Below are 55,146 nucleotides of genomic sequence, written 5' to 3'. Positions count from 1 at the left end.
CCGCTACGAGAAACGCGCCTACATCTACCTCGGCACCGTCACCCTCGCGGCCCTCGCGATCTGGCTCCGAACATGATCCAAGAAACAGACCCTAGGGCCCTGGGGCGTGTGTCACGTCCTGGAACGGGTGCGTCGTCATTTCCTCAATGGTGTCACTTTGCGCACCGGCGTGCGGCGGTTTCGCCGCGATACCCGGCGTCGTTGGCGATCGCCACTAATGGATCTTCTGCTGCTCCAGCCACTTGAAGACCTCGGTCTTCTTGTAGAGGACCTTCGCGTTCCTGCCTCGGCCGAGTTTGTAGCCCTTCAGGCCGAGCTTCGAAGCTTCCTTGTAGACCCAGCTCCGGGACATGTTGAGCATCGTCGCAACCTCGGTCGAGTCCATGAGTGCGGGCTCGACCGGGCGTCTCCCGTGGGGCGCGCTGGTTCCAGAGATCGTCCCTTCGGGGGGCGTTTGCGGGGCTGTGGGCAATGGTGCTCCTTTGGGGCTGGGCCGTGCCGATCCCGAAACGGAGCAGCGCGGTCTGGCAGGAATTGGTGTGCGCCCGCTGAGAGGCATCGCCAGGTGCTGTCGCGCGGACAACACCCATGGTCACGAGAATCCCCGGTTTGGCTAACCGGGCTTTTGCCGCTATGTTGCCGCGCCCGCCTGGATGTTGTCATTGCCCGTGGCGAGCCGCGAGCGGCGCCGCCAAGTGCGTCGGAGTAGGTGCCGCGGCCTGGGCGGATTGATGCGTGTGCAAGCGACGACGCGTGCCGACCATCGGCCCGCCGTCGTGGGTCCGCTCACAGCGAGGGTGGTCCCGGACGGCTGCCGACGGTCGTTGCATAGGCTGGCGTTGTCGTCGCGGCGGGGGAGCGAGTGAGCTAGCTGAGCCCCTCGAAACCTGCCTGACGGTACGTCAGAAAAGTCAGCAATTGGTCAGCATCAGTCCTCAAGAACCTGGTGAAAGCTGACCGAACATGCGACTCGCTGTAAGGTAGGGAAATCGCCCTTGACCTGCAAAAATGCAGGCAGGGAGCCTAGCTCCAGGAGTACCTCGATGATGCGTACAATGTTCAAATCCAAGATCCACCGTGCCACCGTCACCCAGGCCGACCTGCACTACGTCGGTTCTGTGACCGTCGATGCCGAGCTGATGGAGGCCGCGGATCTGCTGCCCGGTGAGCTGGTGCACATCGTCGACATCGACAACGGCGCCCGTCTGGAGACGTACGTCATCGAGGGGGAACGCGGCTCCGGTGTCATCGGTATCAACGGCGCCGCCGCCCACCTCGTCCACCCCGGTGACCTGGTCATCCTGATCAGTTACGCCCAGGTCGAGGATGCCGAGGCCCGTCGGCTGACCCCGCGCGTCGTGCACGTCGACGCCGGCAACCGTCTGGTCGGGGTCGGCGCCGACGCGTCCGAACCCGTGCCCGGCAGCGCCACCGATCGGAGCCCGCGCGCTGTCGTCCCGGCGCGCTGACCCGGCTCGATCGCTGAGGGAGCACCCGCCATGGCAGAACGGACCGGCGGGGTCGAACTCGACATCCGCGACGACCGGGCGAGCGGAAATCTGTTCGCCCACGAGAGCGGCAAGGCCGCCGGAATCATCGCGTACTTCGTGATGGACGGTGAGCCGGCCGCACTGGTCGCCGTGCACACCGTCGTCGAACCAGGCCACGAGGGCAAGGGCATCGCGGGCGCTCTCGTCCAGGAGTTCTACGCCATGGCGGGACGTGAGGGCGTGCCCGTCGTCCCGCTCTGCCCGTATGCCGCGAAGTGGGCGGAGCGGCATCCCGACAAGGCTCCTGCGGCGCCGACGGAACTGGTGGAGCAGGCGAAGAAGCAGCTCACGTCCCGGCCCGAGCTGTACTGATCGGCGGTGGGCGGGGGCTGTACCGTTCGGGCCGTGACACTCGCGCTGCTGCACACCTCCCCTGTCCACGTCCCCGTCTTCGACGCCCTTCGGGACGCGGATCATCCCGGACTCGCCCTGCGCCATCTCGTGGACGAGGATCTGCTGCTCCGGGCCAGGGAGTCGGGTCCCGAAGCGGTGTCGGGCGAGATCCGGGCGCTGCTCGCGGGCGTTGTCGCCGAAGGGGCCTCCGCCGTGCTCTGCACGTGTTCGACGATCGGCGCGGTCGCCGAGTCGGTCTCGTCGGTGATCGGCGTCCCCGTGCTGCGTGTCGACCGTCCGATGGCGGCCGCTGCCGTGCGGCGGGGGCGCGTGGTGGTTCTCGCCGCGATCACCGGCACTCTGGCACCGACGCTCGCACTGCTGGCCGAGGAGGCGGGGGAGCGGCCGGTCGAGGTCCGTACCGTTGTGGTCGACGGGGCCTGGGCGCGCTTCGAGGCCGGTGACCGCGACGGCTATCTGGACCTGGTCGCGGCCGCGGCCGACGCGGTGACGGAGGCCGACGTGATCGTGCTGGCCCAGGCGTCCATGGCTGATGCGGTTTCCCGGACGGTCACCCGGATCCCGGTGCTCTCCAGCCCCCGGCCGGGCCTGACCGCCGCAGTCGCAGCGGCGCGCTGAGGCGCCGAACGGGGCGCGGAGAGACCCGGGCGGAGCATCCCGAACCCGTACGCATGGACTCACCGGGCGCGGCCAGCCGCTCCGGGGGACGGTGGAAGGAGATCCACCCCGAACCGTTCGGAGGCTCCTGATGTCCGATCCGTACCCCGACCCCGTACCCCCGGCTCCCACCCCCGGACCGATGCCCGGGCCGCCGTCACCGCTTCCGGAGCCGCCGCCACCGCCGCCCGGACCCGTTCCGCCCGGCCCCTCGCCGGATCCGATTCCGCAGCCGCCACCGGAGCCGCAGCCCGCCCCCCAGCCGGCCGGATGACCTGCCCGGGTGTGCCCAACGGGTCCGGCGCGCCCCGGCGGCGCGTCTCAGACCCCGGCCAGGGCCGCGTTCGCCCGCGCGGTGACCTCGGTGAGCACGCGGCCGGCCACGGCCAGGTCCTCGGCCGGCAGATCCCCGTACAGCCGGGCCGTGATCTCGGCGATTCCGGCCCGGTTCGCCTCGTGCCGGGCACGACCCGCGGCCGTGAGCACGACGCGCGGAGTGTCACCAGGGACCTCTTCCATCAGCCCTGCGGCGGCCAGTTCGGCCAGCACCGTCTCGGCGACTTCCGCGTCGATCTTCAGTGTGCCGGTCATACGGTCGACGAGCCCGGCCCGCTCCGTCGCCGCGTCGTGGTCCGCGGTGGCGTTCAGCGCCACCGACTGGTGGAACGTGGTTCCGGTGGCGGCCAGCAGTCGTTCGAGTACGGCCCGGGTGGCGTAATGGGCCTGGCCTATGATCTGGCCGTTGACGGTCGGTGCGGCAGACATGACTACTCCTTGGTCTCTTTGGTCTCTTTGGTCGATGGAGTCGGGACTGAGGGAATCGGAACGTCGAGAAGAGCTGTCACGGTGCGGATGAACACCTCGGTGTCCGCACCGTCCAGACCGCCCAGCGGGGCCAGTTGCTGATCGAGGAGATCGCGCACGACATCGACCGCGCGGAGCGTGACCGTGCGCCCCGCATCGGTCAGCGAGAGCTGGACCGCCCTGGTGTCGCCGGGGTCGGTCGTGCGCTCGATGAGGCCGGCGGCCTCCAGGGCGCGGGCGAGCTTCGACACGTAGAGCGGTTCGAGGCCGGCGTGATCCGCCAGCCGGCGCTGACTGGGCCTCAGTCCCGACTGCTGCATGCCGAGCAGGGATCCCAGCAGGGAGTACTGCGCGTGTGTCAGGCCGAGCGGCCCGATCGCCCGGTCCACGGCCACCCGCCACTTCATGGACAGACGCCAGACCAGGAAACCGGGGGTCGGTCCCTCGGATGTGCTGCTCATGAGAATTAATGTACATGGATACTGTGTACATGGCTATTAAATTCGGCTGAAGCCCTCCGGGGCCGTCGGTACTTGCTGCCGTTGCTGTCCCGGGGACCGGACCGGACCGGCCGTCCGGCCGGACATGGCCCCTCGCCTCCGGCGCTACGGGCGCCGCCCGCTCACGCGGGCCGTCGAGGCGTGCCCGGTGCGGGGGTGTGGCGGGCCGACGGTCCGGCCCCGTCCGACGGAACCCGGGCCGCGGGCGGACGTACCGGCGCCGGTCCCAGCGTGGTGCTGCCGGGGGAGGCGCGGTGTCCGAGTCCGGTCCGGTAGGCGTCCATCGCCGCCTCGGTACGGCCGAGGCGGCGCAACAGATCTCCCAGCAGCCGGCAGATGTCCGCGAGATCGCCCGCCGCGCCCGCCCGTTCCAGCAGGGCCAGCGCCGAGACGTAGTGTTCCTCGGCGGCTTCGAGGTCCCCCTCGTCCTCGTGGACGAGGCCGAGCAGCCGGTGCGCGCCTCCGGCGTGGACCGACCCCCGTTCGGGGTGCAGTTCGCCCAGGAGCCGGTGCAGCAGTTCCCGGGCCTCGGTCGTCCTGCCGCTTCGGCGCAGTACGTCCGCCAGTTCCACCTCGACCTGTGCCGTGTACAGCGCGGCCCGCTTCGACGCCAGCATGTCGCGGGCGGCGCGCAGTTCGGCCTCGGCGCCGGACAGGTCGCCGTCCTGTGCGCGCACGTAACCACGCATCCAGTGGCAGTGCGCCATTTCCGTACGGATCTGGAGCTGCTGGTAGATCTCGGCGGCCTTCGCGAGGGAGGCGTCGGCCTCCGTGGTGCGGCCCGCCGCGATCAGTGTGCGGGCGACGCTTCGGTGCAGTCCGGCGACCAGCTCGGGATCGGACACCTGCGGTGCGAGAGCCAGCGCCAGCTCACCCGCCTGTGCGGCGCGGGCGTGGGCGCCCATGTCCATGTACGGGGCGATCGAGGCCGTGTACAGCAGCAGCAGCGCGCCGGGGTCCTGCAGTCCGGAGGAGTTCAGCTCGTCGATGGCGCTTTCCAGCAGGTAGCAGGCGTAGCGGAGTTCGCCCGCCAGGAGATGGGCGACCGCCCGGCCGCGGACGGCCGGGGCGCGGCGGGGGAGCGGTGCGTCCCGGAGGATCTGCTCCGCGCTCTCGAAGTACTCACGGGCCACGGGCAGATCACCCGTCTCCAGCGCGCACTGGCCGAGCCCGAGGAGTGCCGTGGCGCGTTCCTCGCCGAGACCGAGCCCCTCGGCCTCGGCGAGCAGTCGGGAGTAGGTGGCGGCGGCGTCCTCGGCGGCGCCCGTGGCCAGCGTCCGCTGGGCCTCCACGAGCCTCAGCCTCAGATCGGTGGCGAGATGGGCGGGGCGCCCCGTCGCCAGCTCCTCGTACGTCACGCCGAGCCGCTCGGCGAGATGGCGCACGGCCGCTTCCGACGGGCGTACCCGGCCCGCCTCCAGAGTGGAGACGTAGGCCGGGGTGTACGCGGGCTCGGCCAGCTGGCGTTGAGTCAAGCCGCGTTCGGCTCGCAGCCGTTGCACGCGCCGCCCGATGGCTTCGGCATCACTGTCGGATCCGTGCGAGGAGTTCGGGGCGTCGGCGACGTGCGGCTCCTCTCCGGGGAACGTGCCGGCTCCTCGTCCCGCTGTGCGCTTCTCGTTCATCGCACCCCGTCCTTCCGCCTCGCCCGGCCTCGAAATGTGGCCCATGCATCGTAAATGCCCGGTTGGGTGGCTCAACCGACAGGCTCCCCGGTCTTGTTGGGAACGCCGCACGCTTCTATGTTAAGCGTCGGCTTAAATCGATTTAACTTATGGGTTACGTGACGACGGGCAGTCCGAAGTACCCCAGGACCTGGAGGAGTTGTCCATGCGCATACGCCCCCACGCGCGCCGAGCAACAGGAACGGTGGCGGGATTCGTTCTCGTCGGTCTCCTGGCCGTGGCCGCCGCACCCGCCTCGGCGTCGGTCACCGCCGCGGACCGCGACGGCGGACGACGCGTTCAGGCCGAGTACTTCCCCGACCCCGGCGGTCCGGGCAGGACCGTGGAGGTCCCCACGACCACCTCCGCCCAGCGGGGCGGCCGTACCGCAGCCCCGCTGAGCGCTGCCGGAGCCGCCGCCGACGGCACGGTGGGCCGGCAGGCCGTGACCGGCCCCACCGACGACCGGCTGGACGTCGTGATCATCGGGGACGGCTACACGGCGGACCAGCAGGACGACTTCCACGCGGACGCCACCGCCAAATGGGCCGACATCACCGCCCTGGAGCCGTACAGGAGCTACCAGGGTCTGTTCAACGTCTGGACCGTCGACGCCGTCTCGCGTGACTCCGGTATCAGCGGCGATCCCGGAACGGACACCGCCCGGGACACCGCACTCGGCAGCTACTTCTGGTGCGCGGACACCGAGCGGCTGATCTGCACCGACATCGACAAGGTGGCCGCGTACGCCGCGAAGGCCCCGGCGGCCGACCTCGTGGTGGTGATCGCCAACTCCACCAAGTACGGAGGCGCGGGATACTCCGGACTGCAGGCCGAGGGGTACCCCTTCGACGGGGTCTCCACGCTCTCCTCCGACCACGCCTCGTCGAGCCTGATCGCCGCTCATGAGATCGGGCACTCGGTGGGACTGCTCGACGACGAGTACACGTACGACGCGTACGGCACCTGGACCGGAGGCGAGCCGGGCGGCATCAACTCCACCACGTACACGCCGGAGCAGCTCATCGAGAAGCGCGCCAAGTGGTACCGCTGGCTGGGGCGGAGCGACCCGTCCGGCGGCACGGTCGGCACGTACGAGGGAAGCGCCTACTACCCGTTCGGCATCCAGCGGCCGACCGCCTCATCGATCATGCGTGAGCTGAGCAACACCGAGTTCAATCTGCCCGGACGTGAGGCGATGATCGCGGGGTTCTACCGCGCGGGCAACGCGCTGAGCAGCACCGTCGACACGGAGACGGCCGTGGGCCGGGGCCGCGGTATCACGGTGACCCTCGCGGACCTCGGGGCTGTCGGCACCAAGCCCCCCGCACACCGGCCCGGCGCCGCCGCCGGACTCGCCAGGACCGATCTGCGCTGGTACGTCGACGGCGTCGAAAGGGTCGTCGCCCGGGGCCGCACCTTCGTCACCCCGGCCTCGCTCGGTGTCCGCGCGGACGGCCGCGGCCACGAGGTGACCGCCGAGGCGGTCGACCGCACCGACGCCATCCGCGACCCCGCGGTCCGTGCCCTGGCCACCGAGACCCTCACCTGGCGCGTCACGGCGACCGGGCACCGGTAGCAGGTCCTCAGGCGATGATCGGGACGACGGCCTCGGGCGTCAGCATCCGGAACGTGAACGCCTGATGGAAGTAGAGCCGGATGCTGGTCGCGTCGTGGCCCAGGTAGCCGATCGACAGGTCCTGGCCCAGGCGCAGCTCGAAGTCGCCGCCACGGGTGGACAGCAGCACACCGCCCGTGACGGCGGGGGCCCACAGGATCTGGTCGTCGAGCAGCCGGGTCAGATGGGTGGCCACCGGGTACCCGTGGTCGGAGGTCTCGGTCGCCTCGGTGAAGGCGTCCGCACCGAGCAACAACCGGTACGGCCCGTCGACACCGGCCAGCCGCAGCTGGGTCAGCGCCTGGCTGACGGCGGCCGGGTAGTCGCGGGCGTCGGCAGGCAACGGCAGCGGTGCGTGCGAGGAGCCGTCCCGGAGTCCGGTGATGCCCGCCGACGCGTACCCGTCGATGATCGCCATGTCCTCGGCGAACGCGCAGGTACGGGCCGCGTCCTTGACGGGCTGCCAGTCGCTGTCGGCGGAACCGCGTTCGACGTCGTCCACGGCCGACCGGGTCACGGTGAACGGTACCCGCCAGTCGATGACGGGCATCGAGGTACGGGCCCTGGCGAGCACATCCGGCGTGGGTGGATCGATGTCCCGCAGATGACCGTCGCCGACGGCCGCCAGTTCCGGGCCGTCCGGACCGGTGACGTCGACGACACGGCGGCCTGCCAGATGGCGGCTGAAGGTGCGCCGGGCCTCTTCTTCGATCTGGTCCCAGGCGGCTTCCGTGACAGGGGCGAGCTCGCGGTGGAGGTTGTTCATCACTGGGCGCTTCCTTGCAGGCTGCCGATGCGCAGCGAACCGTCGTCCGGACGGGCCGGGACCGGGGGCCGTGCCACCGGGGCGGACGCCGGCTCCGGCAGGGTCTCGGTGGCGGTCACCGCGGGCGACGGCGGCGGGGCGTCGAAGAAGTCGGCGCCGGGGACATAGAAGAGCGTGCCGGTGACCGCTGTCGAGAAGTCGAGGATGCGGTCGTGCGTTCCGGGCGGATCGCCGAGGAACATGTTGCGGAGCATCTGCTCGGTCACGCCCGGGTCGGCGGCGTAGCCGATGAAGTAGGTGCCGAACTCGCCCTGTTCGAAGCTGCCGAACGGCATGTTGGCCCGCAGGATCTCGCGTTCCGTGCCGTCGGGGTCGGTGACGGTGTTGAGGGCGACATGCGAGTCGGCGGGCTTGACGTCGTCGGGTAGTTCGATGTCGGTGAACTTCGTGCGGCCGATGACGCGTTCCTGTGCCTCGGTGCTCAGCGCGTTCCAGGACGCGAGATCGTGCAGATACTTCTGCACGATGACGTAACTGCCGCCCGCGAACTGCGGATCCTCCGGACCGATCAGGGCCGCCGACCGCGCGTCCGCCCCGACGGGGTTCTCGGTGCCGTCCACGAAGCCGAGCAGATCCCGGTGGTCGAAGTAGCGGAACCCCTGCGTCTCGTCGACGACCTTCACCGACCCGCCCAGCCGGTCGAGCAACTGGGACGCCCACTCGTAGCACACGTCCATCCGCTCGGCCCGGATGTGGAACAGCAGGTCCCCCGGGGTCGCCGGAGCACGGTGGCGGGCACCGTGCAGTTCCTGGAACGGGTGGAGCCCCGCGGGCCGGGGGCCCGCGAACAGCCGGTCCCAGGCGTGGGAACCGAAACCGGTCACGGAAACCAACTCGGTGCCCGGGAACCGGAATCCGATGGAGCGGGCGATCGCCGGAAGAGCCGGCAGCACCTCGCGCACGACGGCCTCGCCACCGGGCTCGATCGTGGCAACCAGGATCAGGGCCGCACTGGTCAGCGGCGTGACGACGGGCTGCGCCGTGACCGGCTCCGGCGTGGCGTCGGGCATACGGGGGCTCCATGGGGCGTCAGCGGTACGGAACGACAACGGCGAGCGGTGCGGGGGCGACAACGGGCCCCGTTGCCACTTACGCACACGTACGGCAACGCCGCACCCCGGGAGAGCCGACCGGGCGACCGCCCGGTCGGGTCCGCCCGGGTCCCGAGTCCCGCGCCCGGACACCGGGAAGCCCGACGCCCCGCGATTCCGACGCCTCGCGATTCCGATGACCTGCGATTCCGGCGCCCCTGATTCCGGCGCCCGTGATTCCGGCGCCCGTGATTCCGGCGCCCGTGATTCCGGCGTCCGGGAAGCGCGCGCGGGCGTGACGCCGTGCGCCCTCTTCCGTCGCCGGGACAGCTCATGCCCCGGCCGGTGGGCGGGGGAGGGACCCGGAGGGCCGTCGTGCACCGGGCCGGACCCGGCGACCGCGCGCCGGGCCCCGTGCCTCAGCCCGCCCCGACCTCGGAGCGGTCGCCGCCCCAGAGCGTGTGGAAGGAGCCCTCGCGGTCGGTGCGCCGGTACGTGTGCGCGCCGAAGAAGTCGCGCTGTCCCTGCGTGAGCGCCGCGGGCAGCCGGTCCGCGCGCAGTCCGTCGTAGTACGAGAGCGCGGCCGCGAAACCGGGTGTCGGCACCCCCTGCCGCACGGCCTCGGCGACCACCGCCCGCCAGTCGTCCTGTGCCGCACCGATCTCCGCCGCGAACTGCTTGTCGGAGAGCAGGCTGAGCAGGTCGGGGCGGGCGTCGTAGGCCGCGCGGATCCGGTCCAGGAACGCCGCCCGGATGATGCACCCGGCCCGCCAGATCGCCGCCACCGCGCCGAGATCGATGTTCCAGTCGTACGCTTCGCTGCCCGCTCGGATCTGATGGAACCCCTGCGTGTACGAGACGATCTTGGACGCGTACAGCGCCTGCTCCACCCGGTCGGCGAAGGCGGCGGCCTCGGCCTCCCCGAGCGGCGTGGCCGACGGGCCCGCCAGACCCTTCGCCGCCTCGCGCAGATCCGCGTGGCCGGACAGCGAGCGGGCGAAGACGGCCTCCGCGATACCGGAGACGGGCACTCCCAGATCCAGCGCGATCTGCACCGTCCAGCGGCCCGTGCCCTTCTGCTCCGCCCGGTCCTGCACGATGTCGACGAAGGGCCTGCCGGTGGCCGCGTCGGTATGGGCCAGGACCTCCGCCGTGATCTCGATCAGATACGAGTCGAGGCGGCCGGTGTTCCAGCCGCGGAAGGTCTCGGCGATCTTCGCGGGTGAGTAGCCGGCGACGCTGCGCAGCAGGTCGTACGCCTCCGCGATCAGCTGCATGTCCGCGTACTCGATGCCGTTGTGGACCATCTTCACGAAGTGCCCGGCCCCGTCGGGACCGATGTGGGTGGTGCACGGGGTGCCGTCCTTCGCCTTGGCGGCGATCTTCTCCAGCAGCGGCCCCAGCGATGCGTACGACTCGGCCGAGCCGCCCGGCATGATGCTCGGCCCGTTCAGCGCACCCTCCTCGCCGCCCGAGATGCCGACTCCCACGAAGTGGATGCCGCGCTCGCGCAACTGCTTCTCGCGGCGGCGGGTGTCCTCGAAGTGCGCGTTGCCGCCGTCGATGATGACGTCGCCCTTCTCCAGGAGCGGTGCGAACTCCTGGATCACGGCGTCCGTCGGACCGCCCGCCTTGACCATGATGACGAGCCGACGCGGACGTTCCAGCGCCGCGACGAACTCCTCCGGTGTACGCGCGGCCACGAAGGAGCCCTCATCGCCGAACTCCTCGACCAGTGCGTCCGTCTTCGCGGTCGTCCGGTTGTGCACGGCGACCGTGAAGCCGTTGCGTGCGAAGTTCCGAGCGAGGTTGCGGCCCATGACCGCGAGGCCTGTGACGCCGATCTGTGCAGTGCCGCTCATCTGTCTGCTCTGCAATCTGTGTCGGGAATGGCGGGTTCTCCAGTATGGATACGGGGGGTGGGGACGGCCTGCCGGTGATGGGCCGTATGGACGTGCCGGGACTGCGGGCTCCCGCACGTCCCGGTCTTCGATCGGCGCGGACGCGGGCGGGGGCGCGCCGGAGCGGGCCGGCCGGACCGGATCAGCCCGGAGCCCCGGGTCGGGTTGCGGCCATCGGCGTGGTCCCCGCGATCGCGTCCATCGCCGGCCGGGGCGCGGCCGTGGCCAGTGCGGTCACCTCGGCCCGCGCCGCGGCCAGCGAACTCTCCGCCAGCGGCCGAAAACGGGCCAGGTGCGGGACGAGCCCGGCCATGGTCATCTCGACGCCGACGAAGCTCAGGTTCTCGTCCGACACGCCCTGCCCGCCGAAGTACGTCCGCAGGTAGGGCGTTTGGAAGTCCCATGCCTCGCGTGGCGTGCCCGGACCGTAGGAACCGCCCTGCGTGGTGATCACCACCACCCGCGTAGCCCGCAGCAGGCTCTCCCCGGCGTCAGGGTCGGTGAAAGCCCCGGGAAAGCCCACCCGGTCGATCCACGCCTTCAGCGAGGCGGCCACCGAGTAGTTGTACATCGGGGCACCGACCAGCAGGGTGTCGGCCGCCAGCAGTTCGGAGACGAGCGGTCGGGTCAGTGCCCACTCCCGTTTCTCGGCCGGGCTCTCGACCAGGGCGTCGACTTCGGGCGGCGGGACGAGGCCGTGTCGCTCCACGCGTCGCCCGAGCGAGCAGTAGGCGGTGCCCAGCGGCGGCACCGGGTCGACGGCCAGATCCCGGTACCGGTAGCCGGCCGTGCCGTGCACGGACCGCCAAGTGTCCGCGAACAGCGAGGTCAGCTGTCTGCTGAGGGACTCACCGGAACGATTGGCGCTGGAATCCAGGTGCAGCAAGGACGTCATCACTTCTCCTGTCACTTCGGCTACGTTGCGTTCGTCATGGGAGCTGACGGGGCGGGACGGAGAAAGGTGACCGGTGGACGAGCGCGACGGGCTGGCGGAACGATTCGAGGCGCAGCGCGGCAGGCTGCGCGCAGTCGCCTACCGGATGCTCGGATCGTTGGACGAGGCCGATGACGCCGTGCAGGAGGCATGGCTGCGGCTCGGTCGGATCGACGCCGGCGAAGTGGACAACCTGGGCGGCTGGCTCCGGACCGTGGTGACCCGCATCTGCCTCGACATGCTGCGCTCCCGCAGCTCGCGGCGGGAGGACCTGACCGCGCAGGAGACGCTCGACCACATCGCGAACCCCGCGCGGGCGACTCCCCGGGAAGATCCGGAGGGCGAGGCATTGCTGACCGACTCGGTGAGCCGGGCCCTGCTCGTCGTGCTGGACGCACTGGGCCCCGCCGAACGGGTCGCGTTCGTGCTCCACGACATGTACGCCGTGCCGTTCGACGAGATCGCGCCGATCGTGGAGCGCACACCGGTCGCCACGAAGAAGCTCGCCAGCCGCGCGCGCCAAAAGGTGCGGGGCAGGCCGGTGGTCCCGGCGTCCGAGGTCGCCCGGAACCGGCAGGTCGTCTCGGAGTTCCTCGCCGCCGCGCGCGCCGGTGATCTCGGCGCGATCCTCGCCGTGCTGGACCCCGATGTGGTGCGCCGCGCCGATCCCGCCGCCCTGCCGCCGGGCGGAAGGACCGTGGTCCGCGGCGCACGGGCCGTGGCGGAGGGCACCGCCGCACTGGCGCAACGGTCCCGGCTCGCGGAACTCGCCCTGGTCGACGGTGCGGTGGGTGTCGTCGTGGCCCCGCGAGGACGGCTCTTGTTCGCGCTCACCTTCACCGTCGAGAACGACAGGATCACCGCGTACGAAGTGATCGCCGACCCGGTGCGCCTTCGACAGCTCCGCCTCGCCGTCCTCGACTGAGTTTCTGGAAAACTGAATTGACCTGGCATCAGGCCTGATCGGCCTTCGGCTGCGCGGGCCCGCCCCGGGTTCGTCGCGACTTCGCACCGGCCCGGGAGCCCTCGTGCCACCCGTCGCGCCCCCGGACGAGCCGTCCATGACGGGTGGACTGTCCTCGCTCCCTTGTCACCGGCCTTTGTCTGCCCATAAGTTGGGCGCTTGCGACGTGTCCTACTGCCAGTGGGGGAGCCAAGTCATGGCCGCAAACGGACGGCACCGCAGATACCAGCCCGGCCGGCTCAACCGTGCCTCGCTCACGGTCACCGCCGGAGGTGCGGGCATCGCGCTCCCACTCATCGCGGCCGCCTCGGCAGGCGCCGCCTCGACGGACGTCTGGGAGAAGGTCGCCGCCTGCGAGTCCACCGGCGACTGGCACATCAACAGTGGCAACGGCTACTTCGGCGGCCTGCAGTTCACCCGGTCGACGTGGGCCGCCTACGGAGGCACGGTCTACGCCCCGCGCGCCGATCTGGCCACCAAGGGGCAGCAGATAGCCGTCGCCGAGAAGGTGCTCGAAGGGCAGGGGCCGGGCGCCTGGCCGGGCTGCTCGACCCGGGCGGGGCTGACCAGCGGCGGGGACGCCCCCGACATCAGCCCGCAGTCGGAGCGGACCGGTCAGGCCAAGGTGCCCGGCAAGGCCACCGCCACAAAGCCGGAGACGAAGCGGACCTCCGCGACCGCCACGCCGACCACTGTGCCCGGCAAGCGTGAGATGTACACCGTGGCCCGTGGCGACTCGCTCTCCGCCATTGCGGAGACCGAGCACGTCCGGGGCGGCTGGCAGCATCTGTACGCGAGGAACCGGGAGGTCGTGGGCGACGATCCGGATCTCATCCTCCCAGGACAGCGCCTGAGCCTGGACGCGTCCCGGGCACCGAGGAAGGGTTCCGGGGCGGGTTCGGCCTCGGCGGCGAAGCCGAAGCCGAAAGCGAAGACGCAGACGGCGACCGCACCGCACGAGAAGGCGAAGCCGCAGCACCGGACCGCCTCACCGAAGCAGCAAGCGACCACGCCCCGGCACGAGACCGCGAAGCCGCACCACCGGGCCGTGAAGCCGAAGGCGCAGCCCAAGAAGGCCGAGGCCCATGAACCGGCGCGGGCGGAGAAGCACTCCGGCCTCGTCGCACCGGTCGCGGCAGGCATCGGCACCCCGTACCACCAGTCCGGTTCCTGGGCCAGCGGCTATCACACCGGTGTGGACTTCCCCGTCCCGACCGGTACCTCGGTGAAGGCGGTGGGTTCCGGCACAGTCGTCTCGGCAGGCTGGGCGGGGGCGTACGGGTACCAGATCGTGATCCGGCACAGCGACGGCAAGTACAGCCAGTACGCGCATCTGTCCGCGCTTCACGTCCGTGAGGGCCGGCACGTCTCCGCCGGACAGCGGATCGCGCGCTCGGGCTCCACCGGGAACGTCACCGGTCCGCACCTGCACTTCGAAATCCGTAACGGTCCCGGCTACGGCTCGGACGTCGACCCGCTGGCCTACCTCAGAGCGGGCGGCGTCAGCGTCTGAACGGAGCTCCGGGGCCCGTCCGGATCAACCTGCGCGGCGGACCCCGCCGACGTGCCGCCCCGCCGTGCGGAGCGGGAACGCGAAGAGAGGCCGGTCGTGAACTCCACCTGCCCGAGCCGACGCTTCAGCGGCATCGTCAGCTGCAGGGACGGGGCTGCCGAGGACCTTTCGGCGACGGCTTCGAGGGTCGAGGCGGGCGTCGGCAGTGCGGGCTCATGACGAGCCACGACCGTCCGATCAGGCTGAGACGGACCAACCGTCGGCTCCACGACGCCCTCCGTGCCGGGAGCCGCGCCCGAGTCCTCCGGGCACATCACGTCGCCCGGGACGAGGCCCGCCAGGTCGCGCGGGGCGACCGGGTGCGTACTCCCGGCCCGCTGCTCCGCGCCCAGCCGTTCCGTCGTCAGCAGTATCAGCCCACCCGCGGCGACCACCCCGCAGGCGAGGGCCAGCATCGTGCCCGTCGTACCGTGCCGGAACCGCTCGTCGAACAGAGTGATGCCGACAGCCGCGGCTATCACCGGGTTGACCACGGTCACGGTGGCCAGCGGCGCGGTCAGCCCGGCACCCCGGTACGCGGCCTGGGAGAGCAGTAGCCCGGCGGACGCGAACACGCCGATCGCCAGCAACGCCGGCATCCCGGCTCCCGCGGCACCGGCGGCCCACTGCACCGCCACCGTCTTCGTGAACACGGAGGCGATACCGAAGGCCACACCCGCGCCACCCGCCAGGATCACGCTCCGCACCACCGGCCGGTGCGTCCCCTTGGCTATCAGGCAGAGCGCCGCGACCACGCCGAGTGCGACTCCGGCGAGCATCAGCTGATCCGTGCCGTTCAGGGTGTGCGACTCGGCGTTCCCGGTGAGTGCGAGCAGTCCCGCCAGACCGACGGCCGCCGTGATCGCGCCGCGCCAGGCGGTGGCCCCCGCCCGGCGGCGTACGAAGAGCGCCGCCATCGGCAGGGCGAAGACGATGGTCAGCGCACCGAGCGGCTGGACGAGGCTGAGCGGACCGTAGGCCAGCGCCACGACGTGCAGCACCGCCCCCACGCCGTTCAGTGCCACGGCGGCCCACCAGACGGGGTTGCGCAGGGGTGCGAACGAGCGGCCGTCTCCAGCCGTGGCCACGCGCTCCTGGACGATCGCCCCGGCCGCGTAGGCGACCGCGGAGACCAATGACAGAAGCACGGACAGCGCAAGGGAACTCATGTACACCACGATGTCTCTTCAAAGTGGCTGCGTCGTCGTCCTTGAGGCGGCGATCCGGCGTACTGCCTTGGTAGTACGGGATCACTCCCAGTGTCCTCCTCCCGACGGTAGTCGTCCCTCCGAGGGACCCGGAGCGATCATTCCGACGGGTTACGGTGAGGGCCGGGGCGCGGCGATCCGGGTGCCCGCGATGTCATCGGGGTGGTGGCGGGGAGCCGGGAAGGAGCAGCGTGATGGACGAGCCCGCGGCGGATTCGCCGGCCGGATTCTTCGCACTCCGGACGTCCGCGCCGCCCGACGGGGCGCATCGGCCGCTGGCTCTCCTGTACGCGGGGGAGTCCACGCAGCTGACGGCTCGTATCGACGCCGTCGGCGACCGGCTCGGCACCTCCGAGCGCAGGGTCGCCGCCTCCGTCGCGCACCTGGGGCTGGCCGCCCGCCTCTGGTCCGTCGCGCTCGGCCCGGCGGCCCTGACCGGACGCCTCCCCGCCCTTTCTCCCGATTTCCTGCTCTGGGACCCGCTGCGCACCTTTCCCGACGACCTGTGGCTGAGCTCCGCCGCGACGCTGCCCGCCACGGCCGAGAACATCCGGGAAGCCGTTCAGTACGGCCATCTCGTTCCCCTCGCCGAAGCGATCCACCGGGACGGCCCCCTGTCGGACCGGCTGCTCTGGGGCAACGCGGGGTCGGCGCTGGCAGGGTCCCTGCGGGAACTGGTCGCCTGGGCCCGTGAGCACGGCCGTCCCGATGTGTCGGGCCGGGCCCGCGCGCTGGTCGCCGAACTGTTCGACCACCCGGACCTGCGGAACACCGGCCGCCCGCACGACACGGCGTTCCGCCGTCGCAGTTGCTGCCTGTACTACCGCTGCCCGGCGGGTGGCCTGTGCGGCGACTGCGTCTTCGAAAGCGCCTGACACGCCCCCCGGGCCGCGATGTCACCCGGCCGTGACGGCGCCGCGGCCGCAGGACCGGCGGGGCCGGGTCACCCGCCGGGTACCACCTCGACGGAGCCGATGTACTCCTGGGTCTCCTCGGCCGGGAGACGGACGGCCTGGGCCCAGAAGTAGATCACCAGACTGAAGGCGGCGATGAGGGCGATGTCCCACCACAGGGGAAGCGCGTCGGTCGCACCGCAGGAAGCGGACGATGCCGGGCCCGTGCTGCAGAAACCGCCCTGCCAGGAGATCAGACCCATGCCCACGAGGTAGACCGGCAGCCACTGCGCGGACCGCCAGTTCATGTGCGGAACCCTCGGGTTGAGCTTGAGCAGGGCGGAGCCGCCCAGCAGCAGATAGCCGAGCACGATGGCCACACCGAGCCGCCACAGGGTGTCCCAGCCCGCCCAGTAGATGATCAGATTCGAGACGATGAAGGCCACGGGTGCCCAGAACATGCCCCCGCGCAGCCGGTACGGACGAGGCCGGTCCGGGTCCTGTTTGCGCAGGCACCCGAAGGCCAGCGGCGCCCCCGCGTACATCAGCACACTGGCGGACGTGACGAAGCCGACCAGCTTCTGCCACGTGGGGAACGGCAGGAACACGATGAGCCCGATCACGAAGGCGAAGAGCAGGCTGAACCACGGGACCCCCTGCTTGGTGGTGCGCTCGAAGACCACCGGGACGTAGCCGTTGCGGGACAGCCCGTAGGAGACCCGTGAGGTGGCCGTGGTGTAGATCAGGCCCGTGCCGGACGGTGACACGACCGCGTCGATGTACAGCAGCGTGGCGAGCCAGCCGAGTCCGACGGACGCGGCGAGCCCGGCGAACGGGCCCGCCTTTCCGCTGAAGGTGAGGTCGGCCCAGCCATGGGCGAACGCGCTGTGCGGCAGGGCGGCGATGAAGACGACCTGAAGCGCCACATAGACGAGGACGCCGATGAGAATCGAACCGATGACCGCGCGCGGGATGTCCCTGGCGGGATCGCGGCTCTCGCCCGCCAGCTGATCCGCCTGCTCGAAGCCGAGCAGCGCGAAGATGATGCCGCTGGTGCTGATGGCGGAGAGCACGCCCTTGGCGCCGAAGGGGGCGAAGCCCTGGTAACCGAAGTTGGCGCCGTGGAACGTGGTGGCGGCCAGAACGACGATGGTGAAGACGGGGACAGCCACCTTCCACCACGTCGCCACGCTGTTGGTGTGGGCGAGCCATTTGATGCCGAAGAAGTTGACGACCACGAAGAACGCCATGAACGCGACGGCCAGCCCGTATCCCGCGGGGGTCAGATGATTCTTACCGGTCTGCACCCAGGGGGCGTGGACGCTGAGATAGTTCAGCGACGCCATGACCTCGATCGGCGCCACGGTGACGGCCTGGAGCCATGAGAACCACCCGAAGGACGCGCCGGCGGCGCTGCCGAACGCGTAGTGCGGGAAGCGGGCGGTACCGCCCGCGACCGGGTACATGGCTCCCAGCTCGGCGTGGACGAAGGCCAGCACGATGATGGCGAGCGCCCCGATTCCCCAGGAGACGAGTGCCGCCGTGCCGGCTGCCTGTGCGGCGAACAGTGCGCCGAACAGCCAGCCGGACCCGATGATGGACCCCTCCGAGGCCCAGATGAGACCGATCAGCCCGATGTCCCGCTTGAGGCCCGGGTTCGTGGGCGCCGAGGGCGCGACCGGCCTGGACATCCGCATGGTGCATGCACCCCTTGCTCCGGCGGGGATGAGGCGTGGGGGTGTAGATGTGCCTCTGGGGACCTCAACAAGATGCCCCGATCCCGGTGGATCGCTCCCGGCGCGCGCGGAAGTTGCGCCACTCGGCCCTGTAGTCCTCGTTCGGGCACCAGGGAGCAAGTAACCCGCGGGTAGGGATTCCGGCCGTCGGGCGTGGCGGACGAGGAACGGCTGACGGTGCCGGCCCCTCTACCGGCTCAACCGCGTGAACCTGCTTCGGCAGCCACAGCGGGAGGCCCCTCTGGCGCAGCGCGGGACCACCTCCCCGTCGTCGTGCCACGTCCCCGCCGGGCCGCGGACGGACCTGGCGCGGACCACGCGGCCGGCGCCGTGACTCCGGTGTTCAGGTACCGCTCCGGCGGCAGAACTTCGCCTGAAGGAGATCGGTGAAGATACCGATGGGGTCGTCCCAACCGCCGTCGCTCCAGTCGCCGTTGACGTTGGTGGTGACCAGCTGTTCGCCGTCGCGGGCGCCGTAGGTGTAGGACCACGATCCGAAGAGCGCACCCCCCATGCCCCAGACCGTCTTCCCGCACGGCAGTCCGACCGAGGAGACGCCGAGGCCGTAGGCGGCGTTGGAGATCCAGTCGCGGGTGGGCACGGTGGTGAACATGTCGTGTTGCTGGTCCGGCGGCAGTATCCGGCCCCCCAGCAGGGCGCCGAAGAAGCGGTTGAGGTCCCCGGCCGTGGAAATCATGCCGCCGGCCGCCCAGAACATGGATGAATCGAGCTCGGTCGCGTCGTGGACCGGTGCACCGGGGTCGGTCCGGAACAGTTTCGTGTAGTGCCGGGAGTGCGGCCCGTGGATCGTCGGGTCGCTGCCGTGCGGCAAGTACGTGCCAGTCAGGCCGAGTGGGCGGGAGATCCGTTCTGTGATCTCCTCGGCGAGCCCGCGGCCGGTGGCCCGTTCGGTGATCATGCCTGCGAGGAGGTAGTTGGTGTTGGAGTACGCCCAGCCCGAACCCGGTGTGAAGGCGGGCGGATGGGAAACGGCGATCTGCGCCAGTGACTCGGGGGTGTGTGTCTCGTGTCGGTTCAACGCCTCCTGGTCATCGGTGTAGTTGAAGATCCCGCTGGTGTGGTTGAGCAGCATTCTGATGCTCACCCCGGCACCGTCGTGGACCACGCCGGGCAGCCACTGCTCCACGGTGTCGTCCAGGCTCACTTTGCCTTCGGCCGCCAGTTGCAGCACGACGGTGGCCACGAACGTCTTGCTGATGCTGCCGATGCGGAACCGGTCGTGCTGTGAGCGTTCGCGGCCGGTTCGGGTGTCGGCCACTCCTGCGGTCCCGAACCACTGCCGGTCGCCGTCGCGGACCTCGGCAAGAATGCCGGGCAGGCCGCCTTGAGTCACCGCTTGCTGAAGCAACCGCCGGATCGGCTCGTGGTCGTCGGCACTTGAGGCCGGTGCGGACTCGGACAAGGCGCCCGCAGCCTTGGGTTGCTCGGCGCCCGGTCGGCCGCTGTCCGTATGAGCGGTGTGTGGATGCATGTGGTTCTCCTTGTCATGTGCGACTCGCGGATGGCCGCCAGGCCCCTGTCCACAGCGTGACTCCGTGGCCCACCGGCAGCGCGATTCCGTGGCTCACCGGCTCTCGCCAGGGGCTTGGGCCCCGGCGCAGCAGGCGATCCATCGCGCATGCCTGCAGGGCCTGCTGCACACCCCGGCCAGGGCACCGCCGCGGGGTGAATGGGCTGCGTCAGCCGTTCCCTGCGGTCACTGATCCTGGCTGCTGAGCGTCTGTCGTACGCGGTCCGCCAGTTCGGCCTGATCGATACCGGCCAGGGCGAGAGCACGTGGCACGGTGCCGATTTGAGCCTGCAGGATCCCGAGCAGCAGATGCGCCGACCGCAGGTCCTTCTTGCGGGCGGAGGCGAAGCTCCGCTCCAGTGCGAGTCTGGCGGACGCACCCATCTTGGGCTGCTGGGAAGAGTGGCTCGGCCCGGGAAGGTCATAGGCGGCCGGAGACACTCCGATCACGCTCAGGCTGTGCTCGAACTCTCGGTCCAGTGCCTCGCGGACAGCAGCGCGATCGAGCCCGGCCGAGGCCAGGACCTGCTGTGCGGCAGACCCCTGATCGGCGGCGATCGACAACAGGAGATGGTGCGCGTCGATCGTCGTCGATCCGTCCTCGTGGGCTTCGTGCGTCGCCCGCACGATGACTGCGTGCAGGTACTCGTCAAACGCGCTCATCGCCGCGCCTCCTCAGCTTGACTCCGGCGGCGATGAGCCGCTTGGCGTGCTTCTTGTGGACGGCCTGGCGGGTGACACCGAGTGCCTCGGAGACCTGTGGCCAGCTCCAGCCCGCTCGCATGGCCTGCTCGACAGCGGCGTCCTCCAGCTGATCGGCGAGGCGCCGCAGCGCCACGACAGCCGCCAGGGTGTCAGCGGGCTCTTGAGGAAGGGGGTTCTCGGCGGCGGACATGTAAGCAACTGTAGTTGACTAAAGGAGATAGTCAACCCAAGTTGCTCACGGCTGGGGCGGGACGGGGTGATGTGTCGGGGGCTCACGGTCACGGGCCGGCGCGTCGGCAAGCGGCGGCATCCTCAACTGATCGATGCGTCCCCCGCGGGTGGGTCGACGGTCGGCGTGGCGGGCGGTCGGGTGGGTGTGGTGTCCGTGGTGCGCGCCGGGCGGGTGCGGGCCGTTCCCGACTTGTCATGCACCTGGACAGCGGATCGGGTGTCGTGCTGTCATGCCAACTGCCGTTCCTTCCAACGTTGTACATCCTGCTGCAACGAGCCGCCACCCTTCCTCGACAAGGAGGATCCGTGCGCATCAGAAAGAAACTGGTTCTACTTCTCGCTGCCGTTCTCGGCGCCGCCGGCCTGTCCGCGGTGCCCGCCGCTTCGGCTGCCCCGGACCCCGGGGGCACCGGTGAGGTGCATGGGCTGAAGGGCGAGTACTACACGCATACCGCCCCCGGCGCCTTCGACTTCGGGCAGCTCAAGGCCACCGGATTCGATCCAGACATCGACTTCCCCACACTTGAGCCGCGGTTGGTCGCGGCGACCGGGCAGAGCGACGACGTCAGCATCCGCTGGACCGGAAAGATCGTTCCGGAGAAGACCGGAGCGCATGTCTTCTCGATGATCGGGGACAACGGCTTCCGGCTCTGGATCGACGGGAAGCCGGTCATCGACCACTGGGTCGACGACTGGGAGGTCGAACAGAACTCGCAGCCGGTCGAGTTGACCGCGGGCAAGGCCTACGACCTCAAGGTCGAGTTCTTCGAGCACGTGGGAGGGTCCAACCTTCATCTGAAGTGGACCGAACCCGGTGGCGGCAAGGTGCCCGTGCCGCAGTCCGCCTTCCGGCTGCCGGACGACTTCGCGTACGACGGAGCCATCGCCGCCACGGTGCTCGCCGACGGCCGTCGCCTCAAGCTGGACTTCGCGCAGAAGCTCGCGCCCCTGCCCGCCGGCCTGGCCAACCATCTCGATGCCGTGATCGGCGGTGCCACGTGGCCGCTCGGCGCCGTCGAGGCGGACCCGGCCGACCCGCGCAGCCTCACCGTCGCGCTCAAGGAGCCGGTCGTCGGCAACAAGAACGGTGACGCCAAGGGGCTCGCCGATGTCCGCTACGACGGTGCGGGGGCCCTGGCGGGGGAGGACGGCAAGCCCGTCGGCGCCTTCTGGTCCAGCGGGCCCAATCGTTCGAAGTACGAACTGCGTACCGGGTGGGCCGATGAGGTGGGCCCGCACAACGCGCTGCCCGAGTACCCGCGACCTCAACTCACGCGCGACAACTGGCAGAACCTCAACGGATCCTGGGAGTTCGCCCCGGCGAAGGCGGGGGAGCGGCCCCCGGTCGGCAGAAAGCTCGGTGAGAAGATCCTCGTTCCCTATCCGGTCGAGTCGCAGCTCTCGGGGGTCGAACGGCACGAGGACCGGATGTGGTACCGCCGCACCTTCACCGTTCCCAAGGACTGGAAGATCGGATCCGGCAAGCGTCTTCAGCTGAACTTCGGGGCCGTCGACTGGCAGTCCGAGGTGTACGTGAACGGCAGGAAGGTCACCGAACACAAGGGCGGCTACGACAAGTTCAGTGCGGACATCACCGACGCGCTGAAGCCCGGCCGCAACCAGGAGCTGATCGTCGGTGTCCACGACCCGACCGATTCCGCGAACGACGAGAACCCGCCGATGGGCAAGCAGCGCCTGGATCCGAGCGGCATCTGGTACACGCCGTCGTCCGGGATCTGGCAGACCGTGTGGATGGAGCCCGTCGCCGCCGATCATGTGGACTCGCTGAAGCTCACCCCCGACGTCCGGGGCGAGAAAGTGGCCGTCGAGGTGCGCGGCGTACGGGACGGGGTGCCGGTCACGGCCACCGCCTACGACGGGAACCGCAAGGTCGGGAGTGTCAGCGGACGTACCGGGGCGGCACTCGACCTCGGCGTGCCCGACCCGCATCTGTGGTCCGCGAACGACCCGCACCTGTACCGGTTGAAGGTCACCGTCGGTTCCGACCACGTCGGCAGCTACTTCGGGATGCGGTCCATCGCCGTCGAGAAGGTGAACGGCACCCCGCGCACCGTGCTCAACGGCAAGCCGGTCTTCCTGATGGCCACCCTCGACCAGGGCTTCTGGCCCGACGGTCTGCACACCGCGCCCACCGACGAAGCGCTGGCGTACGACCTGAGGATGCACAAGGCGATGGGGTTCAACTCCGTCCGCAAGCACATCAAGGTCGAGCCCGACCGCTGGTTCTACTGGGCGGACAGGCTGGGCCTGCTGGTCTGGCAGGACATGCCCGCGATGAACACCGTCAACCCGTCCGCCGCCGCGCGAGCCGAGTACGAGCGCGAGATGAAGGAGATGATCGACGAACACTCCAGCCACCCGTCCGTCGTCATGTGGGTCACCTTCAACGAGGGCTGGGGCCAGTACGATCAGGCCCGCGTCGCCGAGCAGGCCAAGTCCTGGGACCCGACCCGGCTCGTCAACAACATGAGCGGCCTCAACTGCTGCGGCGCGGTGGACGGCGGCAACGGCGACATCGCCGACGCGCACGGTTACCCGAGTCCCGCGCTTCCGCGGCCCGACGGGAGGCGCGCCCTGGTCAGCGGGGAGTACGGCGGGCTCGGCCTGGCCGTGCCGGGGCACGCCTGGGCCGTACAGCAGTCGTACATCGCGGTCGACCCGGCCACCTACACCGACGACTATCTGGCCCGGCTCGACGAGGTGCGAAAGCTCGCCTGCAACGGCAGCAACGGCGCGGTCTACACCCAGATCTCGGATGTCGAGGGAGAGTTGAACGGACTCCTCACGTACGACCGCCGGATCGTCAAGCCCGATGTCGAACGCATCAGGGCGGCACAGGAGGCGCTCGTCCGCGATGCGTCGAATCCGGTCGTGGCGGGGTGTCCCACCGGCTGATCCGTGACAGCGTTCCGGCCCGTTCCGGCCCGTCCGGGGCGGGCCGGAACGTATCCGTGCGCATCTCTGGCCCGGATCACCGGGAGACCGGGAACGAGCGCGCCCGGCAACGGCTTCCCGACGAGCTGCGAGTGCCGGTGGGCGGTGAGCCGTCGGCTCGGGACAACAGCGTCCGCGGACACCCGTGGCGCCGGGCCGACCGTGGTCGTGGAGAGGGCGGCGTCCCGCCCGCCCCACGGCTCAGCTGCTCAGCTCGAACTCGGCCCGGATGCGCTTGCCCACCGGTACGCGCTCGGCGGTCAGCCGGTCGCACAGGGCCACGACGATCTCCATGCCGTGGCCGCCGGGGCGTGTGGGATCGGGCGAGTAGAACAGCGGCAGGGCCGTGCTGCTGTCGTACACCGTCACGCTGACGCGCTCCGCGGTGCCCTCCAGCTCCAGCAGATACGGGCCCTGACTGTAGCGGTCGGCATTGGTGACCAGCTCGCTCACGGCCAGCATCAGATCGCTGCGGGTGTGTTCGCCGAACACCGCGAGCCATTCGGCGGCCAGCCGGACCAGAAAGCGATCGGCCAGCTCCCGGGCCTGAGCGATGCAGCCCGGCTCGCCGTCGAACACCTCGGCGCTGTGCAGAACCTCCGTGGGCCGGCCCGGGGAGGGGCGACCGGCCGGCCGGGAGGTGACCTGTTCGTTCATGTGCTCCAGCCAGGGCGACGCAGGGGTGTTCGATGACAGCTTCTCGCCGTTCGCCTACCCGCGACGAACGGTCCCACTCCGGGGAGAACCCGGCAGATCTCAGCCAAGGCCGGGCCCTGCTGCGGAAGGATCCCCGACGGTCGGTCGCGCCGTCGGGTGCGCCGGAGCGGAGGGGGCGACGGGAAGGGTGAAGTGGATGCAGGCGCCTTCGGCGGTCTCCGGGTCCAGCCGGATCCGGCCGCCGTGGAACTCCACGATCTTGCGGCACAGGGCCAGGCCGATGCCCGTCCCCTCGTACTCGTCCCTGCTGTGCAGCCGCTGGAAGACGACGAAGACGTCCTGCGCGGACTCCGGTGGGATCCCGATGCCGTTGTCCGTCACCTGGAAGTGCCAGTCGTCGCCCTCCCGCGCACAGCCGACCGTGATCCTGCACGGCACCTCGGGGCGGCGGAACTTCACCGCGTTGCCGATCAGGTTCTGCCAGACCATGGCGAGCGCCGTCGCGTCCCCGGTCACTTCGGGCAGCGGACCCTCCCGTACGACCGTCGCACCGGACTCCTCGACGACCAGCGCGAGATTCGCCAGCGCGCGGTCGAGGGTCCGGTCGAGGCCGACCGGCTTCCATCTGTCGTGCACCCGGCCGGTACGGGAGAAGGTGAGCAGATCGTCGATCAGCACCTGCATCCGCCCGGCGCCGTCGACCGCGTAGTCGATGTACTGCCGCGCCCGGTCGTCGAGCTCCGGGCCGTACCGTTTCTCCAGAAGCCCGCAGAACGAGGCGACCTTGCGCAGCGGTTCCTGCAGATCGTGCGAGGCCACATAGGCGAACTGCTCCAGCTCTCCATTGGACCGGCGCAGCTCCCGGGCCTGGTCCGCCAGCAGCGTCTCGCGCTCCCGGGACTCGGCCAGCTCCTCGACGATACGACGGCGCATGTCCTCCACGGCCGCCGCCACCGCCCGCACGTCGGACGGGCCGTCCACCTCGATCCGATTGTGGAACGCCCCCGAGCTGACCGTCTCCGAGGCGGCGGTCAGCCGGCTCAGCGGCCGGCCCACCATCCGGTTCAGCAGCAGACTCAGTGACAGGACCGCGAGCAGAAAGCCCAGGACCAACGAGACCAGCACCTGGTCGCGGGTGGTGCGGGCCGTGCTCAGATCCGCGCGGGCCCGGTCGCGCGCCACGTCGAGGTGTGCCTGCTGGGTGGCGTACAGCCGCCGCAGGGTGTCGAATTCGCGGTTGCTCCGCCGGATCGGGGCGGAGGACTCGGATGCGGGGCCGTCCCGCCGTACCGCGGCCACCAGCGGCTCGGCGTGCAGACTGCGCCACTCCCGCGCGGCCGCGGCGATCCGGTCGAGATCGCGGGCGAAGGGCTGCTCGTTCCCGACGAGCGTGCGCACTCTGGCCAGCCGCAGCTTCTCGTCCCGCATCCCCGCCTCGTACGGCCGAAGGAACGTCGAATCACCGGTGAGCGCGTATCCGCGGACCCCGGTCTCCTGGTCCAGCAGGGCGTTCTGCAGTTGGAAGGACGACGAGCGCGCCGGCTGGATCCGGTCCACCAGTTCGGTGGTGCGGTCGGAGATCCGGGCGAGCACCAGGCCACCGACGGTCAGTTCGGCACAGACGACCAGCACGAAGACGGCGAGAATCAGATGGACCCGGTTCTGGACCGACAGGCGGGAGGCCGGGCGGCGGGGGGACCGTGGTGCGCCCCGGCCGCTCACTGCGGCTCCTCCCGCCCCCAGCCCAGGTGGAGCACGGCCACGTCGTCGGCGAGGCCGCCGTACGGGGACGCGGCCACGGCGGCCTCGTCGACCAGGGTGTCCACGAAGGCGCGGGCCGCCAGTGACCCGTGTCGGCGGGCCATGGCGAGGAGCCCGTCCTCGCCGAGCCGGGTTCTCGGCCCCGTACGCCCTTCGAAGAGGCCGTCCGTGAAGAGGACGATCCGGCCGTCCCCCGGCAGCGACAGCTCCGAGACGCTCCAGTGCCCCGTCCCGGGCAGCAGTCCCAGCGCCATGCCCGGCTCGGGCTCGATCCAGCTCACCCCGGCACCGCCGCGCAGCAGCAGCCCGGGATGACCGGCCCGCACCACCCGCACCCGGCGTCGGTCCGGTGTGAAAACCAGTGAGGTGACGGTGGCGAAGACATGCGGGTCGGAGCGTTCGGCGACGAGGATCTCCTCCAGCAGCCGGACCTGTTCGGCCTGACCGGTGGCGCACAGCACCGCCGTGCGCCATGCCACTCGCAGGCAGACGCCGAGCGCCGCCTCGGCCGCCCCGTGCCCCGACACATCGCCGATCACCGCGTGCACCGTGCCGTCGGACGTCTGCACCACGTCGTAGAAGTCACCGCTGAGCAGGGCCTGCGCCCGGCCCGGTGCGTACCGCGCCACCGCTTCGAAGGAGTCGTCGTGCAGCAGGGGCACGGGCAGCAGACCGCGTTCCAGACGGGCGTTCTCCCGCGCCATGAGCCGGTTGGCACGCAACGCGGCGGCGGCCCGCTCGACCTGCTTGCGCTGGAGGGCATAGCGGACCGAGCGCCCCAGCGCCTCCGGATCGAGCCGGCCCTTGACGAGATAGTCCTGGGCACCGGTCGCCACGGCCGACAGGCCCGTATCGGCCTCGGACCTGCCGGTCAGCACGACGATGGCCGCGTCGGGCGCCGACTCCACGATCCGGGTGACGGCGTCCAGGCCGTACACGTCGGACAGGTGGAGATCGAGCAGGACGCAGCACGGGGTCCGGCAGCCGGCCAGGAACCGGCGCGCCTCCGTCAGCGTCCTGCACCAGGTCAACGCCGAGTCGAGCTCACTGTCCGCGAGCATCTCCTCGACGAGGAGCGCGTCACCGGCGTCGTCCTCGACCAGCAGGATCACGGCATCGACGTCCCAGACGGAACCCCTGCCGGCCGCGGGGTGGCCGTTCTGCACGGGGACGGCGGCCGGGCGTACGGGCTGCGCCGGGGATCCGCCCACGGGGAGCTCGGCCACTGTCCACCCCCTGTGTACGGACGGCACGGCCCGGCTCCGGCCGTATCGCAGGGAAGCATATGTGACCGAACCCTGGGGGAACCCCGGGGCGGAGCGGCTCGGCCCGCCCGAAGGCGCACGATGACCTGCCCGGTCGGTCACGCGGCACGTCACGGGGCCGTCACACGAACGGAGCAGCATCCGGTGCATGGCAGACTTGACCGGGACGTTCGGCCCGACAGGACCCGGTACGGCGGTCGGCGCCACGAGGGACGAGTGACAGAGGAACGGCAATGACGGTGACAGAGGACAGCCCGGAGCTCGCTCCCGGTACTGAGGAGTTCGGTCCCGGTATCGACCCGGAGCGGCTGGCCGTCTGCCTGAGCGTGCTCGACGAACTCGACACCATCGAGGTCGACCACCCCGACGCCATCGCCGTGCGCCGTGCCACGGCCGGGATCTACCGGACCGTGAAGCAGCGCCGCCGTCAGGAGCGCCGCGCCGCCAAGACCGCGCACGACAAGGCCGTCACCGAGGCCACCGCGACCGGCTCGGCCGACCGCATCGACGACGAGACACAGGGGATCCTGCCGTCGTCCTCGGCCCGTGCCGAGATCGCGGGCGTCCTGCAGCGCCCCCGGTCCTGCTACATCTGCAAGACCCGGTACGTCGAGGTGGACGCGTTCTACCACCAGCTCTGTCAGCAGTGCGCCAAGGAGAACCGGGCGCGCCGCGACGCGCGGACCGATCTCACCGGCCGCCGCGCGCTCCTCACCGGCGGTCGCGCGAAGATCGGTATGTACATCGCGCTGCGGCTGCTGCGCGACGGTGCGCACACCACCATCACCACGCGTTTCCCCAACGACGCGATCCGCCGCTTCAAGGCGATGCCGGACAGTGACGAGTGGATCCACCGGCTGAAGATCGTCGGCATCGATCTGCGCGACCCGGCCCAGGTCGTCGCGCTCGCGGGCTCGGTCGCCGCCGAGGGCCCGCTGGACATTCTGATCAACAACGCGGCGCAGACGGTGCGCCGTTCCGCCAACGCGTACAGCGAACTGGTCCGCGCGGAGTCCGCTCCCCTTCCGGCGGGAGAACTGCCCGCCGCCGAGGTCATCGGCACCTTCGGCAGTGGCACCGTCGACCGGGTCGCGGCGCTTCCGGCCGCCCGCAAGGAAGGCCTGAGCGCGCAGGACGTGACTGAGCTCGCCCTGGTCACCGGGTCCGCCTCCCTGGAGCGGATCGCCGCCGGAACGGCGATCGACGCGGGCGGTCTCGTGCCCGATCTGCATGACACCAACAGCTGGATCCAGACGGTCGACGAGGTCGAGCCGATCGAGCTGCTGGAAGTCCAGCTCTGCAATTCCACCGCACCGTTCATCCTGATCAGCCGGCTCCGCCCGGCGATGGCGGCGACCGCCGCCAAGCGCGCCTACGTGGTCAACGTCTCGGCGATGGAAGGCGTGTTCGGCCGCGGCTACAAGGGCGCGGGCCATCCGCACACCAACATGGCCAAGGCCGCGCTGAACATGCTCACCCGCACCAGTGCCCAGGAGATGTTCCAGAAGGACGGCATCCTGATGACCGCGGTCGACACCGGCTGGATCACCGACGAGCGCCCGCACCCCGACAAGATCCGCCTCGCCGAGGAGGGCTTCCACGCCCCGCTCGACCTGGTCGACGGCGCCGCGCGGGTCTACGACCCGATCGTGCGCGGCGAGGGGGGCGAGGACCTGTACGGCTGCTTCCTCAAGGACTACGCGCCCGCCAACTGGTAGGGAGCGGGTGGCGCGGCGCGTGCGCGGCGCCTCGGACCCGGTCGGGAACCGCTCCTGGCCGGGTCCTTTCCGTATCCGGTGGCTGAAAGTGACCTAGAGCACACATTCCATCGAGCGGGAACGCGCTCATTTGGTTACTCTGATGTGAACGGACGTCATCGAGGAGTCCACGAACCCTCCCCGACCGTCCTGGGACAGGCTTTCAACCAAGTCGCCGTCCCGCCCCGTACCCGGCGCCACCGCGACCGTACTGTTCCTTCCCCCGCCCCTCGCGGGTGATCGACTCCTGGTATTGAGGCCGGGATGTCGGCGACGCAGGGGGCCACGCGACACAAAGGAGTGCGCGGTGACGACACCAGAACTGACGAAGCACGAGAAGCCTTCGGCCGAACGATACGGAGAACGGGCCCGCAGGCCCGAGAAGCTCCGCAACATCGAGGTCTGGGCCAGGTCCGCACCGATCCGGCTGGCCGGCTACGAGGACGACCTCGCCGAGCCGCACATCCTGCCCGGCATCGACTGACCGCTTCGCGTCCGACCGCTTCACCGCCGAGCTCCGGCCCGCATCCCGCAAGGGGCGGGCCGGAGCTCGGTCGTTCCCGCGCATCCGCCGGTCACAGGAGCGTGTCCGCCACCGCGGCCCCGGCGAACGAGAGCCCGACGCCCGCTCCGACGGTCAGTACCAGATAGCCGGCCGCCATGGCCTGACGGCGAGCCGAGGTGAAGGTCATCAGCTCGTAGGAGAACGTCGACCAGGTCGACAGGGCGCCGCAGAATCCGGTGGCGAGCAGCAGCTGGAGCCGGGGTCCGAGTTCCCCTCGGGTCACCGCCTCGGCAAGGAAGCCGAGGAGCAGGGCCGCACCGGCATTGGCCGCGAACGTACCCCACGGAAAGACGGTGTGGAGGCGGAACCTGGCGTCCACCCCGAGCAGGTAGCGAAAGGGTGCGCCGACCAGCCCGCCGACGAGTACGAGCAGCCAGTCGAGCATCAGGTGCCGCCCTGTGTGCGGTGGTCGCGCCCGAGGGCGAGGTGGGTGGCGAACGCTCCCGCTGTCACGGCGGCCGTCGCGGCCACGACCGTCAGCAGCAGGTAGCCGACCGCGTAGCCGGCCCGGTCGTCCTCGAACAGCTTCCGGACGTCGTCCGTGTAGAGCGAGAAAGAGGTGAACCCGCCGAGCAGGCCGGTGCCCAGGAGCGGGCTGATCAGACGGGGCGCGCCGGGAAAGCGCTGCTTCACGGTGACCATCAGGACTCCCATGAGGAAGCAGCCCACCACATTGACCAGCAGGCTCGTCCAGGGGAACGCCGAGGGGCCGGTCGGCCAGAGGAGCTCGGCGCCGCGGCGGGCCGCCGTTCCTGCGGCGGCGACGACCGCGACGACCGCGACGACGGTGAGCTGCACGCCGGGATGGTGATCGGGGTGGGTGAACCGGTGAAGCGCCATCTTCGATGGCGGTGAGTGGTTCTTCGGCCTCTCCGCGCAGCCGGTGGGAGCGGCCCTCTGTGTCCAACCGTTGGGGTGATCGCGTTCTCCTTCATCCTCACCTGGCTCATCGCCAAGGTGGTCGACCTGACCGTCGGCTTCCGCGCCGCGGACGAGTACGAGCGCGTGCCGGGCTCGGAGGTGGAGCGCGCGTACGACTTCCAGACCGCCGAGCGTCTCGGTGCCCTGGTCTCGGGCAAGGCCGTGACCAGCGACGACGAGCTCGTCAGACAGATCACCAAGCTGCTGCGGGCCCGGGAGGAAGCGAGATAGGGGACCTGGCCGGGGTCGGCGTGGATCATTCGGCCCCGACGGTGAATCCGCTCAGTCATCGGATGGTTGTGGGGTACGGGTTTCGTTCTGTCTGGAAGATTGCATTGACAGGTTCGCTTCGTGCTCCAATCATCGGACGTCATGACCGAACTTCCCAGGCGCCATGTACTCGGAATGACGGCAGGGGCGGCAGTCGGCGCCGCCCTGCTCACCCCCGCCACCGCCGATGCGGCCCCGCGAACCGGAGCCGCCCGTACGTCCGCAGCGGCCGGTGCTTACGACGGCGACTGGGGCGCCGTCCCAGCAGCCGTCCCCGTGCCCCTCGACAGGTGGTTCGACAACGACGGCATCGACACCGCCGATGCCCGCGGCGGCAACTTCGACGGCTCCGGCTACACCTTCCCCGGCGAGGAACTCCCCGCCGGAGAACGGAACATCGACGGCACCGCGTTTGTCTTCCCCGGTTCCGGAGCGGGTGTCAGGAACAACATCGTCGCCCTCGGGCAGCGCATCGACCTCCCGCCGGGCCGCTATCTCTCCGGCCTCTTCCTCACCGCGTGCAGCTACGGCGCCGCATCGGGCAAGGCCACGGTCCACTACGCCGACGGCACCACCTCGGCCCCGGTTCTCGGCGGCCCCGACTGGTACTCGGGGAGCGGCGCCGTCACCGCCGCGTACCGCTACACGGCCGACGGCGCCAAGGACGGGCACCAGGTGTCCATCGCCGTCAGCGAGATCGCGCTCGACCCGGCCAGGGAAGCCGTCGCGCTCACCCTGCCCACCACTCAGCCCGCCGAGGCCGGCAAGCCGTCCCTGCACATCTTCGCGCTCTCCCTCCAACCAGCAGCCCAAGGAAGGGCGTTGACCCTGCGCGACGCCCACTCCACCACTTCGTTGCTGGACTCCGGCGCCCAGAGCGTCGAGGCCACCGTCGTCAACGCGGGCACGGTCGGCATCCTCGCCTCGGACGGCCTCACGCTCGCCGTGGACGTGCCCGGGGCCCGTACCGTCGCACCCGCACACATCACCCGGCTCGCCCCCGGCGACCAGGCACGCGTCCGCATCGGCATCCGCAACAGGCCCGGCACCGCACCCGGCACCGCCCGGGACGGCAACGTTGTCGCCCGCGGCCGTGGACAGCAGGCCGCCACCGTCCGCCGTTCGCTCACCCTCGGCGTCCCCGACTACGCCCCGACGGACGAATCCCTCTCGACCCATCAGGCGCCGTACTGGTTCCAGGCGGCCAAGTTCGGGATCTTCATCCACTGGGGGGTCTACTCGGTACCCGCCTGGGCCCCGGTCGGCACACAGTACGCCGAGTGGTACTGGAACCAGATGCAGGATCCCAACAACCCCACCTACGCCCACCATCGCGACACCTACGGCGAGTCCTTCGCCTACGACGACTTCATCCCGCGGTTCCGCGCCGAGCGCTTCGACCCGCGCTCCTGGGTGGAACTGTTCCGGGACGCGGGTGCGCAGTACCACGTACTCACCTCGAAGCACCACGAGGGCTTCGCGCTCTGGGACACCGAGCTCTCCGACCGCAACGCCGTCAGGATGGGGCCGAAGCGAGACCTTGTGAAGGAACTCTTCGACGCCTCGCGCCGCTACACCCCCGAACTCCACCCTGGGCTGTACTTCTCGATGCCCGAGTGGTTCAACCCCGACCATCCCTGGATGGGCCACGCCCCGCGCAATCCGTACACCCTGGAGCCCGTTCCCTACACCGGGTACACGGCCGGCAAGGATTACGTCACCCAGCTCCAGGGCCCGCAGATGCTGGAGCTGATCCACCGGTACGGCCCCGAGATCCTCTGGTGCGACATCGGCGGCGACAACGACAGCCACCGCGTGCTCGCCGAGTACTTCAACCATGCCAAGAACCGGGCCCGCCCGATCGAGGTCACCGTCAACAACCGCTCAGGGATCGGGCCGCACGACTTCACGACGCCCGAGTACACGACGTACGACCAGATCGTCACCGCGAAGTGGGAATCGAGCCGCGGCCTCGACCCGTACAGCTACGGCTACAACGCCCTGACGCCGGACGAGAAGTACATGACGGCGGAGGAGATCGTGCACTCGCTCGTCGACATCGTCTCCAAGAACGGCAACTTCCTGCTCGACATCGGGCCGAGGGCCGACGGCACGATCCCCGGCATCATGCAGCGCAGACTGCGCGAGACGGGGGAGTGGCTGAGGACCAACGGGGAGGCGATCTACGACACCACGTACTGGGCACGGATGCCGCAGCTCGGTGAGGATTTGCGGTTCACCGTGCGGCCCGACAAGGCCTTCTACATCCATTCCCTGGCCCGGCCCGGCTCCACCCTGACCGTCGAGGCGCCGGTGCCGATCCGCAGCGGCGACCGGGTCACTCTGCTCGGTCACGACCGGCCGCTCGGCTGGCGCACCACGGGCGGCTCGCTGGTGATCGACGTACCGGCCGCGGCCCGCAGGAGCGGAGAGCACGCCTGGGTGTTCAAGATCGCCTGGTCGGGCTGAGCCGCACGGGATCTACGGGACGACCCTCAGTGAGACGGGGGGCATGAAGTCGCGTACGTAGGTGCGGTGCCACCAGCGTCCGGTGGCCCGCAGTTCGCGCCAGGTCGTGTACCGGTACCGGTACACCCTGGCGCGGACATGCGTGGGCGGGGCCTCGGAGAACGGGTTGTGACGCAGCAGCCGCAGCGTGTCCCGGTCGTTCTCCAGCAGCCGTTCCACGAACTGTCCGAACCAGGGGCCCGCGTACGCGGGGGAGAGCGCCGCGAACCACATCAGCCAGTCGAGCCGCAGATGGTAGGGGGCGAACTGGCGGGGCAGCCGGCGTGGATCTCCGGGCTTGCCCCGGAACCCGTACTCCTGCCAGACCGTGCCCTCGTGGAGCACCCGCTCCTTCGTTCCTTCGACCACGACCTCCAGCCTCACCCGGCTGATGCTCCCGAACGCGCCGTAGGTATTGACCAGATGCAGCGGGTCGAACGTGCGGTTCATCACCTGGTGGCGGGAGATGAGATTGCGTGCCGGGCGGTAGCTGAGGAACGCCACCAGCGCCGTGACCGCGAAGACGACGATCTCGTACCAGAGAGGTGGCGCGGACTGTGCGGGCGGCTCGGTGAACAGGGACCAGTCGACGGCGGACAGGGCGAGGGTGATCGTCACCCAGTTCAGCCAGGCGAAGTTCCCCGAGAGGACCAGCCACAACTGGGTGACGATCATCAGCCCCGCGGCCGCGCTCGCCACCGGCTGCGGAGTGAAGAGGAGGACCGGTACCAGGAGTTGGGTGACATGGTTGGCCGCCACCTCGGCCCGGTGGACGGGCTTCGGCAGCCGGTGGAAGAACCAGCTCAACGGTCCCGGCATCGGCTGGGTCTCGTGGTGGAAGTACAGGCACGTCAGCTTGCGCCAGCACTCGTCACCGCGGATCTTGATCAGCCCGGCGCCGAACTCCACCCGGAACAGCACCCAGCGCAGCAGCCACAGCACCAGCACCGGCGGAGCCGTGTCCGCGTTGCCGAGAAAGACCGCGAGGAAGCCGGTTTCCAGCAGCAACGACTCCCAGCCGAAGCCGTACCAGGTCTGGCCGACCTGGACGATCGACAGATACAGCGCCCAGGGCAGTGCCCAGAACAGCATCGCCGCCCAGAGCGGAACATACGAGTCCGCGCCCGCGAGCAGCGCGACGGCGAGTGCGCAGCCGGTCCAGGCGACGACGGCGAAGAAGCGGTCGGAGTAGTGGAGCCGGAAGAGACCGGGAGCGCTGCGCCAGTCCGTGCGCCGCAGGAAGTCGGGCACGGGCAGCATGCCGCGTTCACCGATCAGCGCCCGGAACTGGAGCGCGGCGGTGAGGAAGGCGAACAGATACACACCGGCGAGAGCCCGCTGGAAGACCAGCCGGCTGAGCCAGTACCCGTCTGCGGTGAACCACTCCATCGCTTCCAGTATCCGGCCGACGGCCCGGCTCAGCCCCTCAGACCGGCGCGTTTTGCCCCTCGGCGACGATCCGGCGCAGCGTGGTGCCGAGCCGCCGGGCGTACCACCGCTGCATCACCGGTACGACGGGCCCCGCGAGCCGGCTGTACCAGGCGGCCGGGCGGCTGAACGCCATGACGGTGAACCACACCGTCCCGTCGTCGGCCAGCTCCACCACGAAGGACTCCTCGCCACATTCCGGGTGTCCGCGAAGTGTTCCGTAGCCGAATCCGATGCGATCGCTCTCGTACGCCGCCCAGATGACCAGACAGGGTGCGGTGAAGCGGAACGGGCCGAGGCCGAGCGACACCCGGACCTGGACCCCGGCCCCGGCACGGGCCGCCGACGCGCGGACCCGGGCCCCGCTGCCGCGATGCATGCGCCAGTCGGTGACCGCCGCGCCCGCCGCCGCCAGGTCGGCCCGGCCGCGACCGACCCGGGTCCGGTGGTGGAGGTGGTGGTAGCTGTCGGGGAGCGGGCCCAGACGGGTGGCTCCGACCTCGGAGTAGGTGAGGGCGCTCATACGGTCCTGCCTTCGTGATCGGTGGGGTTGTGGAGCCTCTGCCAGGCGAGCACCGAGCACAGTGCGAAGCCCAGCGCGTTGCCGAGGCCGTGGGTGGCGGCCATCCAGGTCAGTGTGGGGTGCGGGAGCCCGGTGGCCTCGCCGAGTGCCCAGCTCAGTGCGAGCACCATGGTGACCGCGAGCACGGTGGACGAGGTGGCGAGCAGCAGCCGGGTGGTCCGGTCCTGTTGCCGGCCGCGGATCGCTCGCCAGGTCACGAGGGCGACGGCCCACATGCCCGCTGTCAGGACCACCGCCCCGGCCAGCTCGGCCCAGTCGCCGATGAAGTAGCCGGTCAGGACGAGCAGGGTGCCCAGCGGCACGCTCAGCGCGGCGAACCTGCCCGCGGCGCTGTCGGCGACCCGGCAGACGAGGCCCGCGACGAGCGCGGCGGCGAATCCGGCGAAGTGGAAGTGCGGCACGGTGAGCGCGAGGATGCCGAGCCCGAAGCCGAAGAGGGTGTGCCCCGAGCGTTCGGCGACCAGCGCGGTGGCCGCGATCGAGGGGGTGACGAGGGCGGTGAGCAGTGCGATCTCGGCGGGTGCCGCGGCGGACGCATCGGGGGCAGCGCGACTGCGGAGCAGCCGCACGGGGGCGTGCAGGGCCAGAAGTACGGCCCCGAGCGCGTAACAGGCCGCCAGAGCGGTGGCCGGCGTGCCGCGCGGCAGCCAGAGAGCGACGGCGCCGGGCACGGCGAAGAGCGGCCACAGGCGGCGCATCCGGTCCAGCTCGGGCGCTCCGGTCAGCCGCAGCCCCGCGGGCACCACCACGAGCATGCCCAGCATCACGATCAGATCGACCAGTACAGACATCGAGACCCCCCGGACTTGAACGCGTTCAAGTGTGTTCGGCGATGACTCTACGATCTCTCTTGAACACGTTCAAGAGAGGGGTGGGGGAGATGATTCCGGCGTAGCCGGCAGGGTGTCCCGCACGGGGATCACCCCGGACACGGCGTCGGACTCGTCGTGACCGGCGACCACCGCTCCCGGGTCGCGGAGCGTGCCGGGCCGCCGCGCCACCGATCCGGCGGCAGTCGCGCCGTCGTACCAGTGCCCCTCCCGGCAGGTTTTGCCCCGTCGCGCCGCCCAGCACGCACGCTCGCGGCGTTGGCCAGAAGTCCTGGTAGCTCCGCTACAAGGACTCCCGGCCGCCTTGCGATCGCACGCACTGGACGACACTCCTTGCGGGGCAAACACTGCCGGTCACGGCACTCGCTGTGGACGGGCGACCCGGATCCGACGGCCGCACAGGACGGTGAACGGACCGTCCGTGAGGGCGTACCGGCGGCGCCGTACGGCCGTTTCAGCGATGGGTGACGGCCCGGACGGGCCTCACAGGACGCCCCTGCGCCACTCCCGTATCAGCAGACAGCCGAGGTACACGCCTCCGACAGCCATCGTGTAGATGCCGACAGGCAGGCTGTCGAACAAAGGCAGTTGCTGGGCGCAGAGATCCGCCAGGACCAGCAGCAGCGCGCCGGTCAGCGCGGACAGCACCAGGTGCGGGCCGGAGACCCGGGTGATCCGCTTGGCGATCTGCGGGGCCGTCAGAGAGACGAACGCGATGGGCCCGGCCACGCTGACGGCACCCGCCGAGAGCACGATCGCGAGGACGACGGCGATCGTCTTCGTGCCGCGGGGCCCGGAGCCCAGCGCCGCCGCGATGTCGTCACCCATCTCCCCGATGTCCAGCCGCCGTGCGATGAGCGCGGTGAGCGGGGCCACCACCAGCAGCACGAGCCAGATCGTGGTGGCGTCGTCCCAGGACCGGGCCGACAGACTCCCGTTGACATAGGCGGTGAGGACGGTCGCCCGGTCCCGTTCCATGGCGTAGACGACGTACTGCGTGATCGCCGTGCCGATCGCGGACACACCGATCCCCGCGACGACGAGCCGGGCGGGATTGCGGAATCCGGTACCGGTCGACACGTAGACCAGTGCCATGGCGAGGACGGCGCCGAGCAGCGCGCCGAGCGCCACCGGCACGCTGTCCGGGAACATCAGCGCGACGATCGCGGCGCCCGCCCCGGCGCCGGAGGCCAGGCCGATCACATCGGGGCTGCCGAGCGGATTGCGGGTGACGGACTGGAACAGTGCCCCGGAGAGGCCGAGCGCCCCACCGGTGCCCAGGGCGACCACCAGACGCGGGCCGCGCAGACGTTCCAGGACGAACGCGTTCTTGCCCTCGGCCCCGCCGGTCAGCGCCCCGGCGAGATCGGCGAGCGGAACTCCGAGCCTGCCGAGCGAGAGTGTGGCGACGGCGACCGCCGCGAGCAGCACGAACAGCAGGAGGGCCGTCAGCACCGACACCCGGCGGACCGGCAGCGCGACGGCCCGGCCGATTCTCAGGACCCCGCTGGGGGAGGAGGTGCGGATTCCGGCCTGATGCGATGTCATGCGTTGCCCCTCATCCTGCGTACGGCGACCAGTAGCGCGGGCGCGCCGATGAACGCGGTCACGACACCGACCATCAACTCCTGGGGGCGCATGACCACACGGCCCACGACATCCGCGAGAAGCAGCAGCGCGGGGCCGATCAGCGCCGAGAACAGGATCTGCATCCGGAACTCGACACCGACCAGGGCCCGCACCACATGCGGAACGGCGAGGCCGACAAAGGCGATCGGTCCGACCGCCGCCGTCGCCGCGGCGCTCAGCAGTGTGGCCGAGAGCAGCCCGCCCGCCCGAACGAGGGCCGGATGCGCCCCGAGGGACGCCGCGGTCGAGTCGCCGAGTGCGAGCACGTTGAGGCCGGGCCCCAGCAGAGCGGCTATCAGCAGACCGGCCACCGCGAACGGCAGGACCGACCAGAAGACGTCGAAGTCCCGGCCGCCGAGGGCGCCGACGACCCAGTACCGGTAGCTGTCGAAGACCTTGGGCCGGCTCAGCGTCACGGCCTGGATGTACGCCATCAGCACGGCCGAGAGCACCGCACCGGCCAGCACGAGCCGCACCAGCCCCGCACCCGAGCCCGCCGATCCGATCGCGTGGACGAGCAGACCGGCGATCAGCGCGCCGGGCAGCGCCCACCACATGGTGTCCGTACTGCCCGACGCCCCGAGGAAGGCCGTCGCGGTGACGATGCTCGCGGAGGCGCCCGCGTTGATCCCGAGGAGGCCGGGATCGGCCAGCGGATTGCGGGTCACCCCCTGCATGAGCGTGCCCGCGACGGCCAGGCAGAGGCCGGCGAGCACACCGAGCGCGGTCCTCGGACACCGGCTCTCGACGATGGCGGTGACATTCGGGTCGGCGGTGCCGGACAGCACGTTCAGCACATCACTGAACGAGGTGGTACGGCTGCCGAACATGACGCTCGCGAAGACGGCGAGCACGAGCACGACGAGTGCGACGACGACGCAATACACCCGCCGAGCGGTGCCGGCCCGTGAGGTGCCGGCACCGCTCGGCGGCGCGTGTGTGGTGGCGGCCATGTGAGTGGCGGTCAGCCCCGGCTGCCGTCGGCGGCCTTGACCGCCTTGTCGATCAGCGGCAGGTAGCGGTCGATCACCCACGGCACGGTGAGCGGGTTGATGATCGAGGAGGCGGTGACGAAGGAGTTGTCCTTGCTGGAGACCACGGCGCCGCTCTTGACCGCGGGGATCGCCGCGTACAGCGGCTGTGCCTCGATCTCCTTGCGGGTCTTGTCATCGGTGTAGAACGTGAAGACCAGTTGGCTGTCCTTCAGCTTCTCGGCGTTCTCCAGACCGATGAGCGCCGAGTCGGTGCCCTTGGTCTCCTTGAAGGAGTTCACCACCGGGTCGACGGTGAGACCGAGCGAGGAGACCATCTTGACGCGCTGCTCCTCGGGCTTGAACACGCCGAGGGTGCCGGGGCCGGATGTGTAGATGTAGGAGAACTTGTACTTCTTGTAGTTCGGTCGGGTCGCCGCCGCGGCGGACAGCTGCTTCTCGATCTGCGAGATGAGGGTCTTCGCCTTGTCCGGCTGCCCCAGCGCCTTGGCGATGATCTCGATCTGCTGGTCCCAGTCCGTGCTCCACGCCAGATCGGGGTAGGCCACGGTGGGGGCTATGTCCGTGAGGATGTCGTACTGCTTCTGCGTGATCCCGGACCACGGCGCGAGGATGACGTCCGGCGCCAGCTCGGTGATGGCCTCGAAGTCGATGTCCTCGCCGCCCTTGAACTGGGTCGGCAGCTTCTCGCCCTTCTTCTCCACCGCCTCGTGGATCCAGGGCAGATAGCCCGTCTTGTCGCTGCCCCACTCGTAGCTCTCGATGCCCACCGGAGTGTGGCCCAGTGCGATGGCGGTCTCCGCCGAGCCCTGGCCGAGCGTGACGATCCGTTCGGGCTGCTTCTTGATCTCCGCTGTGCCGAGGGCGCTCTTGATGGAGACGGGGAACGCTCCGCTGCTCTTCCCGGATGCGCCGGAGGTCTCCTTGCCGTCGTCGCCCGACGAACAGCCACCGAGGACGAGAACGAAGGCTGCGGCCGTGGCAGTTGCGGCGAGCGTCCGGCGACGCACGCGGGTGAACCGGGACATGGGTGTTCCTCAGGGGTTGATGGACGGAGCGGTCGGATCCCGCGCGGAGTGCGAGGGTTTAGGTAAGCCTAAGCTAAGTCAACTTCCACTCACAACCGGCCTCCGGCTGTCGGTCCCTGGTGGCGGTCCAGACCATTGACGAATGGTCCGGACCAACCTACGTTGGGTGCATCGTGTCGCGCGGAGCCTCGCGGTCGATGAGTGTCAAAGCTTGTCAGGATCATGACAGTCATCGTTCGATTCGCCCGGAAAGGGAACGGAACATGATCGGTCGGACATCGCGCCTGCTGGGGCTGGGCCTCGCGGCGGCATGTGTCGTACAGATGCTGGTCGGCGCGACGCCGAGCGCCGCGCAGGAGGACACGTGCGCGGTCAAGTCGAAGCCCTCGGGCAAGGTGCTCCAGGGGTACTGGGAGAACTGGGACGGCGCGTCCAACGGTGTGCACCCGCCGCTCGGTTGGATCCCGGTCACCGACAGCCGCATCACGGCTCACGGCTACAACGTGATCAACGCGGCCTTCCCCGTCATCCTCTCGGACGGAACCGTCCTGTGGGAGGACGGGATGGACGCGACCGTGAAGGTCCCGACACCCGCCGAGATGTGCCAGGCGAAGGCCTCCGGGCTCACCACGCTGATGTCCATCGGCGGCGCGACCGCCGGCATCGACCTCAGCTCCAGCGCCGTGGCCGACCGGTTCGTCGAGACGGTGGTGCCGATCCTGAAGAAGTACAACTTCGACGGGATCGACATCGACATCGAGACCGGCCTGACCGGCAGCGGCAACATCAACCAGCTGTCCGCCTCGCAGGCCAACCTCATCCGCATCATCGACGGTGTGCTCGCGCGGATGCCCTCGAACTTCGGTCTGACGATGGCCCCGGAGACGGCCTACGTCACCGGCGGCAGCATCACCTACGGCTCGATCTGGGGTGCCTACCTGCCGATCGTGAAGAAGTACGCGGACAACGGCCGTCTGTGGTGGCTGAACATGCAGTACTACAACGGCAGCATGTACGGGTGCGCGGGGGATTCGTACTCCGCCGGCACGGTCGAAGGATTCACGGCGCAGACCGACTGTCTGAACAAGGGCCTCGTCATCCAGGGCACCACCATCAAGGTTCCCTACGACAAGCAGGTTCCCGGGCTGCCCGCCCAGCCCGGCGCCGGAGGCGGCCACATGTCGACCGGTCAGGTGGCGCAGGCGTGGAACCACTACGGCAACAGCCTCAAGGGACTGATGACCTGGTCGCTCAACTGGGACGGGTCGAAGGGATGGACGTTCGGGGACAACGTCAAGGCAGTGCAGGGACGTTGAGCGGTCATGGGCCGGGCGGCTCCGCCTGGTGCTGTGACCGGAAAGGTTTGCCGGGAGGCGGTGAAGCCTTCCGGTCACAGCACCAGGCGGACGGAGCCGCCCTCCCGGGCCGGCCGCGGTGACGGCCGGCCCGGGTCATCGGTCCGTGCGGTCAGTACCGGGGCTCGGAGGCGTCCAGCATGGCCTCGCGCTCCACGACCTTGATCCTCTCGCGTCCCTGCTCCGCTCCCAGGGCCTGCTCGTGTGCGTCCAGGCGGTGCCAGCCCTCGCGAGTGGTGTAGCGGACGCCGCGCTGCTCCAGGAAAGCGGTGACGGCCTCCGGCTCGGGGTGCTCGGGCGCGGGCAGTCGGCCCGAGGCGTGGTCGTCCAGGAGGCAGGCGACCGTCTCGTTCGCGTCACCCTTGGTGTGTCCGATCAGGCCGACCGGGCCGCGCTTGATCCACCCCGTGACGTACACCGACGGCATGGGCCCCTCGCCGTCGACGACCCGGCCCGCGGCGTGCGGGACGGTGCCGGAGGCCACGTCGAACGGGAGCTTCGGGAGCTCCTGCGAGTAGTAGCCGACCGCCCGGTAGACACTCTGGACGTCCCAGTCGGTGAAGCGTCCGGTTCCCTTGACGTTCCCGGTGCCGTCCAGTTCGGTCCGCTCGGTGCGCAGACCGGCGACCCGGCCGTCCTTGCCGAGGATCTCGACCGGGGACTCGAAGAAGTGCAGGAAGAGCTTGTGCGGCCGGTCGCCGACATCGCGGATGGCCCAGTTCTCCAGCGTGGAGGCGACCATGTTGGCCTGCTTGTTGCCGCGCCGGGTCTCGATCGATCCCGCGTCGTACTCGATGTCCTCGGGGTTGACGACGACCTCGATGTTCGGCGAGTGGTCCAGCTCCCGCAGCTCCATCGGGCTGAACTTGGCCTGCGCGGGACCGCGACGCCCGAAGACGTGCACCTCCAGGGCCTTGTTGGCCTTGAGGCCCTCGTAGACGTTGGCGGGTATCTCGGTCGGCAGCAGTTCGTCAGCCGTCTTGGCGAGCATGCGCGCGACGTCCAGGGCCACATTGCCCACACCGAGCACGGCGACCTTCTCCGCCTCCAGGGGCCAGGTGCGCGCCACGTCGGGGTGCCCGTCGTACCAGGAGACGAAGTCGGCCGCGCCATAGGAGCCGTTCAGGGAGCTGCCGGGGATGTCGAGCGCGCGGTCCGCGTCCGCGCCGGTGGAGAAGATCACCGCGTCGTAGAAGGACCGCAGCTCGTCCAGGCCGATGTCGCCGGGGTAGTCGACGTTGCCGAACAGCCGCAGCTGCGGCTTGTCGAGCACCTGGTGGAGCGCCTGGACGATGCCCTTGATCCGGGGGTGGTCGGGGGCCACTCCGTAACGGATCAGGCCGAAGGGGGCGGGCATCCGCTCGAACAGGTCGATCGAAACACCCGGGTCCTGTGCGGCCTCGGATTTCAGCAGCGCGTCCGCTGCGTAGATACCGGCGGGGCCGGCTCCGACTATGGCGACGCGGACGGGGCGGGTCATGGGGTGCAGGTCCTTAGAACGGGCTGACGCGGGCAGTGCGGCGCAGGGTAGAAGCGACGACCTCGTCGTAAGGGTGGGCTTACCTTGCTCCACGGGACACGGTAGCCGCTGCTGACCTGCGGCCTTTCGGCGGGCGCCGGTTCCCGGCGCCCCGGTGGGCTGCCGCACGGTGCCCGGCGGGCGTCCGGCGTCCGACCGGACGAGCGGCACGGGATTCCCTCCGGGGGCCTCGGGTTCGCTCGAAGAATCGGACAAATAATGGCAAAGTTGCCCACATGGATGATCGGGTAGCGGGTGCCCTGTCACTCCCGGACGACTGGCCCGCCCACCCGGATCTCAGTCTCGCCCTGAACCGTATGGGCAGCTTCGACTGGGATCTCGACAGTGGCCTCATGCACATGGACCGGCCCGCACTCGACGTGTTCGATCTGCGGGCCGAGGAGTACGACGGCCGACCGGAGTCGCTCGGCCCGCGGGTGCCGCCGGACGAGGGTGTGCGACTCGACGCCATGGTCGCGCAGGCACTCAAGAGCGGGCAGCGCAACTACGGCGCGTACTTCAGGATCCTGAGGCGCGACGGCACGCTGCGCTGGACGTACACCCAGGCCTTCGTCCGGCGCGACGGTACCGGCCGGCCCGTTCGCATCATCGGCATCGTCCGCGACGCCACCCAGGAGCTCGCCGACTCGACCGCCCGCCGCGAACTGGACGCGGAGCGGCGGCGCCGCACCAGCCTGGTGGAGGGCACCACGGCCGCACTGGCCCACGCCCGGACGGTCCGGGACGTCATCGAGGTGCTGAAGAACTCTCAGGGCCTGGCGCATCTCGGCGCGACCAGCCTGGTCGTGGGGCTGATCGAGTCCGGGCGCATCCATCTCGTGGCGGACGGCCCGGAGGGCTCGTTCGTCCCCGGCACCCGCTACACCCGGACGGACGAGCCGTACCCGATGAGCGAAGTGGTCCGAACGCTCATGCCCCGCTTCATCGAGTCCGCCACGGATTTCGCCACCTCGTACCCCATCCTCTGGCCCCACATCAGCCACCTCGGCATCACGTCCGCCGCCTATCTGCCACTGATCGCCCAGGCCAGGCCCATCGGCGCGATCGGACTGCTCTACAGCGACAAGGGCGGCTTCACCGGTGACGAGCGCAATCTCCTGGTCGCGCTCGGCAGCTCCATCGCCCAGAGCCTGCAGCGGGCCATGCTGTACGAGCAGGAGCACGATCTCGCCGAAGGTCTCCAGCAGGCCATGCTGCCGCGCCGGATTCCCGAGGTGCCCGGCGCGCAGGTCGCCGTGCGGTACCGATCGGCCCGGCTGGGCCGGGACATCGGAGGCGACTGGTACGACGTCATCCCACTGCCCGGCGGCCGGGTCGGGGCCGTCATCGGGGACGTTCAGGGCCATGACACGCACGCCGCGGCCGTCATGGGGCAGCTCCGTATCGTGCTGCGCGCGTACGCCGCCGAGGGGCACAGCCCCGCCACGGTGGTGGCCAGGGCCTCCGTCTTCCTCCATGAGCTGGACACCGACCGCTTCGCGACCTGCACCTACGCCGAGGTCGACCTGACGACCGGAGTGGTGCAGCTGGTCCGGGCCGGCCACGTCGATCCGCTGATGCGCGACACCGACGGCAGCTGCCGCAGACTGCCTGCGGAGGGCGGGCTGCCGCTGGGCCTCTCCGCCGAGTTCGGACGGCTCGAATACCCGGTCAGCACCGTCGAGCTGGACCCCGGTCAGGCGTTGGTGCTGTTCACCGACGGTCTGGTGGAGCTGCCCGGCGCCGACCTCGACGAGGGCATGCAACTGCTCACGTCCATGGTGCGCGACGGCCCGCACGATCTGCAGAAGCTGGCCGACAAGCTCTGCGAAGAGGTCGACGAGCGCGGCGGGGAGGACGATGTGGCGGTCCTGCTGCTGGGCCGCAAGGCCGCTCACGCGCCCCAGCCGGGCGGCCGTCTCCAGCAGCATGTCGCCCAGGGCGACCCGGAGGCGCTGAGCTCCGCACGGCACATGATCAGGGCGGCCGTACGCGCCTGGGGCGCCAAGGCGCGGGCCGACGAGGTCGAGCTGGCCGCCGACGAGCTGATCACCAATGCGCTGATGCACACCGACGGCGGCGCCATCGTCACGATCCGGGTGCTGACCGGGCCCGAGCGCCGCCTGCGGATCGATGTCGAGGACCGCTCCAGCGCGCTGCCCCGGCGCCGGGACGCGGGCGAGGCCGGGGTGTCCGGACGGGGGCTGATGCTGGTGGACCGGCTGGCGGACCTCTGGGGCGTGGAATCGCGCGGCAGCGGCAAGAGCGTCTGGTGTGAATTCGTCATTCCGGAACGTGCATGACGACAGCGCCGAGCATTACCCGACATTAACAGAAAGTAACATGTCTGTGCTTGACCGTAACCGATCGCAAGCGATTGACTGCGACTCCGGCAGTCCCTCTTTCGATGACATGAGGATCCGTTGGGCACTGAGCTACTGGCACCCCTCGATCTGGCCTTCTGGCACCTCGAATCCGATGCCCACCCGATGCATCTCGGCGCGCTCGCCGTGTTCGCCCCGGCTCCCGGCCCGGCGCGCGGCGCGAACGTCTCGGAACTGCTGGGCAGCCGCGCCGCCGCGATTCCCCGGCTGCGGATGCGCGTCAGGGACGTGCTGCTGCCGGTCGGTGGCGCGGCCTGGTTCGTGGACAAGGACTTCGATGTGCGCCGGCACATCGAGCGGGTACGCCTGACCGGCGTGGAGTCGCGGGACGACGACGGATTCATGGCCGGCGCCACCCGGCTCGCCGGCGAGCTGATGGAGCGGCCGCTCGAACGGGGCCTGCCTCCCTGGCAGATGTATCTGGTCGAGGGCGCGGACGACGGGCCCTTCGCCGTACTCGTCAAGCTCCACCACGCGCTCGCCGACGGGATGCGCGCCGTCGCCATCGGCGCCGGGATCTTCGACGAGATCGCCCCGCTGGCCGGCCGAGCCCGCGGTGCCGTCTCCCCCCGTCGGTCGCGCGCGGTCCCGCCCCGCTCCTGGATGCCCGGCCCCCGTCAGGTGGCCGGTCTCGCGCTGGGCCGGATCGAGGATCTCGGGCGGGCGTTCGGGGTCGGCGCCTCCATGGTCAGGGCGAGCCGACTGGATCTGCGCGGAGCGCCCGCACTCACCGCGAGCTCCAGCGGTACCCGGCGGCTGGCCACCGCGGATCTGGATCTCGCCGCCGTACAGCGCATCCGGCGGGCCGCCGGGGGGACGACCAACGACGTCCTGCTCGCGGTCGTGGCCGGGGCGCTGCGCCGCTGGATGCTGGAGCGCGGCGAAGCGCTGCCTCCCGAGGACCCGCGCGCCCTGGTGCCGGTCTCCCGTCGGCGGCCGGGCCAGCCCGCCGCGACCGGGAACAAGCTCTCCGCGTATCTGCTCGGACTCCCCGTCTCCGAGCCCGATCCCTGGAAACGGCTCCGAACCGTCCGCACCGCCATGGACCGGAACAAGGCCGCGGGCCCCTTCCGCGGCGCCGGCGCGGTCGCCGTGCTCGCTGATCAGTTGCCCTCACTGGCCCATCGGTTCGGCGCGCCGATCGCCGGGAACGCGGCCAGGATGCTCTTCGACGTCCTGGTCACCAGCGTGCCCCTGCCGCGCTCGGCCCTCTCGCTCGGCGGCTGTCCGCTGCGCGCCGTCTATCCGATGGCGCCGCTGGCGCGCGGTCAGTCCCTGGCCGTCGCCCTGTCCACGTACGGCGGCCGGGTGCAGGTCGGACTGGTGGCCGACGGCAAGGCGCTGCCCGATCTGGACCGGCTTGCGGGCTGTGCCCACGACGAGGTGGCGCACCTGCTCACGCTGCTGCCGCCCCCCTGACGGGCTGTCCTCGATCGGCCATAGGTCGGACAGATTTCCGAGAAAAAGCCGCAGCTCATGATGTCCGAGGTGTTGACGCGCCCAAGTGATCCGATGAATATTCGCTCTGTGCAGGAAGCGATCATCGGGGAGGGCGGCGGAAGCATGCGGCGCAACAGACTGGGAAGCAGCACGGTCGACGTCACCGAACTGTCCTTCGGGGCGGCCGCCATCGGCAACCTCTTCAGCGCCGTCGACCCCGCGCAGGCCGCGGCCGCCGTCGACGCCGCGTGGGACGAGGGCATCCGCTACTTCGACACCGCGCCGCACTACGGACTCGGACTCTCCGAGCGACGGCTCGGCGAGGCCCTGCGCGGCAGGCCCCGCGACTCCTACGTGCTGTCCACCAAGGTGGGACGGGTGCTCGACCCGCTGCCCGCCGACGGCGCCCCGGAGAACGTGTCCGACGGGCTCTCCGAGGGCTTCGCCGTACGGGCCACCCACCGCCGCCGCTGGGACTTCAGCGCGGACGGCGTGCGCCGCAGCATCGAGGACAGTCTGGAGCGGCTGGGCCTCGACCGGATCGACATCGCGTATCTGCACGACCCGGACGACCACGCGGAGACCGCGTTCAACGAGGCCTATCCGCAACTGGAGGAACTGCGCGCACAAGGTGTCGTCGGCGCCATCGGCGCCGGAATGAACCAGACCGCGATGCTCACCCGCTTCCTGCGCGACACCGACGTCGACGTCGTGCTCTGCGCGGGCCGCTACACGCTCCTCGACCAGTCCGCCCTGACCGAACTGCTGCCCGAGGCGGCCGCCCGCGGTCGCAGCGTCGTCGTCGGCGGCGTCTTCAACTCCGGGCTGCTCGCCGACCCGCGCCCCGGTGCCACGTACGACTACACGGCCGCACCCCTCACCCTGCTGGACCGGGCCCTGCGCATGAAGGCCGTCACCGAGGGCCACGGCGTCCCACTGCGGGCCGCCGCGCTCCACTACCCGCTCGCACACCCGGCCGTCGCCGGAGTGCTCGTCGGCACCCGTTCCCCGGACGAGGTGCGCGACGCCGCCGCCCTGCTCCGCCAGGAGATCCCGGACGAACTCTGGGACGACCTGCGCGCCGAGGGCCTGCTGACCGAGGACGGACACTGACATGAGGATCGCCCTGCACACCAAGGTCCGTGCCGACCGCGTCGAGGAGTACGAGGCCGCCCACCGCGAGGTCCCCGCCGAGCTGACCGCCGCGATCCGGGCGGCGGGCGCCACCTCCTGGACGATCTGGCGCAGCGGCACCGATCTCTTCCACGTCATCGACTGCGAGGACTACGCCGCACTCCTCGCCGAGCTGGAGAAACTCCCCGTCAACGTCGCCTGGCAGGCCAGGATGGCCGAGCTCCTCGACGTGGCGCACGACTACTCGTCGGACGGTGCCGAAGCCGGGCTGCCGGTCGCCTGGGAGCTGTGACATGACCGGTCAGGAACGGATCGTCGACGCCCATCATCATGTCTGGGACCTGTCGGTGCGCGACCAGGAATGGATCACCGGCGACGAACTCGCCCCGATCCGGCGCAGCTTCACCCTCGCCGAACTGGAGCCCGAGGCCCGCGCCGCGGGGGTGTACGCCACCGTCCTCGTCCAGACCGTCACCGTGCCCGGGGAGACCCCCGAATTCCTCGCCCTCGCCCATGACAGCGACCTGGTCGCGGGCGTCGTCGGCTGGTGCGACCTCACGGCACCGGACGTAGCGGACACCCTCGCCGCCCTGCGCGAACTTCCCGGGGGCGACCGGCTCGTCGGCATCCGCCACCAGGTCCAGGGCGAACCCGACCCCAAGTGGCTGCTGCGCCACGACGTCCGGCGCGGACTGCGCGCCGTCGCCGACGCGGGGCTCGTCTACGACCTCGTCGTCCAGGCCCACCAGCTGCCCGCCACCGTCGAGGCCGCCGCTCTGCTGCCCGAGCTGACCTTCGTGCTCGACCATGCCGGCAAGCCGCCCGTGGCGGCCGGTGAACTGCGTCCCTGGGCCGACGACCTGCGAGCGCTCGCCGCCCGGCCCAACACCGTGTGCAAGCTCTCCGGCCTGGTCACCGAGGCCGATGTGCGCTCCTGGACCGTGAACGACCTGCGCCCGTACGCCGACACCGTCCTGGACGCCTTCGGGCCGGGCCGGACGATGTTCGGCTCGGACTGGCCGGTGTGCCGGCTCGCCGCGACGTACGAGGAGGTCGTCGACACGGCACGCACTCTGATCGGCGCCCTCACCGAGGCCGAGCGGCGCCTCGTCCTCGCCACCACGGCGGAGCACGTGTACGGCATCTGACAGGCGTCCGGCCCATGATTCCGGCAGTCTGGAACCATGCCCGAACTGCCGGAAGTCGAAGCCCTGCGGGTCTTCCTCGACGACCACCTGGTCGGCAGGGTGATCGACCGGGTCCTGCCGCTCGACGTGAGCGCCCTCAAGACGTACGACCCACCGCTCACCGCACTGCACGGCGGCACGGTCACGGACATCGCCCGGCACGGGAAGTTCCTGGACTGTCCCGTCTGCGGGGACACCGTGCGCGAGGTCTCGTTCAGCGACTCCTCGTTGCAGTACTGCCCGACCTGCCAGACCGGAGGCAGGAGACTGGCCGACCGCCGCCTGTCCAGACTGCTCAAGTAAGACCGACCGGCACATGGGGGGTGGGAGAAGGAGCGGGGCTGGGTGCGTGCGTCTGCAAGGCGGAGGAGGGAGGCAACGCGGAGCGTTGTTGACCGACGACAACGCCGCGGATGTGCGTGCCCGGCCCCGCGACGCCGCCCCCATTTGCCGGTCGGTCTGAGGGCTGTCCCGTGATCCGCGGCGGGCACGCGACGACAGCTACGGCACCTCGCCGCGTTGTCGTGTCGCCCCGGCGCGAGGAGCGTGTGATGCGCCGGTCGGTCACGGACAACGGAGCGTCTGATTCATAGGCCGAGCCGGATCGGCACAGCCGGAACACCAGCGGTGATCAACGCCGTCAAGGGAGTCGCGAGGTCGCGTGGGGAGAACAGGTCGGCACCGTCATAGGAAGCGATCTCGTGCGGGTGCCACCATTTCATACCGCTGATGTTCTCCGCGGCGAGCCGGTCGTCGGACAGGGTTCCGCGCGGCGTGAATGCGACAGTGCGTACGAGGAAGTAGTCGTTGATGACGCCGTCGTAGCCCTCGGCATACCCGGGGGCCGCGACTTCCTGGTGCCAGACGTGCGGAGGATCGGTCGGGACGGCAAGGCCGACCTCTTCCCGCAGTTCGCGGCTCAGCGCCGCAAGCGGTGTCTCGCCCGGCTCGATTCCTCCGCCGGGAGTCGCCCACACCACTGTTCCTGCCGGCTCCGGAAAGGCGAACCGGCAGAGGAGGATTCGCTTGTCCTCGTCGAGGACGATCGCGCGGACTGAATGACGCAGGTTCACAGACGACATCCGGACACGCTAACGGCTGTCCCGTAACCTCTGGCGGGCGCGCGACGACAACTACGGCACCTCGCCGCGTTGTCGAAAACATCCGCATACATCCAGTATGCGGATGTCCCTCCGTCTTGCGATGCACCGCATCCGTACGGAAAGAAGCGGTGGATCGCGAGGTCCCATACCCCCCGGCACGTCCTAAACTCCGCCCCATGCTGCGCGTACTCGCCGTCGACGACGAAGAACCCGCCCTGGAGGAACTCCTCTACCTCCTGCGCGCCGATCCCCGCATCCGCAGCGCAGAGGGCGCCACCGGGGCCACCGAGGCGCTGCGCCGGATCGGCAGCGCCGTCGAGGCGGGACCCGAGGACCCGTCCGCGATCGACGTGGTCTTCCTCGACATCCACATGGCCGGGCTCACCGGCCTCGACGTCGCCCAGTTGCTGGCCGGATTCGCCGCGCCCCCTCTGATCGTCTTCGTCACCGCGCACGAGGGCTTCGCCGTCCACGCCTTCGACCTCAAGGCCGTCGACTACGTCCTCAAGCCGGTACGCCGCGAACGCCTCGCCGAGGCGGTCCGCCGGGTCGCCGAACAGGTCGGCGGCCGCTCCGCACCCGTGCTCGACACCGCCAACGACCAGATACCGGTGGAGCTCGGCGGCGTGATCCGGTTCATCCCGATCGACGACATCGCCTACGCCGAGGCCCAGGGCGACTACGCCCGGCTGCACACCGACAGCGGCAGCCACCTCGTCCGGGTCCCCCTCACCACGCTGGAGGAGCGCTGGCGCGCGCGCGGATTCGTACGCATCCACCGCCGCCATCTCGTCGCGCTGGGCCGGATCGACGAACTCCGCCTCGACGCGGGCAGCATGAGCGTGCGCATCGGCACCGCGGAACTCGCCGTGAGCCGTCGCCACACCCGGGCGCTGCGCGATCTGCTGATGCGTCAGACCGGCCGCTGACCAGGACCTACCCCGGCTCGCAGGCTCTTCCCACCGGGGTCCGGTGCTGCGTACACTCCGAGCCCATGTCCGCAGAGCCTGCGCCCCGGCGCGAAGTGGTGACGGGGGAGCCCCGGCGGGTCCGGCCGCTGCCCCGCTACCGCACCCAGTCGGAGATCGACGAGCAGACCGCGCTCGGCGGCGCGTACGTACGTTCACTGATGCGCGGCCAGTTGCGCGCCGGACTCACCGCCTTCACCGTCCTCGCCGTGGTCGTCGGTACGCTGCCGCTGGTCTTCGAGGCCCTGCACAGCGCCGCGCTCGTCTGGGCGGTCCTCGGATTCGCCGCCTATCCACCGCTGACCCTGACCGCCTGGTGGTACGTGCGGCGTGCCGAGCGCAACGAACGCGACTTCGCCAGGCTCGTGGAAGGCCGCTCCGCACAGTGAGCCGCACGTACGCGGTGGCGGCCGTCGCCGTGGTCGTGGCCGCGACCGTCCTCGTCGGCGGTTTCGGGCTGCGCATCTCCCGCACCACCTCCGACTTCTACGTCGCCTCGCGCACCGTGCGGCCCCGGCTCAACGCCGCGGCGATCAGCGGCGAATACCTCTCCGCCGCCTCCTTCCTCGGCATCGCCGGCCTGGTGCTCGTGCACGGCCCGGACATGCTCTGGTACCCGGTCGGATACACCGCGGGCTATCTCGTACTGCTGGTCTTCGTCGCCGCGCCGCTGCGCCGCTCGGGGGCCTACACCCTGCCCGACTTCGCCGAGGGGCGGCTGGAGTCGCGACAGGTGCGCCGACTGGTGAGCGTCTTCGTCGTGGCGGCGGGCTGGCTGTACCTCGTACCGCAGCTCCAGGGCGCGGGACTGACGCTCAAGATCCTGACCGGCGCGCCCGGCTGGCTCGGCGACGTGCTCGTGGCGTCCGTGGTCGTCCTCGCCGTCGCCGCGGGCGGCATGCGCTCCATCACCTTCGTACAGGTCTTCCAGTACTGGCTGAAACTCACCGCACTCCTCGTCCCCGCGATCTTCCTCGTGCTCGCCTGGCAGGGAGACGGGCAGCCCCGGGTCACGTTCGACGAGCAGCTCTCCGTCTTCCGCGCCGACCATCCCCTGTACGCCACCTACGGGCTGATCGTCGCGACGTTCCTCGGCACCATGGGGCTGCCGCACGTCGTCGTGCGCTTCTACACCAGCCCCAACGGCCGCGACGCCCGCCGCACCACGGTCGCCGTCCTCGCGCTCGTCGGCGTGTTCTATCTGCTGCCACCGGTCTACGGCGCCCTGGGCAGGCTGTACGCCCCCGAACTGATCCACGGCGGGGACGCGGACGCCGCGGTGCTGCTGCTGCCCGAGCGGGTCATCGGCGGCCTCGGCGGCGATCTGCTCGGCGCGCTCATCGCGGGCGGTGCCTTCGCGGCGTTCCTGTCGACAGCCTCCGGCCTCACGATGGCCGTCGCCGGGGTCATCACCCAGGACGTGCTTCCCTCGCGTGGGGTACGTCACTTCCGGCTGGCCACCGTTCTCGCCGTATGCGTGCCGCTGGCCGGATCGCTGATGGTCAGCCGGGTGCCGGTGGCCGACTCGGTGGTCATGGCGTTCGCCGTCTCCGCGTCCTCCTTCTGCCCGCTCCTGGTCCTCGGCATCTGGTGGCGGCGGCTCACCCCGCCCGGAGCGATCGCCGGACTGCTCCTCGGCGGCGGCTCCGCGTTCCTGTCCGTCGCCATCACGGTCAGCGGCGCCGTACGCCCGCCGGGCTGGCCGCACGCCCTGCTCGCCTGGCCCGCCGTCTGGTCGGTGCCGGTCGGCTTCCTCGCCATGGTCCTGGTCTCCCTCGCCACACCCGGCCGCATACCTCCCGGCACCAACGCCGCCATGACCCGCTTCCACCTGCCGGAAGCGCTGACCTCCGGGAGACACCGATGACCGGGGCCGGATACGCCGTGCTCGTCCTCCTGCTGCTGGGCGCGGGCTTCCTGCTCGGCCGCCGCACCGCCCGCCCCGTCCGCACCAGCGACGTCGGAACCCCCGTCGAGCACGCCACCTTCGAGACCCTGCACACGGCCTCGCTCGCCGCGCCGCCCCTGCGTGCCGGACTCACCGAGGAGAGCGCCCGCAAATCCGCCCGCAGGCTCCGCTCCCTGCTCGGCACCGACGCCCTCTGCCTCACCGACCGCGACCGGGTGCTGGTCTGGGACGGGGAGGGCGAACACCACGGCCGGCACGTCATGGACCAGGTGCGCGGCCTCCTCGCCAGCGGCCGGGACACCGCATTCCACAGTGATTGCGACGACCTGGACTGCCCGCTGCGCTGGGCCGTCGCCGTACCGCTCACCGTCGACCACCGGGTGCTCGGCACACTCATCGCCTACGCACCACGCGAATCCGCGGTGCTGGCGAGAGCGGCCGGGGAGGTGGCCCGCTGGGTCTGCGTACAGCTGGAACTGGCCGAGCTCGACCGCTCCCGCACCCAGCTCATCGAGGCCGAGATCAGGGCGCTGCGGGCCCAGATCTCCCCGCACTTCATCTTCAACTCGCTCGCCGCCATCGCCTCGTTCGTCCGGACCGACCCCGAGCGGGCCCGCGAACTCCTGCTGGAGTTCGCCGACTTCACGCGCTACTCGTTCCGCAGGCACGGCGACTTCACCACCCTCGCCGACGAACTGCACTCCATCGACCAGTACTTGGCACTGGTGAGGGCCCGCTTCGGCGAACGGCTCGCGGTCACCCTCCAGGTCGCCCCCGAGGTGCTGCCCGTCGCCCTGCCCTTCCTCTGTCTCCAGCCCCTGGTCGAGAACGCGGTCAAGCACGGCCTCGAAGGAGCGGTCAGCCCTCCCCGGCCCCTCGCCTCCGGCCGAGCGGGGGAGACCCCCATCCGGATCACCATCAGCGCACTCGACGCCGGGTCCGAGGCCGAAGTCGTCATCGAGGACGACGGCGCGGGAATGGACCCGGAACGCCTGCGGCACATCCTGCGCGGCGAGGGCGGCCACTCCACCGGGATCGGCCTTCTGAACGTCGACGAAAGACTGCGTCAGGTGTACGGGGACGACTACGGACTCGTCATCGAGACGGGCCTCGGGGCAGGGATGAGGATCACGGTTCGGCTGCCCAAGTACCGTGCGGGGGTGCACGGTTCCTGATCACCGGGTGAGGAGGCGTTCAGTGCAGATGGATCGCCAGATGCCCCAGCGGCAGCCCCAGTTGCCAGGCGGGCGTCCACACCTGGGCCGACTCGTCCGCGTCCGGCTCGTCGCCCACGGGTTCCCACGGCGGCGGACCGATCGCGTCGAGGTCGGCCGCCAGCAGTTCGGTCTCCTCCAGCCACCGCCAGGCCGCGCGGGCCAGCGCCAGATCGGGGTCCGCATTGCCGGCCCCGGGCCCGGCGGGCTCCTCCGGCGCGTCGAGCCGCTCACAGACCCAGCCGCGCCAGGCCGCCCCGTACGCGGTCAGCAGCCGCAGCTCGTCCATCCGGGCCGCGGGCAGGGCGTCGGCCGCACCGTCGTCGGAGAGGAAGATGGTGAGGGCGAGCGCATCGCGACCCGCGCGGTACTCCAGCGTGGACGGCTCCATCAGATCGCCGGTCCGCAGCAGCTCATCCGCCATGTACTCGGCGTACATCCAGGCCATCGGGACCAGCAGCCCGCCCCCACTGGTTCCATCCTGACGTTCCGGGCGCATCCCGTCTCGCCTCTTTCTCTTCTCGGCACCGGGCTTCACGGAGCATTGAACCGGGGGAGCGCGCCCCGCGTGGCCAGAAAGACAGGATCCGTCACGACCGGACCCGTCCACGACACGAGGATGCGATGACCGCCGATCCCGGGGAGGGCCCGCACGTGCCGCAGTTGCTCGGCGCCTACGTCCTCGATGCGCTCACGGCCGACGAGACCCGTACGGTCTCCCGTCATCTGCAGTCGTGCGACCGCTGCGCCGCCGACTACGTGGAGGTCGCGGAGGCCGCGTCGCTGCTCGCGCTGCTGAGCGTGGACGACCTGCTGGAGTAGCCCGGCAGGTTGCGGGAGAGCTGCCGCAGCGCGTAGTAGGACCGGGACTTGACGGTGCCCGCAGGAACACCCAGGACCCGGGCCGTCTCGCCCACGCTGAGGCCGCGGAAATATATCTGGACGAGGACGGCACGGTGTTCCGGACTGAGGGTGCGCACCGCGTCGCGCACGTCGAGGGCCGAGACCGTGGACTCGGTGGCGTCCTCCTCGCCCGCGGCGGTCTCCAGCACGACGTCGCCCACCTCGGTGGGCCGGGCCTGCCTCGACCGGCGCGCATCGATCGCCAGGCGCCGCGCGACGGTG

At 70.4% G+C, this 55,146-nt stretch carries 51 protein-coding genes and 1 pseudogene (1 of these 52 running past the window's edge); 24 read left to right on the top strand and 28 right to left on the bottom strand.

The genetic code is table 11. The annotated features are described in order from the left end of the window. Positions 1–214: 214 nt before the first annotated feature. Positions 215–385: a helix-turn-helix domain-containing protein gene (locus ACIQCZ_RS35130; RefSeq protein WP_219613405.1), complete on the bottom strand. Its 171-nt coding sequence runs from the start codon at positions 383–385 to the stop codon at positions 215–217. 658 nt (positions 386–1,043) lie between these two features. Between ACIQCZ_RS35130 and panD the strand changes: the two genes are divergently transcribed. The 3 genes from panD to ACIQCZ_RS35115 are packed head-to-tail and all read left to right on the top strand — an operon-like array spanning position 1,044 to position 2,522. Further along, positions 1,044–1,469 carry an aspartate 1-decarboxylase gene (gene panD, locus ACIQCZ_RS35125; protein WP_402288793.1) on the top strand — a complete coding sequence of 142 codons (426 nt, stop codon included), beginning with the start codon at positions 1,044–1,046 and terminating at the stop codon, positions 1,467–1,469. Between the two features lie 30 nt (positions 1,470–1,499). After that, complete coding sequence (locus ACIQCZ_RS35120) at positions 1,500–1,862, top strand: GNAT family N-acetyltransferase (RefSeq protein ID WP_402288791.1); 363 nt, start codon at positions 1,500–1,502, stop codon at positions 1,860–1,862. Positions 1,863–1,895: 33 nt separating this feature from the next. Then, positions 1,896–2,522, top strand: coding sequence for an aspartate/glutamate racemase family protein (locus ACIQCZ_RS35115; protein WP_402288789.1), 627 nt, complete (start codon positions 1,896–1,898; stop codon positions 2,520–2,522). Positions 2,523–2,882: 360 nt separating this feature from the next. Here ACIQCZ_RS35115 and ACIQCZ_RS35110 read toward each other — a convergent pair whose 3' ends face one another. From ACIQCZ_RS35110 to ACIQCZ_RS35100, 3 genes are all read right to left on the bottom strand, one after another. Continuing rightward, positions 2,883–3,326, bottom strand: coding sequence for a hypothetical protein (locus ACIQCZ_RS35110; protein ID WP_402288787.1), 444 nt, complete (start codon positions 3,324–3,326; stop codon positions 2,883–2,885). 2 nt (positions 3,327–3,328) lie between these two features. Then, entirely contained in the window at positions 3,329–3,826 is a 498-nt protein-coding gene (locus ACIQCZ_RS35105; RefSeq protein ID WP_402288784.1) for a MarR family winged helix-turn-helix transcriptional regulator, read from the bottom strand. Positions 3,827–3,987: 161 nt separating this feature from the next. Next, positions 3,988–5,490 (bottom strand): tetratricopeptide repeat protein, encoded by a 1,503-nt coding sequence (locus ACIQCZ_RS35100; protein ID WP_402288783.1) that lies wholly within the window; start codon positions 5,488–5,490, stop codon positions 3,988–3,990. A gap of 205 nt (positions 5,491–5,695) precedes the next feature. On the opposite strand from ACIQCZ_RS35100, the gene ACIQCZ_RS35095 reads away from it, so the two are divergent. Continuing rightward, complete coding sequence (locus ACIQCZ_RS35095; protein WP_402288781.1) at positions 5,696–7,108, top strand: M64 family metallopeptidase; 1,413 nt, start codon at positions 5,696–5,698, stop codon at positions 7,106–7,108. A 7-nt stretch (positions 7,109–7,115) separates the two neighbouring features. Here the strand turns inward: ACIQCZ_RS35095 and ACIQCZ_RS35090 are convergent, their stop codons facing one another. From ACIQCZ_RS35090 to ACIQCZ_RS35075, 4 genes are all read right to left on the bottom strand, one after another. Then, positions 7,116–7,913 (bottom strand): family 1 encapsulin nanocompartment shell protein, encoded by a 798-nt coding sequence (locus ACIQCZ_RS35090; RefSeq protein WP_402288779.1) that lies wholly within the window; start codon positions 7,911–7,913, stop codon positions 7,116–7,118. Next, positions 7,913–8,983 (bottom strand): Dyp-type peroxidase, encoded by a 1,071-nt coding sequence (locus ACIQCZ_RS35085; protein ID WP_402288776.1) that lies wholly within the window; start codon positions 8,981–8,983, stop codon positions 7,913–7,915. The genes ACIQCZ_RS35090 and ACIQCZ_RS35085 overlap by 1 nt, the downstream gene beginning before the upstream one ends. A 440-nt stretch (positions 8,984–9,423) precedes the next feature. Continuing rightward, positions 9,424–10,866 (bottom strand): NADP-dependent phosphogluconate dehydrogenase, encoded by a 1,443-nt coding sequence (gene gndA, locus ACIQCZ_RS35080; protein ID WP_402288774.1) that lies wholly within the window; start codon positions 10,864–10,866, stop codon positions 9,424–9,426. 181 nt (positions 10,867–11,047) lie between these two features. After that, positions 11,048–11,800, bottom strand: coding sequence for an FMN-dependent NADH-azoreductase (locus tag ACIQCZ_RS35075; RefSeq protein WP_402288772.1), 753 nt, complete (start codon positions 11,798–11,800; stop codon positions 11,048–11,050). Between the two features lie 73 nt (positions 11,801–11,873). On the opposite strand from ACIQCZ_RS35075, the gene ACIQCZ_RS35070 reads away from it, so the two are divergent. Together ACIQCZ_RS35070 and ACIQCZ_RS35065 are read left to right on the top strand one after the other, a co-directional pair. After that, a complete protein-coding gene (locus tag ACIQCZ_RS35070; protein WP_402288771.1) occupies positions 11,874–12,764 on the top strand; it encodes a sigma-70 family RNA polymerase sigma factor in 891 nt (296 codons plus the stop codon). A gap of 235 nt (positions 12,765–12,999) precedes the next feature. Next, positions 13,000–14,316 carry a peptidoglycan DD-metalloendopeptidase family protein gene (locus ACIQCZ_RS35065; RefSeq protein WP_402288768.1) on the top strand — a complete coding sequence of 439 codons (1,317 nt, stop codon included), beginning with the start codon at positions 13,000–13,002 and terminating at the stop codon, positions 14,314–14,316. On the opposite strand, the gene ACIQCZ_RS35060 is transcribed toward ACIQCZ_RS35065, so the two are convergent. Then, positions 14,286–15,524, bottom strand: coding sequence for a DMT family transporter (locus ACIQCZ_RS35060; RefSeq protein WP_402288765.1), 1,239 nt, complete (start codon positions 15,522–15,524; stop codon positions 14,286–14,288). The two genes, ACIQCZ_RS35065 and ACIQCZ_RS35060, sit on opposite strands and share 31 nt — an antisense overlap. 233 nt (positions 15,525–15,757) lie before the next feature. On the opposite strand from ACIQCZ_RS35060, the gene ACIQCZ_RS35055 reads away from it, so the two are divergent. Then, complete coding sequence (locus ACIQCZ_RS35055) at positions 15,758–16,438, top strand: (2Fe-2S)-binding protein (protein WP_402288763.1); 681 nt, start codon at positions 15,758–15,760, stop codon at positions 16,436–16,438. A gap of 68 nt (positions 16,439–16,506) precedes the next feature. Here ACIQCZ_RS35055 and ACIQCZ_RS35050 read toward each other — a convergent pair whose 3' ends face one another. The 4 genes from ACIQCZ_RS35050 to ACIQCZ_RS35035 form a co-directional block, all read right to left on the bottom strand. Further along, positions 16,507–18,153 (bottom strand): APC family permease, encoded by a 1,647-nt coding sequence (locus ACIQCZ_RS35050; RefSeq protein ID WP_402288760.1) that lies wholly within the window; start codon positions 18,151–18,153, stop codon positions 16,507–16,509. A 382-nt stretch (positions 18,154–18,535) separates the two neighbouring features. Continuing rightward, positions 18,536–19,684 carry a serine hydrolase domain-containing protein gene (locus ACIQCZ_RS35045; RefSeq protein ID WP_402288758.1) on the bottom strand — a complete coding sequence of 383 codons (1,149 nt, stop codon included), beginning with the start codon at positions 19,682–19,684 and terminating at the stop codon, positions 18,536–18,538. Between the two features lie 225 nt (positions 19,685–19,909). Beyond that, a complete protein-coding gene (locus ACIQCZ_RS35040) occupies positions 19,910–20,386 on the bottom strand; it encodes a Clp protease N-terminal domain-containing protein (protein ID WP_402288756.1) in 477 nt (158 codons plus the stop codon). Continuing rightward, complete coding sequence (locus ACIQCZ_RS35035; protein ID WP_402288754.1) at positions 20,373–20,618, bottom strand: hypothetical protein; 246 nt, start codon at positions 20,616–20,618, stop codon at positions 20,373–20,375. The genes ACIQCZ_RS35040 and ACIQCZ_RS35035 overlap by 14 nt, the downstream gene beginning before the upstream one ends. Before the next feature lie 347 nt (positions 20,619–20,965). Here ACIQCZ_RS35035 and ACIQCZ_RS35030 point away from each other — a divergent pair, with 347 nt between their 5' ends. Beyond that, positions 20,966–23,575, top strand: a complete 2,610-nt coding sequence (locus ACIQCZ_RS35030; RefSeq protein ID WP_402288751.1) for a PA14 domain-containing protein — start codon at positions 20,966–20,968, stop codon at positions 23,573–23,575. 240 nt (positions 23,576–23,815) lie between these two features. Here ACIQCZ_RS35030 and ACIQCZ_RS35025 read toward each other — a convergent pair whose 3' ends face one another. From ACIQCZ_RS35025 to ACIQCZ_RS35015, 3 genes are all read right to left on the bottom strand, one after another. Further along, positions 23,816–24,271 carry an ATP-binding protein gene (locus ACIQCZ_RS35025; protein WP_351081423.1) on the bottom strand — a complete coding sequence of 152 codons (456 nt, stop codon included), beginning with the start codon at positions 24,269–24,271 and terminating at the stop codon, positions 23,816–23,818. Between the two features lie 99 nt (positions 24,272–24,370). After that, positions 24,371–25,993, bottom strand: coding sequence for an ATP-binding protein (locus tag ACIQCZ_RS35020; RefSeq protein WP_402288749.1), 1,623 nt, complete (start codon positions 25,991–25,993; stop codon positions 24,371–24,373). Then, positions 25,990–27,198: a PP2C family protein-serine/threonine phosphatase gene (locus ACIQCZ_RS35015; protein ID WP_402288800.1), complete on the bottom strand. Its 1,209-nt coding sequence runs from the start codon at positions 27,196–27,198 to the stop codon at positions 25,990–25,992. The genes ACIQCZ_RS35020 and ACIQCZ_RS35015 overlap by 4 nt, the downstream gene beginning before the upstream one ends. A gap of 332 nt (positions 27,199–27,530) precedes the next feature. On the opposite strand from ACIQCZ_RS35015, the gene ACIQCZ_RS35010 reads away from it, so the two are divergent. After that, positions 27,531–29,015 carry an SDR family NAD(P)-dependent oxidoreductase gene (locus tag ACIQCZ_RS35010; protein ID WP_402288747.1) on the top strand — a complete coding sequence of 495 codons (1,485 nt, stop codon included), beginning with the start codon at positions 27,531–27,533 and terminating at the stop codon, positions 29,013–29,015. 346 nt (positions 29,016–29,361) lie between these two features. Then, positions 29,362–29,538, top strand: a complete 177-nt coding sequence (locus ACIQCZ_RS35005) for a hypothetical protein (RefSeq protein WP_351081417.1) — start codon at positions 29,362–29,364, stop codon at positions 29,536–29,538. Positions 29,539–29,629: 91 nt separating this feature from the next. Here ACIQCZ_RS35005 and ACIQCZ_RS35000 read toward each other — a convergent pair whose 3' ends face one another. Both ACIQCZ_RS35000 and ACIQCZ_RS34995 read right to left on the bottom strand, forming a co-directional pair. Continuing rightward, a complete protein-coding gene (locus ACIQCZ_RS35000) occupies positions 29,630–30,004 on the bottom strand; it encodes a fluoride efflux transporter FluC (protein ID WP_402288745.1) in 375 nt (124 codons plus the stop codon). Then, the gene (locus ACIQCZ_RS34995; RefSeq protein WP_402288742.1) at positions 30,004–30,459 is read right to left on the bottom strand and encodes a fluoride efflux transporter FluC; all 456 of its coding nucleotides are present in this window, start codon (positions 30,457–30,459) and stop codon (positions 30,004–30,006) included. Before ACIQCZ_RS34995 ends, ACIQCZ_RS35000 begins: the two co-directional genes overlap by 1 nt. 69 nt (positions 30,460–30,528) lie before the next feature. On the opposite strand from ACIQCZ_RS34995, the pseudogene ACIQCZ_RS34990 reads away from it, so the two are divergent. Then, a pseudogene (locus tag ACIQCZ_RS34990) lies at positions 30,529–30,771 on the top strand (ammonia channel protein); the annotation flags it as partial. Positions 30,772–30,912: 141 nt separating this feature from the next. Continuing rightward, positions 30,913–33,279 (top strand): alpha-L-fucosidase, encoded by a 2,367-nt coding sequence (locus ACIQCZ_RS34985; RefSeq protein WP_402288740.1) that lies wholly within the window; start codon positions 30,913–30,915, stop codon positions 33,277–33,279. Positions 33,280–33,291: 12 nt separating this feature from the next. Here the strand turns inward: ACIQCZ_RS34985 and ACIQCZ_RS34980 are convergent, their stop codons facing one another. From ACIQCZ_RS34980 to ACIQCZ_RS34955, 6 genes are all read right to left on the bottom strand, one after another. Continuing rightward, positions 33,292–34,707, bottom strand: coding sequence for a lipase maturation factor family protein (locus ACIQCZ_RS34980; RefSeq protein WP_402288738.1), 1,416 nt, complete (start codon positions 34,705–34,707; stop codon positions 33,292–33,294). Positions 34,708–34,744: 37 nt separating this feature from the next. Further along, positions 34,745–35,269: a DUF1990 family protein gene (locus ACIQCZ_RS34975; RefSeq protein WP_402288735.1), complete on the bottom strand. Its 525-nt coding sequence runs from the start codon at positions 35,267–35,269 to the stop codon at positions 34,745–34,747. Next, positions 35,266–36,120, bottom strand: coding sequence for a YndJ family protein (locus ACIQCZ_RS34970; RefSeq protein ID WP_402288733.1), 855 nt, complete (start codon positions 36,118–36,120; stop codon positions 35,266–35,268). Before ACIQCZ_RS34970 ends, ACIQCZ_RS34975 begins: the two co-directional genes overlap by 4 nt. A 522-nt stretch (positions 36,121–36,642) precedes the next feature. Beyond that, complete coding sequence (locus tag ACIQCZ_RS34965; protein WP_402288730.1) at positions 36,643–37,707, bottom strand: FecCD family ABC transporter permease; 1,065 nt, start codon at positions 37,705–37,707, stop codon at positions 36,643–36,645. Then, the gene (locus ACIQCZ_RS34960; protein ID WP_402288727.1) at positions 37,704–38,741 is read right to left on the bottom strand and encodes a FecCD family ABC transporter permease; all 1,038 of its coding nucleotides are present in this window, start codon (positions 38,739–38,741) and stop codon (positions 37,704–37,706) included. The genes ACIQCZ_RS34965 and ACIQCZ_RS34960 overlap by 4 nt, the downstream gene beginning before the upstream one ends. 11 nt (positions 38,742–38,752) lie before the next feature. Continuing rightward, positions 38,753–39,808 (bottom strand): iron-siderophore ABC transporter substrate-binding protein, encoded by a 1,056-nt coding sequence (locus ACIQCZ_RS34955; protein WP_402288726.1) that lies wholly within the window; start codon positions 39,806–39,808, stop codon positions 38,753–38,755. 266 nt (positions 39,809–40,074) lie between these two features. Between ACIQCZ_RS34955 and ACIQCZ_RS34950 the strand changes: the two genes are divergently transcribed. Further along, complete coding sequence (locus ACIQCZ_RS34950; protein ID WP_402288798.1) at positions 40,075–41,124, top strand: chitinase; 1,050 nt, start codon at positions 40,075–40,077, stop codon at positions 41,122–41,124. A 151-nt stretch (positions 41,125–41,275) separates the two neighbouring features. On the opposite strand, the gene ACIQCZ_RS34945 is transcribed toward ACIQCZ_RS34950, so the two are convergent. Beyond that, positions 41,276–42,643 carry an FAD-dependent oxidoreductase gene (locus ACIQCZ_RS34945; RefSeq protein ID WP_402288723.1) on the bottom strand — a complete coding sequence of 456 codons (1,368 nt, stop codon included), beginning with the start codon at positions 42,641–42,643 and terminating at the stop codon, positions 41,276–41,278. Between the two features lie 275 nt (positions 42,644–42,918). On the opposite strand from ACIQCZ_RS34945, the gene ACIQCZ_RS34940 reads away from it, so the two are divergent. From ACIQCZ_RS34940 to ACIQCZ_RS34915, 6 genes are all read left to right on the top strand, one after another. Beyond that, positions 42,919–44,985 carry a SpoIIE family protein phosphatase gene (locus ACIQCZ_RS34940; RefSeq protein ID WP_402288721.1) on the top strand — a complete coding sequence of 689 codons (2,067 nt, stop codon included), beginning with the start codon at positions 42,919–42,921 and terminating at the stop codon, positions 44,983–44,985. Between the two features lie 120 nt (positions 44,986–45,105). Next, entirely contained in the window at positions 45,106–46,485 is a 1,380-nt protein-coding gene (locus ACIQCZ_RS34935; RefSeq protein ID WP_402288719.1) for a wax ester/triacylglycerol synthase family O-acyltransferase, read from the top strand. Between the two features lie 144 nt (positions 46,486–46,629). Continuing rightward, positions 46,630–47,619 carry an aldo/keto reductase gene (locus ACIQCZ_RS34930; RefSeq protein WP_402288716.1) on the top strand — a complete coding sequence of 330 codons (990 nt, stop codon included), beginning with the start codon at positions 46,630–46,632 and terminating at the stop codon, positions 47,617–47,619. 1 nt (position 47,620) lies between these two features. Further along, positions 47,621–47,932, top strand: coding sequence for an L-rhamnose mutarotase (locus tag ACIQCZ_RS34925; protein WP_376209492.1), 312 nt, complete (start codon positions 47,621–47,623; stop codon positions 47,930–47,932). A 1-nt stretch (position 47,933) separates the two neighbouring features. Further along, positions 47,934–48,788 (top strand): amidohydrolase family protein, encoded by an 855-nt coding sequence (locus tag ACIQCZ_RS34920; protein ID WP_402288713.1) that lies wholly within the window; start codon positions 47,934–47,936, stop codon positions 48,786–48,788. 36 nt (positions 48,789–48,824) lie between these two features. Then, positions 48,825–49,130 (top strand): DNA-formamidopyrimidine glycosylase family protein, encoded by a 306-nt coding sequence (locus ACIQCZ_RS34915; RefSeq protein WP_402288710.1) that lies wholly within the window; start codon positions 48,825–48,827, stop codon positions 49,128–49,130. Between the two features lie 284 nt (positions 49,131–49,414). Here the strand turns inward: ACIQCZ_RS34915 and ACIQCZ_RS34910 are convergent, their stop codons facing one another. Beyond that, entirely contained in the window at positions 49,415–49,909 is a 495-nt protein-coding gene (locus ACIQCZ_RS34910; RefSeq protein WP_402288708.1) for an NUDIX hydrolase, read from the bottom strand. 197 nt (positions 49,910–50,106) lie between these two features. Here ACIQCZ_RS34910 and ACIQCZ_RS34905 point away from each other — a divergent pair, with 197 nt between their 5' ends. From ACIQCZ_RS34905 to ACIQCZ_RS34890, 4 genes are all read left to right on the top strand, one after another. After that, complete coding sequence (locus tag ACIQCZ_RS34905; protein WP_402288706.1) at positions 50,107–50,859, top strand: LytR/AlgR family response regulator transcription factor; 753 nt, start codon at positions 50,107–50,109, stop codon at positions 50,857–50,859. A 65-nt stretch (positions 50,860–50,924) separates the two neighbouring features. After that, positions 50,925–51,287, top strand: a complete 363-nt coding sequence (locus tag ACIQCZ_RS34900) for a hypothetical protein (RefSeq protein ID WP_361444668.1) — start codon at positions 50,925–50,927, stop codon at positions 51,285–51,287. Next, on the top strand, positions 51,284–52,765 hold the full coding sequence (locus tag ACIQCZ_RS34895; RefSeq protein WP_376270831.1) for a cation acetate symporter: 1,482 nt from the start codon (positions 51,284–51,286) through the stop codon (positions 52,763–52,765). Before ACIQCZ_RS34900 ends, ACIQCZ_RS34895 begins: the two co-directional genes overlap by 4 nt. Beyond that, positions 52,762–53,982, top strand: a complete 1,221-nt coding sequence (locus ACIQCZ_RS34890) for a sensor histidine kinase (protein WP_402288702.1) — start codon at positions 52,762–52,764, stop codon at positions 53,980–53,982. The genes ACIQCZ_RS34895 and ACIQCZ_RS34890 overlap by 4 nt, the downstream gene beginning before the upstream one ends. 19 nt (positions 53,983–54,001) lie before the next feature. Here ACIQCZ_RS34890 and ACIQCZ_RS34885 read toward each other — a convergent pair whose 3' ends face one another. Continuing rightward, positions 54,002–54,520 (bottom strand): hypothetical protein, encoded by a 519-nt coding sequence (locus ACIQCZ_RS34885; protein ID WP_402288699.1) that lies wholly within the window; start codon positions 54,518–54,520, stop codon positions 54,002–54,004. A 125-nt stretch (positions 54,521–54,645) separates the two neighbouring features. Between ACIQCZ_RS34885 and ACIQCZ_RS34880 the strand changes: the two genes are divergently transcribed. After that, positions 54,646–54,843: a zf-HC2 domain-containing protein gene (locus tag ACIQCZ_RS34880; RefSeq protein ID WP_402288697.1), complete on the top strand. Its 198-nt coding sequence runs from the start codon at positions 54,646–54,648 to the stop codon at positions 54,841–54,843. On the opposite strand, the gene ACIQCZ_RS34875 is transcribed toward ACIQCZ_RS34880, so the two are convergent. Continuing rightward, a protein-coding gene (locus tag ACIQCZ_RS34875) for a sigma-70 family RNA polymerase sigma factor (RefSeq protein WP_402288694.1) crosses the window boundary here: on the bottom strand, positions 54,777–55,146 show its 3' portion. 200 nt of this gene lie beyond the right edge of the window; only the last 370 of its 570 coding nucleotides appear in the window; the start codon falls outside the window, past its right edge; the stop codon is at positions 54,777–54,779. The two genes, ACIQCZ_RS34880 and ACIQCZ_RS34875, sit on opposite strands and share 67 nt — an antisense overlap.

Origin of the sequence: Streptomyces sp. NPDC093149, from assembly GCF_044754145.1 — a bacterium.
Taxonomy (GTDB): Bacteria; Actinomycetota; Actinomycetes; order Streptomycetales; family Streptomycetaceae; genus Streptomyces.
Note: the sequence above shows the minus strand (reverse complement) of the source record. Positions and strands in the feature narration are given on the sequence as shown.

Excerpts from the sequence above, each read along its gene's own strand:
- ACIQCZ_RS35130 (WP_219613405.1), bottom strand. The coding sequence starts at position 385 with ATGGACTCGACCGAGGTTGCGACGATGCTCAACATGTCCCGGAGCTGG.
- panD (WP_402288793.1), top strand. The coding sequence starts at position 1,044 with ATGATGCGTACAATGTTCAAATCCAAGATCCACCGTGCCACCGTCACC.
- ACIQCZ_RS35120 (WP_402288791.1), top strand. The coding sequence starts at position 1,500 with ATGGCAGAACGGACCGGCGGGGTCGAACTCGACATCCGCGACGACCGG.
- ACIQCZ_RS35110 (WP_402288787.1), bottom strand. The coding sequence starts at position 3,326 with ATGTCTGCCGCACCGACCGTCAACGGCCAGATCATAGGCCAGGCCCAT.
- ACIQCZ_RS35105 (WP_402288784.1), bottom strand. The coding sequence starts at position 3,826 with ATGAGCAGCACATCCGAGGGACCGACCCCCGGTTTCCTGGTCTGGCGT.
- ACIQCZ_RS35100 (WP_402288783.1), bottom strand. The coding sequence starts at position 5,490 with ATGAACGAGAAGCGCACAGCGGGACGAGGAGCCGGCACGTTCCCCGGA.
- ACIQCZ_RS35095 (WP_402288781.1), top strand. The coding sequence starts at position 5,696 with ATGCGCATACGCCCCCACGCGCGCCGAGCAACAGGAACGGTGGCGGGA.
- ACIQCZ_RS35090 (WP_402288779.1), bottom strand. The coding sequence starts at position 7,913 with ATGAACAACCTCCACCGCGAGCTCGCCCCTGTCACGGAAGCCGCCTGG.
- ACIQCZ_RS35085 (WP_402288776.1), bottom strand. The coding sequence starts at position 8,983 with ATGCCCGACGCCACGCCGGAGCCGGTCACGGCGCAGCCCGTCGTCACG.
- gndA (WP_402288774.1), bottom strand. The coding sequence starts at position 10,866 with ATGAGCGGCACTGCACAGATCGGCGTCACAGGCCTCGCGGTCATGGGC.
- ACIQCZ_RS35075 (WP_402288772.1), bottom strand. The coding sequence starts at position 11,800 with ATGACGTCCTTGCTGCACCTGGATTCCAGCGCCAATCGTTCCGGTGAG.
- ACIQCZ_RS35065 (WP_402288768.1), top strand. The coding sequence starts at position 13,000 with ATGGCCGCAAACGGACGGCACCGCAGATACCAGCCCGGCCGGCTCAAC.
- ACIQCZ_RS35060 (WP_402288765.1), bottom strand. The coding sequence starts at position 15,524 with ATGAGTTCCCTTGCGCTGTCCGTGCTTCTGTCATTGGTCTCCGCGGTC.
- ACIQCZ_RS35055 (WP_402288763.1), top strand. The coding sequence starts at position 15,758 with ATGGACGAGCCCGCGGCGGATTCGCCGGCCGGATTCTTCGCACTCCGG.
- ACIQCZ_RS35050 (WP_402288760.1), bottom strand. The coding sequence starts at position 18,153 with ATGCGGATGTCCAGGCCGGTCGCGCCCTCGGCGCCCACGAACCCGGGC.
- ACIQCZ_RS35045 (WP_402288758.1), bottom strand. The coding sequence starts at position 19,684 with ATGCATCCACACACCGCTCATACGGACAGCGGCCGACCGGGCGCCGAG.
- ACIQCZ_RS35040 (WP_402288756.1), bottom strand. The coding sequence starts at position 20,386 with ATGAGCGCGTTTGACGAGTACCTGCACGCAGTCATCGTGCGGGCGACG.
- ACIQCZ_RS35035 (WP_402288754.1), bottom strand. The coding sequence starts at position 20,618 with ATGTCCGCCGCCGAGAACCCCCTTCCTCAAGAGCCCGCTGACACCCTG.
- ACIQCZ_RS35025 (WP_351081423.1), bottom strand. The coding sequence starts at position 24,271 with ATGAACGAACAGGTCACCTCCCGGCCGGCCGGTCGCCCCTCCCCGGGC.
- ACIQCZ_RS35010 (WP_402288747.1), top strand. The coding sequence starts at position 27,531 with ATGACGGTGACAGAGGACAGCCCGGAGCTCGCTCCCGGTACTGAGGAG.
- ACIQCZ_RS35000 (WP_402288745.1), bottom strand. The coding sequence starts at position 30,004 with ATGCTCGACTGGCTGCTCGTACTCGTCGGCGGGCTGGTCGGCGCACCC.
- ACIQCZ_RS34995 (WP_402288742.1), bottom strand. The coding sequence starts at position 30,459 with ATGGCGCTTCACCGGTTCACCCACCCCGATCACCATCCCGGCGTGCAG.
- ACIQCZ_RS34985 (WP_402288740.1), top strand. The coding sequence starts at position 30,913 with ATGACCGAACTTCCCAGGCGCCATGTACTCGGAATGACGGCAGGGGCG.
- ACIQCZ_RS34980 (WP_402288738.1), bottom strand. The coding sequence starts at position 34,707 with ATGGAGTGGTTCACCGCAGACGGGTACTGGCTCAGCCGGCTGGTCTTC.
- ACIQCZ_RS34975 (WP_402288735.1), bottom strand. The coding sequence starts at position 35,269 with ATGAGCGCCCTCACCTACTCCGAGGTCGGAGCCACCCGTCTGGGCCCG.
- ACIQCZ_RS34970 (WP_402288733.1), bottom strand. The coding sequence starts at position 36,120 with ATGTCTGTACTGGTCGATCTGATCGTGATGCTGGGCATGCTCGTGGTG.
- ACIQCZ_RS34965 (WP_402288730.1), bottom strand. The coding sequence starts at position 37,707 with ATGACATCGCATCAGGCCGGAATCCGCACCTCCTCCCCCAGCGGGGTC.
- ACIQCZ_RS34960 (WP_402288727.1), bottom strand. The coding sequence starts at position 38,741 with ATGGCCGCCACCACACACGCGCCGCCGAGCGGTGCCGGCACCTCACGG.
- ACIQCZ_RS34955 (WP_402288726.1), bottom strand. The coding sequence starts at position 39,808 with ATGTCCCGGTTCACCCGCGTGCGTCGCCGGACGCTCGCCGCAACTGCC.
- ACIQCZ_RS34945 (WP_402288723.1), bottom strand. The coding sequence starts at position 42,643 with ATGACCCGCCCCGTCCGCGTCGCCATAGTCGGAGCCGGCCCCGCCGGT.
- ACIQCZ_RS34940 (WP_402288721.1), top strand. The coding sequence starts at position 42,919 with ATGGATGATCGGGTAGCGGGTGCCCTGTCACTCCCGGACGACTGGCCC.
- ACIQCZ_RS34930 (WP_402288716.1), top strand. The coding sequence starts at position 46,630 with ATGCGGCGCAACAGACTGGGAAGCAGCACGGTCGACGTCACCGAACTG.
- ACIQCZ_RS34925 (WP_376209492.1), top strand. The coding sequence starts at position 47,621 with ATGAGGATCGCCCTGCACACCAAGGTCCGTGCCGACCGCGTCGAGGAG.
- ACIQCZ_RS34920 (WP_402288713.1), top strand. The coding sequence starts at position 47,934 with ATGACCGGTCAGGAACGGATCGTCGACGCCCATCATCATGTCTGGGAC.
- ACIQCZ_RS34915 (WP_402288710.1), top strand. The coding sequence starts at position 48,825 with ATGCCCGAACTGCCGGAAGTCGAAGCCCTGCGGGTCTTCCTCGACGAC.
- ACIQCZ_RS34910 (WP_402288708.1), bottom strand. The coding sequence starts at position 49,909 with ATGTCGTCTGTGAACCTGCGTCATTCAGTCCGCGCGATCGTCCTCGAC.
- ACIQCZ_RS34905 (WP_402288706.1), top strand. The coding sequence starts at position 50,107 with ATGCTGCGCGTACTCGCCGTCGACGACGAAGAACCCGCCCTGGAGGAA.
- ACIQCZ_RS34900 (WP_361444668.1), top strand. The coding sequence starts at position 50,925 with ATGTCCGCAGAGCCTGCGCCCCGGCGCGAAGTGGTGACGGGGGAGCCC.
- ACIQCZ_RS34890 (WP_402288702.1), top strand. The coding sequence starts at position 52,762 with ATGACCGGGGCCGGATACGCCGTGCTCGTCCTCCTGCTGCTGGGCGCG.
- ACIQCZ_RS34885 (WP_402288699.1), bottom strand. The coding sequence starts at position 54,520 with ATGCGCCCGGAACGTCAGGATGGAACCAGTGGGGGCGGGCTGCTGGTC.
- ACIQCZ_RS34880 (WP_402288697.1), top strand. The coding sequence starts at position 54,646 with ATGACCGCCGATCCCGGGGAGGGCCCGCACGTGCCGCAGTTGCTCGGC.